The organism is Terriglobales bacterium (assembly GCA_035651995.1).
Classification (GTDB): domain Bacteria; phylum Acidobacteriota; class Terriglobia; order Terriglobales; family Acidobacteriaceae; genus DASRER01.
In genome coordinates this window covers 57,672-115,342 of sequence record DASRER010000043.1, presented here as the reverse complement: position 1 = coordinate 115,342, position 57,671 = coordinate 57,672, and the positions used below count along the sequence as shown (strand labels likewise).

Sequence of the window (57,671 nt, the reverse complement as noted above, 5' to 3'; positions counted from 1 at the left end):
TGCTTCCACGTCCACTCGGTGTCACGATTCAGCCAGACTTCGTGCGTCCCGTTGCGTCCCCAGGAACCTTCAGGCAGCGGCACAAATCCCGCCGGCTTCTGCCGCGCCAGGTACTCGGGCGCGGTGACCAGCTCGATGCCCGAATCCGGCCGGTGCGCTTCGATGGCGACATGCTTCAGCCACGACGGGCCTTCGAACCACCAGTGGCCGAACAGTTCGGCGTCGAATGGAGCGCAGAGAACAGGCGGAACGCCCTCGCTGTGCGGCGCGTCGTATTCCAGCACGTTGCGCGTGGTTTCCACGAAGTGGCGGCCGTGCACCTGCGTCTGCTGCTGCGCGATCTCGGGAAAGTACGGCGTCTTGGCGCCCAGGTCGAGCTGCGACTGCGTGACCTGCCAGTAGCGATGGCCGCCCGGCCAGTGCTTCTTGTGAAATTCCAGATACACCGGATCGCCGGGATATCCGTGCATGCCGCTCCACACCTGAATGCCGGTGCGGGCGTCGCGGGTGAAAAACGCGACGCGCGCGCGGTCGCGCGTGGGCGTATCGGCGTAGTACGGGAGATAGACCGACGGGCCGCCGTCGCGCGCCTGTTCCTCGACAGCCACGGGCACGTCGCCGGCGAGGACCTCGTACGGCGTGAAGCGCACGTTCTTCTCGACCAGGTGCGTGTCGACGAAGAAGAACTCGATGCCGTACTCGGCCAGGACCTGCTCCACGCCCGAACGCTGGAACGGGCCGCGCAATCCATCCACCGGCACCGGATACCGCCATGGTCCCGCGGGCCGGTAGGCGCACTCGGGCAGCCAAATGCCGCGCGGCCTGCGGCCGAAGAAGCGCTGGTGGGTCTCCACGCCGACGCGCACCTGCGCGCGGATGGAGGCGTCGGCGCCGAGCAGCGCGAAATAGCCGTGGGTGGCGCCGCAGGTGATGATCTCGATCGAGCCGGAGTCGTAGTAGCGCTTAAAGCCGGCGATCAGGTCGCCGCCCAGCGCGGCGAAGTCGCGCGCAACGCCTTCGTAGAAATCGGCCCAGAACTGCGCCAGCCTTGTGAAGTGTCCCTGGCCCTTGGCTTCGAAGTGCCTGCGGTCTTTGCGGGCCGCCTCGATTTTCTGGCGCAGGTAGCTTTCGAACCCAGCCTTGAAGTCCGGAAGCGCCATCTGCTCCAGCAGGACCGGCGAAAGGTTCAAGTTGCACTTGAGGGGAGTGCGGCGCCCTTCCAGCTCCGCGAACACGCGCAGCAGCGGCACATAGGTTTCCGCCGCCGCCTCGTGCAGCCAGTCCTGCCCGTGCGGCCAGGTGCCGTGATGCACCACGTAGGGCAGGTGCGCGTGCAGGACAAAGGTCACGTATCCCGAGATGGGCTTGCCGGCATTCATCGTGCGTGTTCCGCCTTCCTGGTTCGAGTGATGGGCGGCTGACGGTCTGGTCGCGACGCGGGCGCGGAAACAGAAATTTTACACCAGCGCCGCGGGCGACGCCGTGCCCCGCGGGCGTTGGTACCAGCGACTGCGTCCGTTACATTAGTGGGATGCCGTCGGATGCTTCCAAACCGACCACCGGCGATCGCTTCGAGCGCGCTGTCCAGATCATGGCCCGGCTGCGCGCGCCCGGCGGATGTCCCTGGGACCGCGAGCAGACCTTCGACTCGATCAAGCCGTTCACCCTCGAGGAAACCTACGAAGTACTGGAAGCGATTGACAATCGCGACTGGCCCGAACTCACCGGCGAACTGGGCGATTTGTTGCTGCAAGTTCTCTTCTACTCCGAGATGGCGCGCGAGGCGGGCTACTTCTCGATTGACGACGTGCTCGACCGGCTCAGCGGCAAGCTGGTTGATCGGCATCCGCACGTTTTCGGCGACGTTAAAGCGGAAACCGCGGGCGACGTGCTCCGCAACTGGGAGGCGCTGAAGGCGGAAGAAAAGAAGAAGCGGCTCGAAGGCGGCGGCGGGAAGGCGGCGAAGTCCGAAGACAAGAAGGATTCGGTCCTCGCCGGCGTTTCGCATGCCATGCCGGCGCTGCTGGAGGCGCACAAGCTCAGCTCGCGAGCGGCGCACGCCGGCTTCGAGTGGCCCGAGATCGAAGGCCTGTTCGACAAGCTGGCGGAAGAAACCGCCGAGCTGCGCGAGGAGCTGAAGCGCTTCCCTGCTCCCGGGCCGCGGCCGGCGCAGCGCGGCGTGGCCGGCGCCAGCGGCGCCGCGATCGCCGACGACCTGCGCGCGCGCCTGGAAGACGAAGTCGGTGATCTTTTCTTTGTGCTGGTGAACGTGGCGCGATATCTTTCGCTGGACCCGGAATCGGCGCTGAAGAAGACCAATCGCAAGTTCAAGCAGCGCTTCCAATGGATGGAACAGCAACTGCGGGCCGCCGGCCGCAGGCTCGAAGACGCCACGCTGGAGGAAATGGAGTTGCTATGGCAACAGTCGAAGCGCCTGGAGAAAGCCAACGCGCCGCAGGACGGCGCGAAGTGACGGGCGACAGCGTCGTCATCCGGCCCTGCCGAGGCTTTGCGGAACTGGAAGCCTGCGTCCGCCTGCAAAAAGAGGTGTGGAACTTTTCTGACGCCGACCTGGTGCCGCTGCGCATGTTCGTGGTCGCGGAAAAAATTGGCGGGCAGATCATCGGCAGCTTCGACGGCCCGGAACTGGTCGGCTACGCGCTTTCGATTCCGGGTACGCGCGCCGGGCATCCTTACCTGCACTCGCACATGCTGGCCGTGCGCGAAAGCTATCGCAACCACGGCCTGGGACGCCGCATGAAGCTGGCGCAGCGCGATGACGCCGTGCCGCGCGGCTTCGAACTCATCGAATGGACCTTCGATCCGCTGGAGATCAAGAACTCGCACCTGAACATAACGCGCCTGGGCGCGATTGCGCGGCGCTACAACATGAACCAGTACGGCGTGTCGTCGTCGGCGCTGCAGGGCGGGCTGCCGACTGACCGTCTCGTGGCCGAGTGGTGGCTCAAGTCACGCCGCGTCTCGGACGTGCTCGATCGGGGCGTCGCCCCCAATGTCACGCCCGAACTGACGATCAGCGTGCCGGCCGAAATCTACGCCTGGAAGGCCGCTCCCGAAACGCGCGCCAAAGCGGCGGAGGTCCAAACGCGCAACCGCGAGCTGTTTCAGCAGGCCTTCGCCCGGGGCCTGAGCGTGCTGGCCTACGAGCGCGACGAGGCGGGAAACGGGAAATTTCTTCTGGGCAAATGGGACGAGCCGTGGTCGTATGCGAGTGAAGCATGAAGATTGAAGCCATCACGCTCCGCGAAATCCGCATGCCGCTGGTCCACTTCTTCGAGACCAGCTTCAGCCGCACTACCGAGCGGCGCATTGCGCTGGTCACGCTGCATTGTCAGGGGCTCGACGCCTGGGGCGAGTGCGTTGCGGGTGAACACCCGTTCTACAACGAGGAGTCGATCGACACGGCGTGGTACGTCATCAGCAAATATCTTGCGCCCGCGCTCGCCGGGAAAGAAATCGCGCGCGGCGCCGACGCGCCTGCTGTTTTCGCGCGCGTCCGCGCCAACCGCATGGCGAAGGCCGCGCTGGAGAATGCGCTCTGGGACGCCGAGGCGCGCATCAGGAAGATGCCGCTGTGGAAGCTGCTGGGCGGCACGCAGAGCGCCATCGCGTGCGGCGTTTCAATTGGTATCCAGGACACGGTCGAGCACTTGCTCGACAAGGTCGCCGGTGAACTCGCCGCCGGGTATCGCCGCATCAAGCTGAAGGTAAAACCGGGCTGGGACGTCAACATTCTGGAGAAAGTGCGCGCGCGCTGGCCGAAGGTCCTGCTGAGCTGTGACGCCAACTCGGCCTACACGCTCGCCGACGCCGACCACCTGAAAAAGTTCGACCAGTTCAAGCTGCTGATGATCGAGCAGCCGCTGTGGAACGACGACTTCTACTTCCACTCGCGGCTGCAGAAGCAACTGCAGACCGCCATCTGCCTCGACGAAGCGATTCGCAACGCGCGCGACGCCGAAGCCGCCATCGAGGCCGGCGCTTGCCGCATCGTCAACATCAAGGTGGGACGCGTGGGCGGATTCAGCGAGGCCATTGCGGTCCACGACGTGGCGCAGAAAGCCCAGGTCCCCGTGTGGTGCGGCGGCATGCTGGAGTCGGGCATTGGACGCGCGCACAACGTGGCCCTTTCCACGCTGCCGAACTTCACGCTGCCCGGCGACGTTTCCGCCTCGAAGCGCTACTGGAAAGACGACATCATCGAGCCGCCGGTCACCGTTTCGCCCGAGGGCTTCATCGCCGTCAGCAACGAAGCCGGCGCCGGATACGCGATCCGCACCGACCTCATCGAGAAGCTCACGGTCCGCAAGGAAACGATCCGGCCTGCCGCGGCGGTCAGCGGGTAACGAAGCGAGCGCTTAACCTCCCGGAGAGACGTTGCGTGCAACGTCTCCGCGCGCGTAAACAACAGCGAGACACAGCAAGCCGCGTCTCTACGAAATGGGTCATCATCGGCGGCGAAACAGCGTCCAACTCCGCCTACTTCCCCGGCCCCCGCGACAACAAATCCACCACCATCCGGTTGAACTTCTCCAGGTCCAGGTCGGTGTGCACGTACACCAGCCGCTCGCCGAGCCCGGGTGCGTCGTTCGGGTTCCAGACGAGCGTGTTGCCGTAGCCGGCGGTGTGGGAGATGTCCATGTCCATGTAGAGCTGCGCCTGCTTGGTGATGATGCTAGGGTCGAGCCACGCCGCCGCCGCGAGTTCATCCCACAGCAACTCTTCGCCGGCGTACTGGCCGATGTATTTGCCCGCCGGCGTGCCTGACTTGCCGATCTCGGCGATCATGGCCGGCGTCATCCGGGTCTTCACCGAGATGTCCACCGTCGTGACCGTGATCTTCTTCCAGGGCGCGCGCAAAACCATGTGCACCGCTTCCGGATCCCACCAGAAGTTGAACTCGCGGCGATTCGCCGTCTTGCGCGCGATGTCGGCATTCTCCGGCCCTACGCTGCCGCCCATGATCACCAGCTCCTGCGCCAGTTCGGGCGCCTTCGGATCGAGGCTCACCACCTGCGCCAGGTTGGTGAGCGGCCCGCCGGCGTAGATTGTCACCTCGCCGGGATACTGGCGCAGCATGCGAATGATGAAGTGCGCCGCGTCTTCCGTCTCCGGTTTCAGCGCCGGATTGCCCTCGGGCAGATCGGGCACGACAAACGGCTCGTGATACGGGGTGCGCACCCGCTGCGTGGTGCCGCGCTCGTTCCACGCGCCCTGGTATCCCACTCGCCCGTAAAGCCTGGACCAGCGCGCAATCTCTTCCCTGCTGTTGATGAGAGGAAACACCGCACCGGGATATACCTTCACGCCGCGATGCTCGGTCAGCTCCAGCATGCGGAGCGTGTGCGCCACTTCTTCGTCGCGCCATTGATCGCCGCTCACAATCGTGATGCCGAGCGGATCGACCTGCGGCGACTGCAGCAGCAGCAGGATGGCGTTCTGGTCGGTGGTGGCGGGGCCGCGCGCGTCCTGGTCGATGATAATCTTGCGTTTGGACTGTGCAGCCACGGTGAGACTGGCGAGAACGACGAAACACAACAACACGCGGGTTCGCACGGAAGCGGCTCCTGGCCTGGGTTTTGGGACATGGAGGTGTAACACAACACCGGCCCGCCGCAAAGCCGGAATGTGGCGCTTTGGTAGAGTAAGAACTTCAAATTTGACGATTGGGGTTACGAATGAACTTACGCCTGTTCTCTTGCTCGCCGCGGGACCTGCGGAAAACCGCCGGGTCATTTCTTGCCGCGGTTGCTCTGGCGGCAGTGTGTTGCGCGCAGACCGCGCCCCCGCCGATCCACCTTCGCGTGCGGCTCTCGCCGGAACTGGCAAGAGACGACGCATCCGGCCGGCTGATCGTGTTTCTTTCCAGCCAGAAAGAGCCGCGGAAGGAACTCAGCCAGGAGGAAGGTAAAGAAGCGAAGTCCGTCTGGATCACCTCGCAGGAAGTGCGGCTCTCGCCCGGCCAGGAAATCGAGATCGGGCCCAACGCTCCCGCTTTCCCCGCTCCGCTGAACACCGCGCCCCCGGGCGACTACCAGGCCATGGCGCTGCTGGACGTGAACCACCACTACGCCTACAACGGCGCGCATCCCGGCGATTTGCGCAGCGTGGTCGTGCCGCTGCCCGGGTTTACTCCCGCGGGCGGCACCGTGGCGCTCACGCTCACCCAGCGGTATCCGGAAGAGCCGATCAAGCCGCTGCCTGGAACCGAACTGGTAGACTTCGTGAGCCCATCGCTGAGTGCGTTCTGGGGACGCCCCATCCACATGCGCGGGCTCGTGGTCCTGCCGCCCGGCTACGAGTCGTCGCTGACGCGGCATTATCCCACCGTGTACTGGACGCACGGCTTCGGCGCCGAACTGCGCTACTTTCCGCGGGTCGCCGCCAGCTATCAGCGGCTGATGAGCGAGGGCAAGCTGCCGGAGATGATCTATGTCCTGCTGGACGAATCCTGTTCCGGAGGAACGCACGAGTTTGCCGACTCGGTGAACAACGGCCCGTGGGGCAAGGCGCTCACCAGCGAGCTGATTCCGCACCTGGAAAAAACCTATCGCATGGACGCCAGGCCCTCAGGCCGCCTGCTGACCGGACACTCCTCCGGCGGATGGGCCGTGCTGTGGCTCCAGGTGACGTATCCGCAGGTGTTCGGCGGGAGCTGGCCCACGTCGCCTGATCCCTCGGACTTCCGCAACTTCACCGGTCCCGACCTGCGCAAGGCGACGAACATTTATCGCAAGCCGGACGGCACGCCGTATCAGCTGGTGCGGATGAACGGCGAAGAAGTGATGAGCTTTGAGGAGTACGCCCGCCAGGAGGCCGTGCTCGGCGACTACGGCGGCCAGATTTCGTCGTTCGACTGGGTCTTCAGCCCGCGCGGCGGCGACGGGCGGCCAGCGCCGCTTTTCGACCGCGACACCGGCATCATCAATCGCGCCGTCGCCGAGGCGTGGGAGAAGTACGACATCGCCGAAATTGTGCGCAAGAACGCGGCCAGGCTCAAGCCGCTGCTCGACGGCAAGATTCACCTCACCGTCGGCACCGCCGACACGTTTCATCTCGACGAATCGGCGCGCCTGCTGGAGCAGACATTCAAAGAAGCCGGCATCCGCGCCGACTTCACGTTCCTCGCCGGGCGCTCGCACTTTGACCTGTACCGCGACGGGCTGACCGAGCAGATTGGCCGCGAGATGGCCGCCGTCGCTCGCCCAGGCGAAAAGGTAGCCGCCAAACCGGCGGCCAAGGCGCCGGCCTCGCAGGGCAATGGCACGCCGGCGCGTCCATGAACGACATCGTCACCAGCGGCCTGTACCCGATGTTCTCCCTGGAGACGCCGCGCCTCCTCCTGCGCCGGGCCAAGGGCGCCGACGTTGACGCGATCTTCGCCTGGGCCAAAGACCCCGACGTCACGCGCTACGGCGGCTGGGACGCGCACCAGACGCTCTCCGACACGCAGGAGTTCGTGGACAACTGCTTCAAGCAATACGCGGAGTTCGGCCTGGGCCCGTGGATCATCGAGCGCCGTGACAATCATGTGGTGATCGGCACCTGCGGCTTCGGCGACGTGAACCGCGCGCATCGCTACGCCGCCATGGGATACTTCCTGGCGCGCGATCAGTGGGGACAGGGGTTCGGCACCGAGGCCGCGCGCGCCGTGCTCGAGTTCGGCCTGGGGCCGCTGGGGATGCAGCGCGTGGAAGCGCACTGCGCGGTGGAAAACACGGCGTCGGAAAAGGTGCTGCTGAAAATCGGCATGCGCTTCGAGGCAGTGCTGCGCTCGCGGATGTACAAGAACGGCAAATCGCTCGACGTGAAGATTTACGCCAGGCTGCGTGGAGAAGGCTAAGCCGCGCCGGCAGCGCCGCTGAAGGAATCGGTGGCCTGGTCGACGGTCTTGAAGGTTTCAAACACCGTCACCAGCTTGGTGATCTGGAGCAGGTCGATCACGCGGCTGTTCAGCCCGGCCAGCTTGATCTGTCCGCCCAGGTTGCGCGCCGAAGTGTAGATTCCCACCAGGGTGCCCAGTCCGCCGCTATCGATGTAGCCGACGTTGCTGAGGTTGAGCACGATCGAGCGGTTGTGCTGGAGCAGCTTCTTCAGCTCTTCGCGCAGGATGGCCGCCTCGTCGCCAAAAACGATCCGGCCGGCACAGTCCACCACAATCACGCCCCGGACCGAACGGCTGCTGAGCTTCAATGGCATAGCGACCTCCCTGGCGGCAGACACCTCGACCGCCGCGTTTTCGAGCGCAAAACGATAATGCTTTGCGCCGCATAAATGCAACCCCGGCGCCAGATGCCAAGCGCCACATGCCAGGGGCGAATTCCCCGGCGCCCTCTGCGTCGCTGCGGTGAAGCGCTTATAATCAAGTTTCCTTCGATGAGCTACCAGGTGCTGGCCCGGAAGTACCGCCCACAGAAATTTGCCGACGTCATCGGCCAGCCGCACGTCACCCAGACGCTCAGGAACGCGCTCACCCAGCAGCGCATCGCGCACGGCTATATCTTCAGCGGACATCGCGGCATCGGCAAGACGACGGTGGCGCGCATTTTGGCGATGGCGCTGAACTGCCGGTCGAGTGACAAACCAGTCCCGGAGCCTTGCGGCGAGTGCGAATCGTGCGTCGAGATCCGCGAAAGCCGTTCGGTGGACGTGATCGAAATCGACGCCGCCACCAACCGCGGCATCGACGAAATCCGCGAGCTGCGGGACGCGGCCCGATACCGCCCGGCGCGCGACCGCTACAAGGTCTACATCCTCGACGAGGCGCACCAGATCACCGACGCCGCCTTCAACGCGTTGCTGAAAACGCTCGAGGAGCCGCCCGGCCACATTGTCTTCATGATGGCCACCACGCAGCCGGAAGACATTCCCCAGACCATCCGCTCGCGCACGCAGAACTTCAGCTTCCACGCCGTGAAGTTCGACGAAATCGTGCGCCAGTTGCGCGACATCGCCGGACGCGAAACAATCTCGGCTGACGACGCCGCCCTCGCCATGCTCGCCGAGGCCGGCGACGGCTCCCTGCGCGACGCGCTCAGCATCATGGACCAGGCCATCGCCTCGTCCACCGGCAAGATCACCGCGGAGACCGTGCGCCGGCTGGCCGGCGCGGTCCCCTCCGAGACGCTCGAGGAGATGCTCGGCGCGGTGGCGCGCAACTCCAGCGAAGACGTGCTCCGCCTGGTCGATCGCCTCGTTACCGAGGGCGAGAGCCCGGCGCACTTCGCGCGCCAACTGGTCCGCTTCCTGCGCAACGCGGTGGTGGCCAAGGTCGCCGGCGCCGAATCGCCGCTGCTGCAGATTTCTGCCGATGAACGCGCGCGAGTGGCGCGTGTGGCCGAACAGTTCAGCGAAGAAGACCTGACCCGCTTTCTGCAAATCATGCTGCGCACGCACAGCGAACTCGGCTGGAAGCAGGAGCAGCGCTTTCACCTCGAACTCGGGCTGCTGAAGCTCGTGCATGCGCAACGGCTGCTGCCCGTCGAAGAGTTGCTCAGCCAGGCCGGGGGAGAGAGTGCGCGCGCGGCGGCGGTCCCTCCGCGTCCTGGCGGACCAAGGCCCTCCGCTGGGCGCGGCGCGAGCGAACCGGCAGGGCCGCAGCGCGGGGGCTCGTCGCCCTTCCAGGCCGATCGGGCGCGCAAGAGCGGCGACGCGCCGGAGCCGCCCAATCCGTTTCGCCGGGAGATGAGCGATGGGACGTCGGCGCTGTCGCTTGCGGCGTCGGGTGCGCAGCCGGCCGGCCTTACGGCAGTACGCGCCGTTTCCGTAGCCGAGCCGGCCCGGGAAGCACGCGTCGAAGCGTCGCTTCTGCCGGCGCCCGCGTCCCGCGTCAGCATCGATGCTCTTCGCGCGCGCGTCCTCGGCGATCTCGAAGCCGGCAGCCAGGGCGCAACCGCCAGTTTTCTCGAGGACGGCCAGTGGAGCCTCGAGGGCAACGACCTCGTCATCAAGGTGTCGCAATCGGCAGCGATGATTGACATGGTGATGGGCGCCGACGCGCGTCGCGTGGTGAACATCGCTGCGCAGGCCGCTGCCGGTCGCGCACTCACGATCAAAGTCGTCCCCGGCGCCGCGCCCAACGGCGCGAGTGGCGGCGCCCAAGCGCCTCGCACCGCATCCATCGGCAGCGCCCGCGCCCGCGCCGCCGACGACCCGGTGGTCCGGCGCCTGCAGGAGAAGTTCGGGGCCGAGATACGGACGGTGATTGATCAGAAGAAATAGTTTCTCGTTTCTCGTTTCCAGTTTTTTGCGCGGACGCCCCGGCGACGTCTGGCGTGACGATGCAAATCGGCATCACAAAAACCAGAAACCGGAAACTGGAAACTCGAAACCGTTTTTATGGGCTTCAACCCCAATCAGCTCCGCGACCTGATGGCGCAGGCCAAGCAGCAGTATGAATCGCTGCAGAAGCGCATGGCCGAGACAGTGGTCGAAGCGTCCTCCGGCGGCGGCAGCGTCACGGTGAAGATGAACGGACAGAAGCGGGTGCTGGAAGTGCGCATCGAGCCCGAGGCGGTGAAGTCGGGCGACGTCGAGATGCTCCAGGACCTGGTCATGGCCGCCGTCAACGAGGCCGGTCGCAAGGTCGAGCAGGAATTGCAGAGTTCGCTCGGTGGAATGCTGGGCGGACTGGGAGGAATGTTCGGACAATCGGGACATTGAGAAATCCGGTAATCGGGTAAATTCAACCGTCGTTGTTTCCATTTACCCGATTACCCGATTACGCACTTACCCGATTCCATGAGCAAATTTGCCGAGCCCATGGCTCGCCTGATTGACGAGCTGAAGAAGCTGCCCGGCGTGGGTGGAAAGAGCGCGCAGCGGCTGGCCTTCCACATCCTGCGCTCCAACGCCGACGACGCCGAGGCCCTCGCCGGCGCCATCCGCGACGTGAAGGCGCGCCTGCACCTGTGCTCGCAGTGCAACAACATCACCGACGTGGACCCGTGCGTGTACTGCAGCTCGGCCACGCGCAACCAGCGCGTGGTGTGCGTGGTCGAAGAGCCCACCAATATTGCGTCGGTTGAAAAGACGCGGCACTACAACGGCGTCTATCACGTGCTGCACGGAGCCATCTCGCCGCTGCAGGGCGTCGGCCCGGAGCAGTTGCGGACGTCGGCGCTGGTGCGCCGCATTGAATCAGGCGACGTTGACGAGGTGATCCTGGCCACGAACCCAACCGTCGAAGGCGAGGCGACCGCCGTTTATCTTTCCAAGCTGCTCAAGCGCTCCGGCGTGCGCATCACGCGGATCGCCACCGGCATCCCCGCCGGCGCCGACATCGAGTACACCGACGAAGTCACCATGCAGAAGGCGATCGAGGGACGGCGGGAGCTGTAGCGCAGCAATCAGCACCCAGCAATCAGCATTCAGCCTTGGAACATCCTTGCGGACCAAATGGAGGACGCAGCAGCTAGCTCTCTTTCGGCAGCCTCGGCGTGGGCGGCCAGGCGATGGGCGCGCCCTGGAACAGCGGCACGCAGTCTTCCGACCGCGCCGTGCCGTCGTGCACGGCAAAGCGCCGCGGACGCTCCGCGCTGCCGCTCCACAGCGAGACGCCCGCGTACGCGCCGTCCTTGCGCAGGATGTAGTACACCATGTCGAGATAGCGCAGCCGGGTCATGTCGTTGTTGTGATTGCGGGCAATGCGCTTGAGCGCGTCCAGGCCGGCCTCGCGCGGCGACATGCCGTGGCGCATGTTCTCCACGATGGTGTGCGCGCCCGCCACCTTGATGTTCTCTTCCCCGCTGCCGGTCGCGCCCGCCGAGCCCACGTCCTGGTCGCACCAGCAGCCGGCGCCGAGGATCGGCGAATCGCCGCAGCGCCCCGGCAGCTTCCACGCCAGGCCGCTGGTGGTGGTGGCGCTGCTCATCTCGCCCTTTTCGTTGACGACCGAACAATTGATCGTTCCGTGCGGCGGATAGAGCACCGCCTCGATTGCCGCCAAGCGCAGTTCCGGCGCGATGCCCAGGCCGGCCGCCATCTCTTCCATCTTCTTTATGCGCTCGCGCCACTGCTCCGACGCTGGCGCCGCGGGCGGCGTGGTGGGCGGCTTCCAATTGGGATCGGCAATGCCCGGACCCCACCAGTCCTGGTTCGAGCGCATCTCCTTCCACAGCAGCCAGACCTTGCGCGAGTGTTCGGTCAGCAAGTTCTCCTTGGGAAAGCCCATGGCGTACGCGAAGCGCTCGGCGCCTTCTCCCACGAGCATCACGTGGCCGGTGTGCTCCATCACGGCCTTGGCGAGCAGGGAGACGTTCTTGATGTTGCGCACGCCGCCGACCGAGCCGGCACGCCGAGTAGGCCCGTGCATGCAGCATGAATCCAGCTCCACCACGCCTTCTTCATTCGGAAGCCCGCCCAGGCCCACACTGGTGTCGTTGGGGTCGTCTTCCGGGCCGCGGATGACGGACATGACCGCTTCGAGGGTGTCGCCGCCCTTGCTCACGATCTCGTATCCGCGCTCGATGTAGTTGCGCCCGTTGTTGGCGCAGATCACCACCGGACGCTTCCCCGACGGCGCAACGGCCTCGGTCTTCGACTGCGCCGGCTTGTGGTCGGTTTCTTTGCGTTCCTGCGCCTCCAGTCCGAACGCGAGCGAAGCTGAGCCGAGGGCAGCGCTGCCGATAAAATCGCGGCGAGAAAATTTCATGAGTTCTGCTCCAGGAAAACTGGAAAGCATAACACCCGGAGGAGGGCGAGGGGGAACGGACGAAAATCCCTTGGGAAGTCATCCTGAACGAAGCCAGCGGGCTCCGCGCGGGCGAGTCGAAGGACCCCCTGCCGTGCCCCGCAGAGCAGGTGGAGCAGGGATGCTTCGGCTCGGCCCGCAGGAAGACGCGGGCCTCGCCCAGCATGAGAATCAACTAACTTGCCACCTTGTCGGCAGTCCTCTGGTCGGCGCGGAAGCGGAGCAGCGCGCCAACGTTTCCGGCGCGCTCAAATTCGGCGTCGTCACTCACGTAGAGAATCTCGGCGCTGTTGCGCAGCGCCAGGGACACCAGGGCGTCGACCACGTCGTCGAGTTCGCGCGTGGGATGCGCGCAGACGGCGCATTCGCGCACCATGCGCGTGTCCACGTGGCCGCAGTTGGAGCACTCCACCGCCGCCGCCGTGAAGCGCGACCCAACCAGCAGCGCCTGCACCTCGGCGCGCTCCAGCGACGCCAGCACGTGCCGCAGGCCGACCGAGCCGGCGCCGTTGCGCCGCGCCTGCCCGAGCACCTCGCGCACCAGCCCGCTGCGATGGTTTGCCAGGTCAGCTTCCAGGATGCGCGCCGCCTGCCGCCGGACGTCTTCGGTCACGGCCGTAGCCACGTCCATCGAGAACCGGCCCACCAGCGCATTCCGCAGGTAAGGATGGAGCTGGGCCTCGATCTCAGGCCACACTTCGTCGCGGCATCCCACGATCAGCTTCTCGAAGCCGTTGCCGTTGCCGTAGCGCTCGAGCAAGCGGTCGGCCACGTACTTGAAGTGCTGCATCGCGTGATATTCGGCGTGCCGCTCCACGTGCCCGGCGTTGTAGCCCTGGTAGCCGTAGCTGCTGCGGCCCATTCGCGGCATGTCACTCTGGAAATCAGCGAACTCGGTAATCTCGTCCATGCAGAAGTCGAAAAGGCGAGCGCGCTTGCGGTCCACGATCGCCACCGCCGCCCGGGGCACCGAGTCGAGCAGCGCCGCCAGCGGACGAAGATGCAGCCGCCGGTTCACGAACAGTTCCGTGCGGGGCAGGCGGGCCGGCAAATCCAGTTCACGCCAAAGGCCCGCCCTCTCGCAGGCAAACACCGCCTTGGCCTGCGAGTGATTGCTTTTCAGTGTCTCGGAAAGCGCCATGATCCGGTCGAAGTCGGCGCGTGACGGCGATTTGCGGCCGTCCGCACTCCGCTCGGCGGCGCGCACCAGGTCGCGGACGAGGATGCTCTCGTCGCGATGCGACTGGTCGCGCGGCTTCCACGGCTGGAAGTAGAAGGAAATGGCGCCGTGTTCCGGCGACTCAAAAGCAGCCAACGTACGAAGCTCTTCGCGCGTCATCATGCGGCCGGCTCCTGTTGGGGAAATCAGGCGATGCGTGAGTGTTCGAGCAGCTTGCTGATGAACTTGCTGCTGGCGTTCACCACCGATTTTCGCAGCCTCTCGCGGGCGGACTCAACCGATGCCTTCACTTCCTCGACCTTGTGGTCGCTGATGGAGGCAATCTCTTCCGGCGTGAAGCCTTCGATGGCGAACAGGATAAAGGCGTTGCGTTCCAGGGGCGAAGCATCCTTCAGCGCCGCCTCGATCTGGTCAATGATTTCGTCGGAGGCGGCGATCTGCTCCGGACTGGCGCCGCCGTTGGGAATCACATCTTCGCGCGTCAGCCGCTCATCGGGCTGATGGAACTGCAGGTGCGGCTCGTCGCTGCCGTTCACGTTCTGCCGGCGCGCCGACTCCTCCAACGGAATGGTCTCGGCGGGCTCATGCGCGCCGCGCACCACTTCGGCAATCGCCTTCTGCGCCAGCCGGAACAGCCAGGGCTCCAGCGCCAGCGCCTCGGGACGATGCCGATCGTCGAGGGCCATGGCGACGAGCTGGTCCAGGACCTCCGCCGGCGTGACGTCCAGCGGCACCCATTGGCCGCTGTTGCGCCGGAAGCGCAGTTCGCGCTCCAGGTAACGCCGCAGCCGCGGCAGATTCGTGTTCAGCCACGAGCTGATGTCTTCCACCGTGGCTTGCGGCGGATGGACCGCCGCCAGCGTCTGTTCGAACGGCACCTGCGGCGAGAGCGCGCGGCCCACGCGCCGCCGGCGAACCCACTTCTGCTCGCTGCGCAGCAAGTCCTTGTGCTTCGAGACCTCGTCGAGCAGGTGCTCGAATCCCGACTTGATCACCGGCACCGCGCCGTTCGCCGCTTCCCGGGCGGCCATCTGCCCGGAAGGCAAACGCAGATTCAGCGACACCACGAACCCTTCGCGCGCCGAGCTCTGTTCCAGCACCGCATGCAGATGCACCAGCTCAGGCTTGAACACCTGCAAGCGACGCCGCAACTTCTCGATGTTTTGACGGAAGACGTGCTCGATGTCGGGCGACTTCGGGACCTTGTAGCTGATATGCACGTTCATGGGAGCCTCGGGGGAAACAAGAGATCCCGCCAGTTCCGCGTGGCAGCCGTCCCCAGGAGCAAAACAGCCGACTCCGGGGACGGAAGTTGCAGGGATTGTACATCCGTCTTGTCCATAGAAGCGCAAGCGTGAACAACGGTTGCATTTTCCAGCCCGCAGCAGCTCACGATTTGCCTTGCCAAGGCATCCTCCTGGCGGGCCGAGACGCTCGGGATGGCCTGCATGATCGTTCGCAGGCTGTGGGCGTTCCCGTCAGCATTCCGCTGCGGACTGAAGAGAAGATGCAAATGCTCCCGCATCACCACCGCAGCGTGCAGATGCACCCTGAAGGCGTGCTCGCGCAGGACGCATTGGAGCGCACGTCGCGAGCATCCGGGGGAAGCTCCGCACATCCGAGTGTGTGAAATGTGACGAACAGCGGTTCTGTCGGGCGCCGAAGGCGCGGCAACCGGCGCCGGTCGCTGTCAGGGTCCGTCTTCAAGCCGGGTGGGCGCCGACGAGGGCGTCCGCGCCACGCAGTCCAGGGTCCGCCACGACCCCGGAGCGAGGGCCGGCATTTGTTCCTCTGCAGGCACCTGGCGGACACCCAGCGCACGTCTTAATCCCCAAATAAAGTTGAGCCGTCGTGTCGATTCCCACGTCTTTCCTTCGTTTACCGGGCGAAAGGAACGGAGCGCCTGCTTCCGAAGGGCAGCTCCCCGGGAGAGGACGATGAGAAAGCATTGGATTCCGGCGGCAATTGCGCTTCTGCTGCCGGTCTGCGCGATGGCAGCGGAAAAGCCCGCCCTGAGCAAGGACGCGGCCACCGCGGCCTTCCAGCGCATCAAGTCGTTGGAAGGCAACTGGGAGAGCAAGGGCACGCCGCAGGGCGACGCCACCATCAGCTACAAGGTGATCGCCAGCGGGTCGGCTGTGCTCGAACGCTTCAACTTCGTGAACCATCCCGAGCAGGAGATGGTGACCATGTACACGCTGGAAAACGGCAACCTGGTGCTCACGCACTACTGCATGGCCGGCAACCAGCCGCGCATGACGGCGCGCCGCTTCTCGCCCGCAACCGGCGACCTGGCGTTCGACTTCGCCGGCGGCTCCAACATCGCCCCCGGCGCCGGACACATGCACACCGCCAGATTCAAATTCACCGACCCCGACCACTTCTCCAGCAACTGGCAGTTCGTCGAGGCCGGCAAAACCAAGTTCACCGAAGACGTGACGTACACTCGCGTCCGATAATCAAGGAGAGAAAAACTGATGGCGCAATATCTTCTATTGCTCTACGCCAACCCGGCCGACTGGATGAAGTTCAGCCCGGAAGAAATGCAGAAGGCCATCGAGAAATACGTGGCCTGGGGCATGAAGGCCAGCCAGTCCGGCTTCCTGAAAGGCAGCCACAAACTCACCAACGACGTGGGCAAGGTGCTTCGCGGCAAGACCAACGCCCGCGTCACCGACGGTCCCTACAGCGAGACCAAGGAAGTGCTCGGCGGCTACTACCTGATTGAGGCCTCCGACTACAACCAGGCGGTGGAACGCTCCAAGGACCATCCGCACCTCGGCTTCGGCGGCACCATCGAAGTCCGCGAGGTGGACAACCTGGGAGGCTGATGGATCTCGCAGGCGAAGCGGCGGCCCTGAGCAATGCCCGACCCGCGACCGCGGGCTCCGAGCCCCAGGTCGCCGGCATGGTGGACCATCTGTTTCGGAGCCGCGCGGGACAGATGGTCGCCTACCTCACACGGCTTCTCGGCCCCGAGCACCTGGAACTGGCCGAAGAAGTGGTGCAGGAGGCGCTGCTCAAGGCGCTGCAGAAGTGGCCTTACAGCGGCATCCCGGAAAATCCCGCCGGATGGCTCTTCCAGGCCGCGCGCAACGCCGCGCTCGACGTCGTGCGGCGCAACTCGGTCTTCGCCCAGAAGTCTGCGGCCATTGCCGCCGAACTCGAGCGGAGCAAGTCGCGCAGCGAGCCCGCTATGAGCACCGACCTTCGCGACGATGAGCTGCGCATGGTCTTCATGTGCTGCCATCCCGCGCTGCCGCGCGACGCCCGCGTCGCCCTCAGCCTGAAAACCGTGGGCGGCTTCAGCGTGCGCGAGGTGGCGCGCGCGTTCCTCGCCGAAGAACCCACCATCGCGCAGCGCCTGGTGCGCGCCAAGAAGCAGATCAAGCAGCTTCAGCTCAGCTTCGAGCTGCCACGCGGCCCGGAACTCGCCGAGCGCCTCGATTCGGTACTGGAAGTGATCTACCTGATGTTCAACGAGGGCTACGCCGCGCACGAGGGCGAAGACCTGGTGCGACAGGATCTCTGCCGCGAAGCGCTACGGCTTGGCCGGCTGGTGGCGGCGTCCGCGCTGGGACCGCCCACGGCGCACGCGCTGGTCGCGCTCATGGCCTTCCAGGCCGCGCGCCTGCCCGCGCGCACCGACGAGCGCGGCGACCTGGTCCTGCTCGATGACCAGGACCGCGCCCGCTGGGACGAGCGCCTGGTCTCGCTCGGTTTCCACCACTTCACTCAGTGCGCAGCCGGCGATGTGATTTCCGAGTACCACGTGCAGGCAGCGATCGCGTCCGTCCACGCCCGCGCCAAGGACCCGAGTGCCACTGACTGGAAGGCGATCCTGGCGCTCTACGACCAGCTCCTCGCGCTGAATCCGTCGCCGGTGGTCGCGCTGAACCGCGCCGTGGCCGTCAGCAAAGTCCGCGGCCCGCGCGCGGCGCTGACGGAACTCGAACCCCTCGGCACCTCACCATGGATGAACAAGTACTACCTGTTTTTTTCCGTGCGCGCGCGCCTGCTGCTCGACGCCGGCGACCGCGCCGCTGCCGCGGAGTCGTATCGGCGTGCACTGGAGCTGCCGTGCTCGGAGCCGGAGAGGAGGTTTCTGAAGAGGAAGCTTGGAGAGTGCCTCTGATTGCGGAACTGCGGAACTGCCGAATTGCCGAATTGAAATTCAACCTCCTTCAAGGAATTGGTGACGGCTAGGACACTTTTGAGGTTCTAACTTCGGGAGTTCCGCCGTTCGGCAATTCGGCAAACGCGTTACACGCCGATGCTGACCGTCGTCTCCGTCCGCGTGACCGGCCGATACAGCGTGTCGCGCTCGACCGGATCGCGTCCGGCTTCGCGGATGAGGCGCTCCAGCTCCTGGCGGCGGAGGCCTTGCGGGGTGGTGGCGCCGGCGTCGTGGTAGATCTTCTCTTCGATCACGGTGCCGTCGAGGTCGTCGGCGCCGAAGCGCAGCGAGATCTGCGCCACCTTGGCCGACATCATCTGCCAGTAGGCCTTGATGTGCGGGAAATTGTCGAGCACCAGGCGGCCCACGGCGATGTTCTTGATGTCGTCGAAGCCGGTCGTTTTCGGCAGATGGCGGAGCGCGGTGTTCTCGGGGTGGAAGGCCAGCGGGATGAACGTCTGGAAGCCGTGGGTCTGGTCCTGCAGCGCGCGCAGCTTGAGCAGATGGTCCACGCGGTCTTCGTCGTTCTCCACGTGGCCGTAGAGCATGGTGGCGTTCGACTTCAGCCCCAGCTCGTGCGCCAGCTTGGCCGTGGCCAGCCACTGGTCGCCGTCAATCTTGTGATCGCAAATGATGTGGCGCACGCGGTCGGCAAAAATTTCCGCGCCGCCGCCGGGCAGCGAATCGAGGCCGGCGGCCTTGAGCTGCAGCAGCACGTCGCGCTCGCTCATCTTGTAGAGCTTGGCGAAGAAGCCGATCTCCACCATGGTGAACGCTTTCAGGTGGACGCCCGGAAAACGCTCCTTCAACCCGGAGATCAGGTCGAGGAAATACTGGAACGGCAGGTCGGCGTGCAGGCCGCCGACAATGTGAAACTCGGTGACCGCCTCGCTGTATCCCGAGGCGGCCGTCTGGAACGCTTCTTCCAGCGCCATGGTGTAGGCGCCGGGCGCGTCCTTCTTGCGGCCGAAGGCGCACAGCCGGCACGCCGCCACGCACACATTCGTGGGATTGATGTGCCGGTTGACGTTGAAGTACGTGCGGTCGCCATGCATCCGCTCGCGGACGTGGTTGGCCAGCCAGCCAATCGCCAGCACGTCGCCGGAGCGATACAGCACCAGCGCGTCGTCGGCCGACAGCCGCTCGCCGGCGAGGACTTTGCCGGCAATGGGCGTCAGCGCCGGGTCGCTGGTCTGGAATGCATGCCTGGCGGCGGAGCGCATCACGTTTGATGATACAGGCGCGAAAGCGCGCGTGGCCAGTGGTAAGGGGCGTCGCCGGTGCTTGTTATGGCTGACCTGCCTCTTGGGCGACCGGGCAGTCTAAAACCGGCGCTCCTATCTTGCCTCTGCCGGAGAACCCTTGAGCTCTGGTGCGAGTTCTACGAGCTCGAATCCATTAATCGGATCGCGCCGGACAAAGGTCATCACCTCGTTGTCGAAGCACGCCAACCCAACACCGACAGTCGGCGGGTATTTGTATCGGCGAATAACCGAGCCGTCCGTCCGGCTAACGAGAAACAGGGTGAGGTCTTGGCCAGCACCGTCGCTGGCTTGCTTCGTCGCCGATACAAGCCAGCCATCCTTTCCTGACTTCAGCGTCAGCGCCAACCACCCCTCCGGCAGGCCAAGGCGTCTCGCCGTCGCCTGCGCCGTCCTCTGCACCGCAAATACGGGAACGGGCTGCCTGCGGCGAAAGAGCAAAATGGAGTTTCCGTCCGGGATGAACTCCGACGCCATCACTGCCCTCTCAAACGCTACTTCAGGCGACACTCCAGCCGTATCGGCGCGCTCCTTGAGCCAGCCGTCTTCCATCCTTACGTCCGACTCCATCTCAACAGAGTGAAGAAACTGGCCGGATGAGTCCAGCAGCGCGGTCGTCGCTGCATGCCGCTCCTCATCGAACCCAGCCGCCACAAAGGTACCGTCATCAAAAGCAGCTATTTGCGTAACTCGAAAAGGAAGATCGAGCTTGACGCTCCGGAGATAGTTTCCGTCTAGGTCAAATTGAGCAATATATTGACGTTGCCTGCCCAAAGTCTCAGCTGCGACTGAGACCGAGCCGTCCGGTGCCCGTATCGTAGCTTGTTTGCGTTGACCGTTCTCCGTACCCGATACAAGCAGATACACACGATTCCCCCCAATGAAGAATCGGCCAAACCGTGGTTCCTCGACGTCGTTGATTCGGGAGACTGAAAAGGCTACTGGTTCCTTGCCACTCGCTTCGACCAATACGGCATCGCCTTGCGCGGCAGTACCCATTGGTCGCCCTAAAATCCGCCCCTCGCCGTCACACTGAACGGGTAGCCCCAGCAAGACCCCAGTCGCATTAAGCCTTATCTTTGTCCTCTTAGTGACACCGAGTTCTACAGTCGGCACGGACTCCGCCGCAGTTTTGAGTTGCGTCGAGCCGAGGACTGTCGCCAATGCGAGAACGAGGGCTGAGCCAATCACGACCGCTTCCTCGCACTCGGCATCAGACGCGACGGAGTGCTACGATGAAGTCTTAGCGCTTTGAATTCCTTCGCGAGCAGCCACTCTGCCGGAACAAATGCACCGTTGCAGTCGGGCAAGAGTAGGTCAGACTGCTCAGCGGCTAAGAGGACCTGCGCTCTTGTCTCCGGTGACCTCAGTTCAGCAATGTGGCAAACACCATCACCAACTTTCTCGATCCACACTCCACAACAGTCCATCTGCGGGAACCACTCGCAACAATGCCCCGAGACAGAGGGGCTGTCGGGCGACCCACCACCGCAGCTGTTGCAGTCGTTATAAAAGACATCGTCAGCGTGTCCACACGTGTTCGCCTCAGCGCCCACCGTAAGAAGAACACACAAAACGGCGATTCCGAGAATGTTTCTCCTCATCGTTCACCTCCTGTGCGGGCATCCTTAGACGCGGGCGACCAACTAGTCAAGACTATCTAAAGGGATGACGTATCATGACGCACCTGTTTCATAGCCTGTCAGCCAATTTTTCCGGCCTGCTCCACCGTGCGAAACCCTGTTGCGTTCTGCCGGAGCGGCGTTTGCTCGCGGCTCAAGGCCGTCCCGGTTGCAACACCAGGTCGGCCGCCACAAAAAGGAAGAACACCACCGAGATCACGCCGTTCATGGTGAAGAACGCGGCGTTGAGCCGGCTCAGGTCGTTGGCGCGCACCAGGGAGTGCTCCCACGCCAGCAGCAGCCCGACCACGGCGACTCCCGCCATCGCCACCGGGCCGAGATGGAACCAGTTCACCAGCAGAGCGAGCAGCACGAGCATGATGACGTGGAACGCTCTCGCCGTTACCAGCGCGGCGCGAATGCCGAACGCGCGCGGAATGGAGTGCAGGCCTGTCGCGCGGTCGAAGTCGTAATCCTGGCAGGCGTAGAGCACGTCGAAGCCCGCCACCCAGAACGTTACAGCCGCCGTCAGCAGCAGGATGCGCGGATCGAGCGAGCCGCGCACGGCGATCCATGCCGCCGCCGGCGCCATGCCGAGCGCGAATCCCAGCACCAGGTGCGACCAGCGCGTGAAGCGCTTGGTGTAGGAGTACGCCAGCAGGACAACCAGCGCGACGGGCGACAGCGCGAATGCCAGCGGGTTGAGCCGGGCGGCGGCGAGGGCAAACACCGCGCATGACGCCAGCACGAAACCGCCGACGAAGCCGCGCGAGAGCGTCCCCGCCGGCAAAGCGCGCGTGCGCGTCCGCGGATTGGCGGCGTCAATCTCAGCGTCGGCCAGCCGGTTGAAGGCCATCGCGGCCGAGCGCGCCGCCACCATCGCCACGACGACCCATCCAATCTTGCGCCAGGGCAGCTCGCCGCCCGCCGACGCCAGCATCACTCCACACAGGGCAAACGGCAGCGCAAAGATGGAGTGCTCCCACTTGATCATTTCCAGTGTGGTGGCGACGTTGCGGAAGATTCCTGGCACGACGCAATTCTACCCGCGGAGACACGGAGAGGCGGAGAAACAACAAGGCAAACGGAAAAAGTAAAAAGGCAAAAGTAAACCGAGCTGCGAAGCGACCTTGTTTTTTTTGCCTTTGTGCCTTTTGCCTTTTGCCTTTTGCCTTTGTGCCTTTTTGCCTTTGTGCTCTTGCCTTTTTGGCTCTGCGTTCCGCGCTCTCTGTGGTGAAGGGCGCTACCGCTTCCGCTGCCGGTAGCGGATGTTGAACGAGACCACGCCATACTGGTCGCGCACGGCGATCACGGAAAAGTTGCGGTTCACGCTGTATTCCAGCTGCACTACCTGCTGCGACGACTGCGTCACGTCCGTGATGTAGGTCATGGTGATCTTGTTCGACACGGTTTGCTCGATGGTCAGCCGCGCCGTCGGGTTCGACGTCGCCGTGCCCACCTGGGGATCGATCTTGATGCGGCTGACGCCGAACAGCTTTTCCACCCGGTTGCTCACCACCGAATTCAGCGCCTGCCCGAGGATGGCGTTTGACGCCGTCTCGGTGAAGGTGGCCGTGTTCTGCGCGTAGACGGACTCCTCGCGGGTGCGTCCGAAGGCGAGCAGCGCGATGATGTCGGCCGAGGCCAGCGGCGGATCGGAGCGGTAGGTGGTCGAAAGACGGTCGATCGGTCCGTGCAGGCCGATGGTGATGTCATAGTCGCGCACACGCGCCGAGGCCTCCACATTCAGCACCGGCTCGATCCGCACCGGGTTGGTGAACGTGACGTCGCCGCGCTCCAACTGGTAGGTGGTGCCATTGAAGAAGATGTTCCCTTCCACGATGTTCACGCGGCCCAGCACGACTGGGCGGCTCGCGGCGCCGCGCAGATGCAGGTCCACGTCGCCCGAGAGCTTGGCCATCGAGGTCTGCACCTGCAGCTCGGGCGTGGAGACCACGTGAATGTCGAGCCGCAGGGTGTTGAGCGGCGAATCGGGGCTGGGCAGCGAGGGCGGCTGCTTGGCGCGCGCCAGGTAGAGCGAGAAGTCGAAGTGGGTGTCGAGCGCAAACTTGGTCACGGTCACGTCGCCGGCCAGCAGCGAGTTTTGCGGCGTGCCGGTGAGGCGCAGGTCGGCGTCGGCTCCAGAGCTCACTCCCGGCGGATAGCGCAGCCGTATCTCTTTCGCGCGCGCCCGCAAATTGAAGCCGATTCCGTTCGTATACGTGATGAAGCCTGTGATGTTCAGCGCGCCGCCGCCGGTGTAGCCCGTCAGGCGCTGCACCTCCAGGCGGCCCTGGTCGAACACCAGTCTGCCGTTCACGTTGCTCAGTCCGTTCGGCAGGTCGATGTAGGAGATGGAGGCATTCTGGATTTGAATCTGGCCGTTCAGCACCGGCCTCGCCATGCTGCCGGTGGCGGCGATTTCCATCGTGAGTTGCCCGCTGGAGTTGAACGCCGGATTCACGCTCTCGATGAGGCGCATGTTGACGTGCCCATTCGCCTTCACGTCGAGCGATTTGCCCGCGTCCAGCCGCATGGCGCCGGCGGCGGAGAACTCGGTTTCATCGCCCACGATGCGCAACTGCTCCAGCCGCACCTGTTCCTGCGCGAGGGTGAAGCGGACCGGCCCGTCGTTGCGCAGCCGCACGCGCTCCAGTTCCATCGAGAACTGGCGAATCTCGCCGACCACGTTCAGGTCCGCCGGACGCCGCAACGGACCCTCAGCGCGGATGTCGCCGTTGATGGAGGAGTGCCCGGTCACGCGGCCTTGCAGGTAAGCGCGGAGCGCGGAATCCACGTCGAGGTTGGCGAAGTGCAGGGTCACGCGTCCGGGAAAATCGCCGCGCAGGCGCACGCTGCCATCCACGTTGAGCGTCGCCGTCTCGAAGTTGGCGCTGCCGGTCAGGCGCAGATCGGAGCCTTGCGTCACCGCCGCCAGCGAGATGTTGCCGACGTTCTCGCCGTTCACCACCACGTTCTGCATCTGCAGGCTGCCGTTCAGCGACGGCGCGCCGGGGGCGCCCGAACCCTGCGCCACCAGCGTGGCCCGGCCGGTCACCTGAGTGCGCACCGTCTGGAGCAGTTGCAGCTTCGCCAGGTCAATGCCGGTCCCGCGCAGGTTGAAGCGGAATGTTCTTGCGTTCAGGTTGTAGCCCGCCGTGCCGGCAATGCGTCCGGCGGGATTCGCCACCGCGAAGCTGCTGACATCGAGGTTGCGGTCGGCGAGCGACACCTCGAGGGTGAGCGAGTCAATCGGCTCGCTGCCCGCTTTCGCCCTGGTGATCGCCAGCGTGGCGTTGGCGCGCGGGTTCGCCAGCGTGCCCGACGCATTCATCGCGGCGTTCACCGTGCCGCGCAGCGGGTAGTTGTAGCCGGCAATCTGCTGCAACTCGGCCAGGTCGCCATCGCTCAGCCGGATGGATCCGCCGATCGGGCTCGCGTCGGTTGTCCTTCCCTGCTGCAGGCCGATTTGGGCCGCGCCCGTGATCTGCGTCTTCCCGTGCCGCAGAACAATCTGCTCGGCGCTGGCCCGCGCAGGCGCGTACAGCAGGTCAGCGCCCAGGTGGTCCCAGTGCAATTTCACCTCGCGCGTCTTCGCTGGCGTGGCAGGGCTGGCCCCCGATTGCGGCTGGGCCACGGGTTGAAGTTGTGCTTGAGGATTTTCCGGCAACCAGAAGATTGAGTTGAAATTTGAAACTTCAAGGTGTCCGAACAAAGTTGGCGTCTTCAGCTTGCCGGAAACGGCGCCGTTGAAGGTCGCGCTGCCGCCCAGCTCCACCGGCAGGCGGCGCATGCCGAAAGCAGCCAGGGCCGGCTCGAACTCGACCAGGTTGGTGGTGTTCAGCCGGAAGCGCAGGTTCGCATTGGCGCGGCCAATGGATCCGGCGCCTTCCACGTTGGTGGCCCGCGTGGCAGCGTTGAGCTGCTGAACGTCGAGCGTTTGGTGCGGCGCGTTGTAGGTGGCCTCGAGTCGGGCCGTGAGCGGGACCTGGTCGCCGGCCGGCTGTGCCGGAGGCACCGACTCCAGGCTCAGTTGCGCCACCACATTGGCGGGCGAGCCCGTCCAGTGCGCCGAGACTACGCCGCTCAGCGATCCCGCCGGTTTCACCTTGTTCAGCGGACGCGATTCGCCGGCCAGGGTCGCGGCCGCGGCCTCGACCTGCAAATTGCGGATTTCCAGCAGCGCGCTTCCCTGCTGCGGCTTCTCCACGCCCGGCTTGGCCGACCAGTTCAGCACGCTGGCGTTGCCGGTCAGGGCGCCGCCAAGCAGCTTGAGGAACAGGCTCGTGAGCTGCACCTTCTCCGGATTGATGATGAAATTCGCGCCACCATCGAGCCCGGCAAGGCGTGAACCGTCCATTTCCACGACGCCGTTGCGCAGTTGCAGGCGGCCGTCGGAGTTGAACCCGGCACGTGACATCGAGCCCTTGCCGTTCAGGTCGGCCACGCCGCCGCGCAGCCTTGGATTGCGGGTGATCGCGCCCGCCTCGGCCAGGTCGAGCGTGGCGCGATACGCCAGGGCGATGCGCGGATCGTTGAAGTTCACCAGCTCGCCGCTCGCCTCCAGCTTCGACTTGCCGCTCGTCAGGCGGAAGGCGCGCAGTTCCACCCGTGTCGGAAACAGGCTGAAGTCAATCTCAGAAACGGCCGACACCGGCCGCATGTCTTGGAACTTGGCGTCCAGTTTGCCGAGGTTGATTTGGCCGTGGTAGCAATTGTCGGCGGGCGCATACGTCATGGCCGCCTGCATGTTGTTGGCGCTGAAGTCGAGCGGCAGGGCCTGGTTGTTGTAGAGCAGCAGGCCGTCGTGAATCTCGGCGCGGTCAATCGCCAGGTGAAACACCTCTTCGATCGGCGTGCGCTTGCTCGCGCCTTTGCGCCTGGGTGTGGGCAGGTTTGTTGTGCCGTCGGGATAGGTGATCAGGTGGATGACGGGCTGTTCCAGGCTGAGAAAGCGAATGCCGAAGTCGCCGCCGAAAATCGAATACACCTTGAGCCGGACGAAGAGCCGGCCGGCGTGCGCCAGCGGCTTTTCCCCTGCCGCCTCGCGGCCGCGAATCGTGAAGTCACGGACCTCGACTTCCAGCTTCGACAGGTTCCAGCGCAGTTGCCCGATGCTGGCGTGTCCGCCGGTGGCTTGGTCAATCGTCGCGACCACCCTGCCCGTCACATAGCTGGCGAACCGCGGGCTGGTCAGATACCACGCGCCAAACACCACCATCCCGATCAGCAACACACCAATGCCCAGGCGCAGCGCGTTGCTGCTCCTCTTCGGCGCCGCCTGCGGACTGATGTCTTCGTCAGCCATGCTGCGACTCAGTGTGCTCCGTCGGCGCGCGACAAGGGCGGCGCCGATTGCGCCGACGCTGCCGGCGGCGGCGGAACGCCGCGGTAGTTGATGCTTGCCTGCCCACGCAGGGTTTGCAGCCAGTTGGAGAGCATGTTGGTCAGCCGCTCTTGCGTCAGCACCTCCTCGATCTGCGGCTGCACTTCCTTCAGTGGACGCGGCTCGGCGCCGGCTTTCTGCAACTCCGGCAGAAACTGGTCCCGGTAGTAGCGCTGCACCTCACCCAGGCTGATGCGCACCGCCGGACGGAAGCGCTGATCGATGAAGCGCAGTTCATCCAGTTGCGAGCGTACGCGCGCGGCCAGGTCCGACTCCTCCAGTCCATAGCTGCGCAGCGCCTGCTGCCAGGTATCGTCACGCGCGCCGGCAGGATGCTGTGAGCGGACCTGCCGCACCTGCTGCGCCACTTCCTGGTCGGTGGCGCGGCGCAGGTTCACCTCATCCGCCTGCTGATCGATCAGCGCGCGGTCAATCAAACGGCCCAGCGCCGCGCTGCGATCGGCGTCAGAGATGCTCCCCAGCGGCCGGGCGTCGAGGAACGCCTCCAGGCGCACTTCGTCATCGAGGTCGCTCTGCAGGATGGGGCGATTGTTGACCGTCACCACGATGCGCTCGATGATCTCGCCCGCTTCGGCCGCGAGCGGCACGCGCACACACCACAGCGCCACGGCCACGGCGAAGGCGAGTTGGAGACGGCGCACCCTCATCAGAAGGACTGCCCAATGCTGAAATAGAAGTTGAAGTGCGAAAGCGTCTTGATCAGGCTGCCCTGGCGCTCGGGGAACGTGGGCGGATTCAGGTTGTAGCCAAAGTCAAACCGGAGGGGCCCGATCGGCGTCTTGTATCGGACGCCCAGTCCCACTGCGTGCGACAGGTAGTTGAAGCTGCAATTCGCGTTCGGATCGAGCGTTTCGCACTGGCTCCTGTTCGGCTGCTGAAGGCGAAACACGCTGTGCGGAATGTCGCCCGGATCGTTGAACACGTTTCCGGCGTCCTCGAAGATCACGAAGCTCAGGTTGTTTTCCAGGAAGGGCAGCGTGGGCGGCGGCAGGCGCAATTCCACGCTGTTGAGCAACAGCCCGCCGCCTCCCAGCGGCGCGCCGGTGCCCGGATCACGCGGGCCCGCCTGGTTCAGCGCGAATCCGCGGTGTGTGTTCCCGCCGCCGGCGAAGAAGCGCTCCGGCAGGGGGATGAACGGAGGCACCAGGTTGCCGTTCTGGTCCTTCACCGGGCCGCTGAACGGCTCTGCGAACCCGATCTGGGTGGTCCGCGCCAGCACAAACTTGCGCCGGCCAAGCTGCCAGTAGCTGCTGTTCTGCACCAGCAGGCGGCTGAAATTCGCTTCCGATCCGAAGACGCCGGAGGCAACGCCGAAGTCGAACGTGTTGTAGTACCCCTTGTGCGTGTCAATCGGATCGTCGCGACGGTCGCGGATGTATGAGAAGCTCGGGATCCCCACCCGCACGGGCTGTGACAACAGCGGAATCTGGTCGGGGCTGATGACCAGCGTGGTCGGGTCGACCTTCACCCGGCGGTACGTCATCCGATAGAGGAGGTAGTCGGCGCGATTGAGCTTTTGCTGCACCTGCAGCGACCCCTCCAGCCGCTCGGAGGCGAAGGTGGAAACGTCGCGCGAGTTGTCGTAAAAGATGGTGCCGGTGAACTTCAGCTTGTCCACGTCCCAGAACCGGGGCGCTTCGTAGGCCAGCGAGGCGCGCTTCTGCAACCGGCCATAGTTCGACTTGAACACGATGCTGTGGTCGCGCCCGCGGAAGTTCGTGCGCGTGATGTCGAGCGACACGCGCGGGCTCACGCCGGTGTTCTCACCGCTGGCTGCCGCCTGGCGCTCGGCGACGCACGCCGGAATCGCCGTGTCGCAGTTCGGGAGCGCGCCAGTGCCGGTCTGAATTTCCAGTCCAAGGCCGTAGGTGATGGTCCAGCGGCGCGCCTCGTCGAACTGCGTCAGCAAGTTCTTGCGCTGCGCCGCGCCGTCGGGATTCTGCACGGCCATGTTCACCTGGTTGAACAGGCCAAGGTCATAAAGCTTGCGCTGCGTGTCGAGCATCCGGCTCTGGCTGAGCGGATCGCCGTTCCAGAGCTCGAACTGGTGTCCGACGGTTGAGGGCCGCGTGTAGTGCAGCCCGGAGAAGAGAACGCGGTCCACGAACACCTGCGCGCCTTCATGGATGGTGTAGGTCACCGCGGCCTGCGCCGGGTCTTTCGGATCGGGCTGCGCCGTCGCCTCAACCCGCACGTTCAGGAATCCATGATTGAAGTAGTAGTTCTGCACCGAGTCGCGGTCGCCGGCGACGGTGAATTCCGAATAGGGCTGTCCCGGAAGGGTGTTGATGAGGGCCTTCAGTTCCTCGACCGGAATGCTGCGATTGCCGACGATGTTGAGCGACTCCACCCGCTGCTGCGGGCCCTCGACGACGTGGAACGACACCGCCAGGTGTCCGGCCTTTCCGCGGTAGTCCTTCTGCACCATCGGCTGCACCTGCACCTTGGAGAAGCCGTTCGCCTTGTACACCGCTTCGATGGATTCCTTGTCGCGCACCAGCATGGTTTCGCTGAAGCGGCCATGAGCGAGCAATCCGCCGGAGGGCTGCACCTGGATGCGCTCGCGGAGCACGTCGTCGTTGAAGTAGTTGTTGCCCTGGAAGAGCACCGCGTCAAGATCGTATTGCGGGCCAAGATTCACGGTGTAGATAACGAACGCGCGGTCGCTGGCGGGGTCGTCCTTGTGGCTGAAGTCCACCTGGACGTCGAAATAGCCTTTCGTCTGGAAGTAATCGCGCAGGTTTCGGCGGCCTTCGTTCAGCAGGTCGTCGTCCACAGCGCTTTCTTCGTACACCGGGACGTACTTTTTCAGTTTGCGGCCGCTCAGGCGGGCGCCTTCCAGGCGCACCTCGACCTTGGGACCGCGATGGATGCTGAACGCGTAGTCGAGCGCGTTGCTCTCCGGGTGATAGACCCGGTCCACCAGCGCAACCTGCGCTTCCAGCCGTCCCTGCTTCTGGTACTTTTTGCGCAGGCGCTGCAGCGCCTTGTTCAGCCGGTCAACACTCACCTTCTCGCCAGGCTTCAGCTTTGCGATGTGGGCGACTTGCTCCGGGGGATAGCCGGCCTGGCCCTCAACCTTGATTTGGCCGATGCGCGCCACCTTGCCGGGGTGCACGGTGAAGTGCAGGTCGATCTGCTGGGTGTCGGAATGCGGCTCCTTGCGCACGTCCGCGCTGGATTGGTAGTAGCCGTTGTCGGCCATCACGCGCTGGATTCCGCGAATTGCCGCCTGCAGCTTCTCCTCCGTGTACAGCTCGCCGAGCTGCAACTTGGTGGCGTTGATGAGCTGCTCGGCCGTGGGCGGGCGCGGCGCTCCCGTCATGGTCATGAAGCCGACGAAATAGTTCTCTTCCGCGATGAAGACCAGCGCGACCTCGTTCTTCTGCGTGCGGTCGGCTTCCACCTGGATGTCGGCGAATTTGCCCGTGGCGAACAGCTGCTGGATGCTGCGGCGCAGCTTGTTCTTGTCCAGCGGCTCGTTCACCTTCTGCGGGAGCCGCAGCACTTCGTCAGCTGAGACCGTGGCGTTGCTGCGCACCTCAATGGCGGCAACCTTGAGGCCGAAATAGCTGAGCGGATTCCCCGCCGGAGGCGGGACCGGCGGCGCCGCGCGTGGCGGGTCGGCGGCGCGCGAGCCGGGCGGAAGCGCGTTCCGCGCCGGGACCTGTGCGGCGGCCCCGTTCGCCGTGGTCTGCGCCGCACACCATGCCAGCGACAGGATGGCTGCCGCGCAGAGCTTTAGCGCGTTGATCCGAAAACGCAATCTAAGAGACTCCGCCCGCGAAGACAGACCCGGTCTGGTCCGGGTTCAAGGACTCAAGGACTGCTTGATTCGATGAAGCTTCGCTTTCACGCTGTTGCACTTGCCTGCCCGTCAACTCTGGCGGGCAACAGCTCACGCCCGCGGCATCTCCGGCGGCGCGTCAGAGGTCTCTCGGCCGCGAGCGGCACCTATAATAACTGCTGGACGCGGCAATGCCGTTACCTTCAGAAGAACGCTATTCGCGGCAGATCTTGTTCCCCGGCATCGGCCCCGAGGGCCAGCGCCGGCTCGCGCAGGGACGGGTTGCGCTGGCGGGCTGCGGCGCCACCGGTTCGGCGCTGGCTGCGCTGCTGGCGCGCGCCGGCGTGGGCACGCTGCGCATCATCGATCGCGACTACGTGGAGGCCAGCAACCTGCAGCGGCAGTCGCTGTTCGACGAAGCCGATGCCGCCGAAGCGCTGCCCAAGGCAATCGCCGCCGCGCGCCAGATCGCGCGCTTCAACTCCCAGATCGCGGTGGACGCGCGCGTCGCCGACCTTACCCCTGAAAACGCCGAAGAGCTGCTGGGCGGAGTTGACCTGATCCTTGACGGCACCGACAACTTCGAGACGCGCTACCTGATCAACGACTACGCCGTGCGCGAGCGTGTGCCGTGGATTTACGCCGCCGGGGTCGGCAGCTACGGAGTGACCATGAACGTGCTCCCGTACCAGACCGCGTGCCTGGTTTGCCTGTTCCCCGATCCGCCGGGCGGTCCGCTGGAGACGTGCGACACGGCGGGCATTCTCGGCTCGGTGGTGAGCATGATCGCTTCGATCGCCGGCACCGAGGCCCTGAAGCTGCTGGTAGGGGCCCGCGACCAGCTTCGCAACACGCTCGTCTCGCTCGACGTCTGGAAAAACACCTATGGATCGGTCTCGGCGTCGGTGCGGCGCGCCGATTGCCGATGCTGCGCCGAGCGCGAATTCGTCCACCTGGCGGGTGAGGGGCGCGCGCACATCACGCTCTGCGGCCGCAACTCGGTGCAGATCCACGAGCGCTCGCGTCCGGTGGACTTCGACGAGATGGAAGGCCGCCTGCGCCCGCACGGCGCCGTGCGTCACAACGAGTTCGTGCTCAGGTTCTGGCGCGAGCCCTATGAGATGACGCTGTTTCCCGACGGGCGCGCCATCATCAAGGGCACAACCGACACCGCCGTCGCGCGCAGCCTGTATGCGCGGTATGTCGGGTCGTAAAGCAGCAGTCAGCACTCAGCAATCAGCATTCAGCCCCCGAACGGCGTCGGCGAGGATGCACACCCGGAGTCGGGATGTGCAAGGGCTGAATGCTGAGAGCTGAAGGCTGTGTTCCTCCTGGCATCCGGTTATCCAAATAGTTAATCCAAGTCTCTAGTGCTGGCGCGGCTCGGTCCGGCCCTGGAGGTCTTTATGCGAGTGTACGTTTGTTTGGTAGGAATCCTGCTTTCGGCGATCGCGATGGCCCAAACCGGCATGCAGGGCAGCACCATGCCGGCCAGCGGCGCGCCGGTGGTAGTGCAACCCATGGTCGTTCCCGCGCCGTACGCCGGCGGAATTATTGTGCAGGGCGGATACGCCACCACGGGTCCGATTGGCCCGCCGCTGGTCACACCGCCCAGCGTGGCGTATACGCCGAACGCCGCCGTGGTGAGCAACACGCCCACGGTCATCGCGGAGCCGTCGGCGATAACGGCGGCGGCAACGGCGGCGGCAACGGCGGGGAGCGTCGCGCCCGCGGCGAACGCGGGTCCGGGGCAATCGCGCGGCTTCGATTGGGGAGCGGCCAAGATGATGAGCAACAGCCCTTACCGGGTCAGCGCGACTGCGCTGGACCGCAGTCTGGGCGAGATCGCGCGCGAAAACCGCGCGCATCCGCAGCACGCCACCCGCACCTACACCAATGACGACATCGCGCGGCTCAACCAGCAGACCGGCGCGAACAACGCGCCCGGCGCAAACATGCCGGCATCGGACCAAGGGAGTACGGGCGGGGTGCTGCCCCCGGGGCTGGCGGCGCCCGGCGCGCCGGCGTCCACCAATCCGCAGGCGCAGCCGCAGCAGCAGCCGCAGCCAAAACCGAAGCCCAGCCCATTCGCCGGGCCGAAGTAAGGCTGACCGGGGGATCCCTCGCACGCGCTCAGTCGTCCAAACGGATAGCTGAGGAAAAGTGTTCCCGATTTGGGAAGAGTGGCGGGAGAGGGAGGCGCGGGCGGGGTTGCCCGCGTCCACACAGTCCGTGGTGAGGGCCGACGGGCGGGCGCGCCCGTCGCTACAACGTCCCGTCGCTACCACGTGAAGTCCAGTGATCGCGCCAACGCACCGACGAGGGGGTCCGCGCCGCTACGTGAAGGCCTCCGCGACAAAGTTTGGTTTCTGCTAATCTCAACGGTCGCTCGGGGAGGACCGTTATTTCCGGCTCAAGCAGTTCTTCACCTTCAAGCAGCTCTTCCACATCGGGCTCGCCGCCGCAGTTGCGGCGCGAGATGGGCTTCTGGGACGTCCTGCTGTTCAACATCGCGGCGGTGCTGGGGCCGCGCTGGATCGCGGCGGCGGCGCACAACGGCACATCATCGGTCAGTCTGTGGCTGCTGGCCGCGGCGCTGTTCTTTGTGCCCAGCGCGCTGGTGATCGTTGAACTTTCCACGCGCTACCCGCGCGAAGGCGGACTGTACGCGTGGAGCAAGGAGGCGTTCGGCGACTTCCACGGTTTCATGGCCGGCTGGTGCTACTGGGTCTATACCGTCTTCTACTTCCCTGGACTGCTGACCGCCAGCGTGGCGATGTCGGTGTACATCGCCGGGCCCAAGTACGCGTGGCTGACGCACAACAATACCTACCTGGTTTCGGCCTCGCTGATACTGCTCACGATTGCGCTGGGACTGAACATCGTCGGGCTGAACATCGGCAAGTGGCTGCAGAACGCCGGCGGCGTGGGAACGTACGTGCCGCTGATGATGCTGGTGGCGGTGGCGGCAATCGTCGCGTGGAAGCAAGGCCCGGTGACAGCGTTCACTCTGGGCAACATGATGCCGAGCGTCAACTGGGGCACGATCAACTTCTGGTCGAACATTGCCTTCGCCTTCACTGGCCTGGAGCTGGTGTGCTCGATGACGGAGGAGATACGCGATCCGCAGCGCACGCTGCCGCGCTCGATCTACGCGAGCGCTTTCCTGATCGCGCTGGTCTACATCGTGGGCACGATCGCGGTGCTGGCGCTGCTGCCCGCGCCGGAAGCGGACACGCGCGCCGGGGTGTTCCAGGCCATCAGCAGCGGAGCGGCGGTGATCGGCATGGCGTGGCTGGGCGTGCTGGCGGCCCTGCTGGTCACGGTGGGCAACGCGGGCGGAGTCGGAACGACGGTTGCGGGCGTGGCGCGCGTGCCGTTCGTGGCCGGCATCGATCGCTATCTGCCGGAGGCGTTCGGCAAGCTGCATCGGCGCTGGCGGACGCCGTACGTCGCCATGCTGGTGCAGGCCCTGGTTTCCGGCGCAGTGCTGGTCGTCTCGCACCTGAACGAATCGGCGCTGGGCGCCTACCAGGTGCTGGTGGACGCGACCATCATCATCTACTTCATTCCGTTTCTGTACATGTATGCCTCGGTGATCAAGCTGGCGTACCGGCGCGACCGCGCCGGCTCGGGAGCGGTGCTCATCCCCGGCGGGAAGTTCGGCGTGTGGGCGGCGGGACTGCTGGGATTCGTGATCACGGCGCTGGCCATGGCGGTGTCGCTGGCGCCGACCGAAGACGTGCAGGACGTGCTCGGCTTCGAGCTGAAGGTGATTGGCGGAACGGTAATCGCGGTGGCGGTGGGCCTGGTGCTGTTCTGGCGGGGGGCGAGGGCGAAGAACTGAATGCGCTGCGGGCTGCTGGCTTCCAGCTACCGGCCAAAAGCCTTGTGGAATTACTGCTTTGGCCAGTAGCCGGCAGCGGTTTCGAGGCAACCAAAGCTGCTGCCGGGGGTATCCTTACTGACGCCACCTGGGCGGGGATGTTGGTGTTCAGACCCAGGGAAGGAAAAACGGCGCCGCCGGCCGATAGCGCTCCAGTTCAGCGCATCTAATTCGCGTATCTAGTCGGGGCCAGGGGGCGGCTGCGGGACGCGGCGAAGCCAAACTGCGCCGGCAAAGGCCCGTAAATGCAACGAAATACGGTGTTGGCCGCATCTACTCACCTGCGGCCTGCAAAAGGCGAATTGACCCAAGCGAAGAAAACCAGCATTCCCGGGCTCACGGAAGCAGAGGCGATTTCGCGGGCGCAGCGGGGTGATGCGGAAGCGTTTGAGGCGCTCTACGCGCTGCACAAGCGGCGTGTGTATTCGCTGTGCCTGCGCATGACCGGCAACACCGCCGAGGCCGAGGACCTGACGCAGGAGGCGTTCCTGCAGCTGTATCGCAAGATCGCCACCTTCCGCGGCGAATCGGCGTTCTCCACCTGGCTGCATCGCCTGGCGGTGAACGTGGTGCTGATGCACCTGCGCAAGAAGGGACTGCCCGAGGTTTCGCTGGAAGAAAGCATGGAGCCGCAGCAGGAAGACGGCCCGAAGAAGGACATCGGCGTGCGCGACACGGTGCTCGCCGGCTCGATCGACCGGGTGAACCTGGAGCGGGCGATTGAGAGCCTGCCGCCGGGCTACCGGATCATCTTCGTGCTGCACGACGTGGAGGGTTACGAGCACAACGAGATTGCCGAGATGATGGGTTGCTCGATCGGCAACAGCAAGTCGCAGCTGCACAAGGCAAGAATGAAGCTGCGCGATCTCCTCAAGGCCAACAGAGCCGAAAAGGCCACGCGGCGATAGCCGCACGCGCTCGGAGGAGAGGAAGCGGCATGGGCGCCGAGTTTCTGGGGAGAGGAACCAAATGAACTGCAACGAATTTCAAAAATCGCTGCCCTACATCATCGAGACGGGGGGCAACGCGGAGGAGGAAGCGCACCTGAGCACGTGTCCGGTGTGCTCCGACCTGGTGCGTGACCTGCGCTACATCGCCGAACAGGCGAAGCTGCTGGTGCCCATGCACGATCCCAGTCCGAAGGTATGGCAGGGCATCCAGGCATCGCTGGAGCGCGAAGGACTGCGCCGCCGCCCTAGCCCGCTCGCCCGTGGAGCCGCGCCGACCTGGGGGGTCGCGCTGCGGGTGGGCGCTCTGGCGGCCATGGCAGTTCTCGCGCTGGTGATCCTGGCGCGTCGCGCCGAGGTGAGCCCACCCGGTACGGCCGCTTCCCCCGTGGCCCAGAATGCAGCCGCCGCCAGCGAAGACTCCGACGACCAGCAGTTGCTGGCGCAGATCGCGTCGCTGCAACCGGAGTTGCGGTCGACGTATGAAGCGAACCTTGGGCAGGTGAACGATTACATCCGCCAGGCGCGCGCCACGGCGGAGCGCAACCCCGGCGACGAAGATGCCCAGGCGCACCTGATGGAGGCATACGATCAGAAGGCCGTGCTTTACGAGATGGCGCTCTCGCAGCGGTAAAGCGCTCCCGGCGAAGCCCGCCAGAGGCAGGCCGGGTCATGGCAGGAGAGAAGGTATGCAGAAGAGCGCACGCACCGCGGTGCTGGCGGCGGGACTATGCGTCCTGCTGGCTGGCGTCGCCCCGGGGCAAAGCACAAAAGAATTCAAGTACAACGTCAGCGCTGATTCGAACCTGAACGTCACCAACCCGTTTGGCGCGGTGGTGATCAAGCCGGCCACCGGACACCAGATCGTGATCAGCGCCACGGCGAAGTCCAACAAAGTGGAAGTGGACGCGGCGCAGGTGGAGAACCGCGTGGAGGTGCGCAGCCACATGCTGCAACAGGCATCGGCGGCTGACTGCACGGTGGACTACGAGATCCTGGCGCCGGCCGACGCCAACGTGACCGTCCGCGCCGGGACCGGGCCGATCCGCGTGGAGCGGCTGGCCGGCGACCTGACGCTGAATGGCGAGGCCGCCTCGATTGACGTTTCGCAGGTCCAGAATGCGCATGTGCACGTGCGTGCGGTCGGCGGCCCGGTAACGCTGAGCAACATCACCGGCGGACACGTGGAGGTCACCGCACTGGGCGGCGGGGTGACGCTGACCAACGTCTCGGGACCGAAGGTTTACGTGAGCTCGACCAAGGGGACCATCCGTTACGACGGCGACCCCAGCGGCGGCGGCGAATACCAGCTCATCAATGGCACGGGCAACATCGAGGTCACGCTGCCGGCTTCGGCCAGCGTTGACCTAACAGCGCGGAGCGCCACCGGCTCGGTGGACAACCAGTTTCCGATGGTGGCGAAGCAGCACACGGCGTTCGACTCGAGTCCGCGGTCGTTTGCGGGCATGTCGGCGAGCGGATCGTCGAGCGTCCACCTGAGCTCGCTGAGTGGTACAATCCGCGTCAGAAAGCGCTGAACGCGGCGCTTCGACTCCGGATTTCCCTCTGATGAAAGAGCTCGGCGCCCGGCAGCGCGCCCTCTCCACGCGCGCCGCGCGTGACCCCGCAAGACGCTCCTCACGCCTCATCTTCCTGGCCGGCTTCATGGGCGCGGGCAAAACCAGCGTGGGCCGCGCGCTGGCGCGCCGGCTGAAGTGCCGCTTCTTCGATCTCGACGACCTGATCGTGGCGCGTGCGCGGCGCAGCATTGCGCAGATCTTCTCCGAACAGGGCGAAGCCGCATTCCGCCGCGCGGAAACGGCGGCGCTGCGCCGCCTGCTGCACGAGCTGGGCCCACGCCAAACGGCGGTGATCGCGGTGGGCGGCGGCGCCTTCATTCAGCCCGGCATTCGCGCGCTGCTGCGCGCCAGCGGCGCTCCGGTGGTGTTCCTTCAGGCTTCGGCCGACGAACTGCTGGCGCGATGCAAGGCGCAGGCGGCTGCGGCCGCGGACGGCAGGCCGGCGCCGGTGCGTCCGCTGCTGCGCGATCAGAACCAATTTCGGCAATTGTACGAGGAACGCCGGCTGCGATACTTGGAGGCAGAGTTCCACGTTTCTACTTCCGGGCGTAGCATTGCCCAGGTCGCCGCCGAGGTGGCGCGCACCGTGCGAAGCCGCAACGTGGCGCCGGAGGTCCGCTGATGAAGTCTCGCTGGCTCGCGTTCCTGTTCATCGCCGTGCTCGCGTTCGCCGCGCTTGGGGCGCGCGCCGCCAGCAAGAAGCCCGCCGCCGGACAACTGGTGGACGCCGGCTCGTTCGGCATCTTCGTGAACGGGCGCCGCGTGGCCACCGAGACGTTCCAGATCGAGCAGCGCGACGGCGCCAGCACCGCCAGGTCTGAGCTGAAGGTGGAAGACGGCACCAAGGGCGGGCAAACGTCGGAGATGCAGCTCAACGCCGCCGGCGACCTGATGCGCTACGAGTGGCGCGAGAACAAGCCCGGCACAGCGCAGACCGTGGTCGAGCCCAACAACGAGTTCCTGATCGAGCACGTGCTGCTGGCCCCGACGGACAAGCCGAGAGACGTTCCTTTCCTGCTGCCGCATTCCACCGTCATCCTCGACGACAACTTCTTCATGCACCGGCAGATCCTGGCGTGGAGATACCTGGGCTCCTCATGCACGCCGACGCAGGGCAAGGTTGAGTGCAAGCTGAGCCGCACGCAGTTCGGCATTTTGGTGCCGCAACAGCAGGTTTCCGGCATTGTGGCGCTGGAGTACGGCGGCCGCGAAACCATCAAATACAAGGGCGCCGACCAGCCGATGAACCGCATCAACCTCAAGAGCGAAAACACCTCCGACTGGTCGCTCTGGCTCGACGACAACAACAAGGTTGTGCGCATCGTAATCGCCGACAGCAACACGGAAGCCGTGCGCGACTAGCCGGGCCGATTCCCGGGCTTCCGCGAAAGGCCAACACCCACCACCTGGACACCGAGGCGCAGAAAAAAAGGGCGCATTCTCCGTGTCTCTGCGCTGGGCTGAAAGTACCTTTTCCGCAATCCGAGACGCGATTGCTAGAATCGTCTGTTTCCGAAATAATCCTGCATGGCTTCAGAACGCATCCCGGTCGGAATTCTTGGCGCAACGGGCGTGGTGGGACAACGCCTGATCCAGCGCCTGGAACGTCATCCCTGGTTTGAAGTGGTGTGGCTCGCGGCGTCGGACCGCAGCGCGGGACAGGCCTACGCGCAGGCGGCCAACTGGCGGCTGGCGACGCCGATTCCCGAGGGCATCGCGAAGATGAACGTATCGCCGGCGACGCCTGAGGGCGCGCCGAAGCTGATCTTCGCCTCCCTCGACAGCAAGATTGCCCTGGAACTTGAGCCGCGCTTTGCCGACGCGGGCTGCGCCGTGGTGTCGAATTCCAGCGCATTCCGCATGCAGGCGGACGTGCCGCTGGTGATTCCGGAAGTGAATGCCGACCACCTGAAGCTGCTGGAGTGCCAGGCATGGCGGCGAAACTCGGGCGGGTTTATCGTGACCAATCCCAACTGTTCGGCGACCGGGCTCACGATGGCGCTGGCGCCGCTCGAGCGCGCGTTCGGCGTGGAACAAGTATTCGTGGTGACGATGCAGGCGGTGAGTGGCGCGGGGTATCCGGGCGTGGCGTCGCTCGACATTGTGGACAATGTGATTCCCTACATCGGCAGCGAAGAAGAGAAAATGGAGACCGAGCCGCAGAAGATGCTGGGCCGGCTCGCCGGATCGAAGATCGAGCCGGCATCGCTGCGGCTGAGCGCGCACTGCAATCGCGTGCCGGTGGTGGATGGCCACACCGAGTCGGTTTCGATCAAGCTGCGGAAACCGGCAAGCCAGGACCAGATCGTCGCCGCATGGCGCGAGTTCAGCGGCGCGCCGCAGGAGCTGAAGCTTCCCAGCGCCCCGCTGCACGCCGTGGAGTACTTGAATCAGCGCGACAGGCCACAGCCGCGTCTCGATCGCGATCTGGGCGATGGGATGACGACCAGCGTGGGGCGTCTGCGGCGCTGCGGGCTGCTGGACTGGAAATTCACTTGCCTCTCGCACAACACGGTGCGCGGTGCCGCCGGCGCAACGATTCTGAATGCGGAAATGCTGAAGGCGAAGGGGTACTTGGGATAGCAGCAATCAGCATTCCGTAGTCAGCATTCAGCCCTTGTACATCCCGGCCCAGAATGCGCAGCTTCGCTGAAGCCGTGCGGGGGCTGAGTGCTGAAGGCTGACTGCTGAGTGCTTGTTCACCTAGAAAGCTATGGTTGTCCTGAAATTCGGCGGCACGTCGGTGCAGGACGCGAAGGCGATCAACGCCGCGGCGGAGATTGTGCGCTCGCGCGCGGCGCAGAGCCCGGTCGTGGTCGTCAGCGCCATGGCCAAGGTCACCGACCAGTTGCTGGCCGCCGGACGCGCAGCCGGGTCGGGCGACCGGGTGGAAGCGCAGCGCATCTCGCGCGAATTGCGCGAGCGCCACTACGACGCCGCGGGCGAGCTGCTCGGAACCGGCGTGTTTACGCGGATTCACGCCGAACTCGAAGCCGACTTCGACCTCCTCGATGAACTCCTGCGCGGCATCGCGGCGGTGGGCGAGATCACGCCGCGGACGACGGACACGGTGGCCGGCTTCGGCGAACTGCTCTCCAGCAAGCTGGCGGCGGCGGCGTTTTCCGCGCGCGGCCTCGATGCCGCGCTGGTGGACGCGCGGGAAGTCATCGTGACCGACGCGCACCACATGCAGGCGGCGCCGCTGTTCGACGACACCAACGAACGCCTGCGCCGGCGCGTGGCGCCGCTGGTGAAGAACAAACGTGTGCCGGTGATGGGCGGATTCGTGGGCGCGACGCGGGCGGGCGTGCCAACCACCATCGGGCGCGGCGGATCGGATTTTTCCGCGGCGATCGTGGGCGCCGGGCTGGACGCCGAGCGCATCGAAATCTGGACCGACGTGGACGGCATGATGACCACCGACCCGAACCTGTGCGCCGGCGCGCGGCGGATCAAGGTCATCAGCTTCAACGAGGCGGCCGAGTTGGCGTACTTCGGCGCGAAGGTGCTGCATCCGGCCACGCTGCTGCCGGCCGTCCAGAAAAACATTCCGGTGTACGTGCTGAACTCGCGCAACCCGAAGTGCGAGGGCACGTGCATTACGGCGCGCGCGGCGCCGTGCACGAACGTGTTCAAAGCGATCGCGGCAAAAACGCGCATCACCATCGTGGACGTGGTGGCCGCGCGCATGCTGATGGCGCACGGATTTCTGAAATCCATCTTCGAAGTGTTCGACCGCTTCCGCTGCCCGGTGGACGTGGTTTCGACGTCGGAGGTCAGCGTCTCGCTGACGGTGGACTCGAACCAGGCGATCCCCGACATTGCACAGGAGCTGGCGCGGTTGGCCGACGTCAAATACGAGGGTCGAAAGGCCATCGTGTGCCTGGTGGGGGAGAACATTCGCCGGCGTCCGGGGATTGCCGCGAAGGTGTTCGGCGCGATTGGCGATATTCCGGTGCGGATGATCTCGCAGGGCGCGTCGGAAATCAACATTACCTTTGTAGTGGAGGAGGACGTGGTGCCGGAAGTGGTGCGGCGGCTGCACGCGGCATTCTTTGCAGAGCTGGATCCGGCGGTGTTTGCGTAACACCGGCACTCGGCAGTCGGCCCTCTGCGGTCAGTCCTTCAACATGCCGGCGAAGCGTGCGCACCTTCGCGGAAGCCGTTCAGGGCCTTGTGCCAAGTGCTGAATGCTGGCTGCGGTGCTACGCTAATCGCGTGAAGGTCCTCCTGCTCGGCCACGGCAAGACGGGCGCGATGGTTGCCGAAATTGCGCGCGCACGCGGACACGAGGTCCGCGTGCTGGAGTCGGCCGACAACCCCGGCGGGCGGGCGCTGACGCCGGACGCACTGGCGAAAACAGACGCCGTCATTGACTTCACCACGCCCTACGCCGTGGTTCCCAATATTGAAGCCTGCCTGGGCGGAGGTGCGCGCATCGTGGTTGGAACCACCGGCTGGTACGGCGAGATGGCGCGGTTGCGCAAGCTGGCGGAGTCGAGCAAAGGCGCGCTGCTGTGGGCGAGCAACTTCTCGCTCGGCGTGAATTTTTTCTTCGAGGCGGCGCGGACGGCGGCCCAGGCGCTGCGGCACGGCTATCACGGACAGATTTTCGAGCGGCACCACGTGCACAAGAAGGACGCGCCTTCTGGCACGGCGGTTTCGCTGCAGGGAGTGGTGAAGTCGGCGTCGGGGCAGGAACTGGAGGTCATCTCGTTCCGCGAGGGCGAGGTGGTCGGCCTGCACGAACTGGTGCTGGATTCGCCGGACGACACGATTTACGTGTGTCACGACGCCAAGTCGCGGCGCGGGTTCGGGCAGGGCGCAGTGCTGGCGGCCGAGTGGTTGCAGGGGAAGCAAGGCTTCTACGATTTCCGCGAAGTGTTTCGGCAGCTCGGGTGATGGCAGGGCCGCAGGCTGGCGCAAGCGGTGCGCGGACCAGGGCCCGGCGCCACACGGGTGGTTGCCGGTCGCATGAGGTCGTGCCGGCGGCGCCCACGCCGGCCAAAACCGGGCAGACGCGGGCCGCACCGCGCTGGCCAGATGAATCCGTGTTCATCCGCGTTCATCCGCGGTAATCTTCTTGCATGAGACTTCAAGGTTGCGGTACGGCGCTGGTCACGCCGTTCAAACAGGATGGCTCGCTCGATGAGGCAGCGCTGCGTTCGCTGGTCGCGTGGCAGGTGGAGTCGGGGATTGGGTTCCTGGTCCCCTGCGGGACTACGGGCGAGACGCCGACGCTGAGCCACGACGAATGGCTGCGCGTGATTGACGTCACGATCGAGGTCGCCGACGGGCGCGTGCCGATCGTGGCGGGCGCGACGTCGAATGCCACCCGCGAAGCGGTGCAGCGCGCCAAGGAAGTGGCCGCGCGCAAGGGCGTGGACGCGATCCTCACGGCGTCTCCCTACTACAACAAGCCGACGCAGGAGGGCCAGTACCAGCACTTCAAGGCCATCGCCGAAGCGGTGGACAAGCCGCTGGTGCTCTACAACGTGCCCGGGCGAACGGGCGCGAACATCGAGCCGGCAACGCTGGGGCGGCTGGCGGAGATCAGGAACATCGTCGCGGTGAAGGAAGCCAGCGGCAACATGTCGCAGATTGCCGAAGTGTTTAACGCCGTGCCGCCGGATTTTCTGGTGTTCTCGGGCGACGACGCGATCACGCTGCCGGTAATCGCGCTGGGCGGCGTGGGAATTGTTTCCGTCGCGTCGAACGAGATTCCCGCGGAGATGTCGGCCATGACGCGCGCGGCGCTGGCCGGCAGGTGGGACGAAGCGCGGCGGATTCATCGCAAGTATCTGCCGCTGATGCAGGCCAACTTCATTGAGTCGAACCCGATGCCGGTGAAGGCGGTGCTGGCGATGATGGGGCGCATCCAGGAGGTTTACCGCCTGCCGATGCTGCCCGTGAAAAAGGACACGCGCGCGAAGCTGGCGCGGGTTGCGGCGGATGCGGGATTGATCGCGGCGGAGCGGGCGGCGTCGTAAAGCAGCACCGAGTGGCGAGCGTCTCGCGGCTGCTGCGCAAAGCGCAGCACCCGCTTGGCTCAGGATGACTCGCTTGAGATGACTGATTGAAGGGGCTGTACTCGGTGCTCGGCCAGGAAACAGTACCGAGTGGCGAGCACTGAGTGCCGGGTTGCTGAGCGCAGCGCTCTTCGCGGCAACCCTCAACTACAGCTGCGTAGAGGCGCTCGTATTCGGCGGCCATGCGGCGCGCGTCGAAGTGGTGCTCGGCGCGGCGGCGGCAGGCGGCGGGATCGAGTTCGCGCAGGCGCGTGATCTGCTCCGCCATTTCTTCCCAGGTGTCCCCCAGGAACCCCGTCCGGCCTTCCACGATCACCTCGGGCAGCGCGCCGCGCCGGAAGGCGATGACCGGCGTGCCGCAGGCGGCAGCTTCCATGGCGACGAGCGAGCTGGTTTCGTCCACCAGGCTGGGGATGAGCACGGCGCCGGCGTGCTGGAGCAGCCGGAGCTTCTGGTCGAGCGAGGGGCGCTCCACCAGGCGCACCGTGCCGCCGATGAGGGGCCGCACCGCCTGCTCGAAGAATTCGCGGTGGCAGGCGAAGGGATAAATCTCGCCGGCGAGGACCAGGGGAACGCCGGCGCGCTGCGCGGCGGCGATGGCCAGGTGCGGCGCCTTCTCGCGGCAAATGCGTCCCAGCCAGAGCACGTATCGTTCTTTGCGCGGCTGGAAGGCGAAGCGATCGAGGTCAATGCCGTTGCGCACGGTGGCGCGCAAGTTAACGTCGGCGAAAGAGCGGCGCTGCGAAGCCGAGACGCAGTTGACCGCGACGTTGGCGGCGGCCTGCGCCAGTTCGCGGCCGTAGTACTCGCGCGAAAGATGCGCGGTGAGCAGGACGGGCCCCGGGACTTCCGAAGCAACGCGCCAGAACGATCCGCCTTCGTCGTGAACGAGGTCAAAGGGGCGTCCGGCGGCGCGCTCGCGGGCAATGAGCTGCAGCACGCGGCGATTGTGCTCCCCAACATGCGGTTCGAATGGATCGCCGGAGGCCGGCGGCGGCATGGTGCTGAACAATTCACCGCGCACCTGCGAGCCGGCGCAGGCGGCGACCGTGGTGGCGTGTCCGCGGGCGGCGATCGCGTCTTCCAGCGTGACCAGCATCTGCTCGGCGCCGCCGGCGCTGGCGGCGCTGACGGGCAGCAGCGGATAGGCGACGTAGAGGATGCGCAGGCCGGGGCCGCGGATCATCGCACACCTGTCCGGCTCGGCGACCCATGTGTGCCAACGGAAGGCTCCCTGGCGGCGTGACCATCGCCCATCAGGTCGGCAAAGGCGGCGCACACCTCCGAGCCGGTGACGGGCCACTGCCAGGCTTCGTAATTGAGGACACCGGGATGCGGCGGATTCGTATAGTCGTAGGCCGCCTGCGGGCGAAGCCGCTCGATGGCGGGATCGAAGCTGGAGAGCGTGAGTCCCTGCGAGGCATAGGCTGCCCACATGGCGCGCTTGCAGTCGAGTTCGGCGGCGGTGAGCTGAAGCGCGATGCCGGAGTCGCCCGAGAGAAATTGCTGGCGCACGCCCACGCCGTCAGCCGAGCGGTGATAAAGCGGCATCTCCCAAACGTCGAGGCGCAGCTCGCGCCCCACAACCGCGGCGAGCGCGCTGCAACAGTCGTGGTCGGGGTGTCCGCCTTCATACGCCAGCGTGAGGATAGTTTCAATTCCCTGCCGGCGGCACAGGCGCGTGAGCTGCGCGGCAGCAGCGCGGAGATGGCGAAGCAGCTCCTGGTCCACGATGTCGTGACCGGCGGCGTCTCGCAGCGACTCCCAGCCGGTGATGCCGGCGTGAGCGAGCGCGCGCCTGGCCTCTCCGCGGCGGTGAGCGGCGTAGGCGTCGCGCGAGCCGAAGCGGCGCCAGAAGAAGTCGTCGCGCGGCGCGCCGTCGGTGCCGAAAACCACCACGGGATCGCGCATGCGCTGCAACACACCGCCGCAGCCCGCCGCCTCATCGTCGAAATGCGCAACGAGCACGAGTGTGCGCCGCAGCAAAGGGGCCGGCGTCTGCATACAACAGCTTGTGATGCGGATTGTGAGTACCGTGTCGCCGCGTGGCGCCGCAATCAGCTCGTTCCCAGGCGGCCTGGAACCGCGTGGCGCGGACGCCCTCGTACGCGCGGCTTCGGCGAGACTGCGCACCTTCGCCCGTCACGCGCTAGGGCGGACGCTGAATTCTGAGTGCTGACCGCCGCATCCGAGGTCTGCCGGACGTGTGCGATATACTGCGGCGCGATGCACCCACTTCAGGGCGAAATTGAGCGGCTCGCCGCCGCCGGCGACCGCCTGGATCGCGCCGCCGCCCGCTCCGCGTTCACCGAATTCCGCGCCGCGCTGACCGCGGGCACGATTCGCGCCGCCGAAAAGAGCGACGGCCGCTGGCACGTGAACGCGTGGGTGAAGCAGGGCATCCTGCTGGGATTTCGCATCGGCGAGCTGGCGGCGAGCGGCAGCGATCTGTCGTTCGTGGACAAGGACACCTTCCCGGCGAGGCGATTCCACGTGAGCGACCGCGTGCGCATTCCAACAGGCGGGTCGTCCATTCGCGAAGGCGCGTACATCGCGCCCGGAGTGGTGTGCATGCCGCCGATGTACGTGAACGTGGGCGCGTACGTGGACGAGGGCTCGCTGGTGGATTCGCACGCGCTGGTGGGCACTTGCGCGCAGATCGGCAGGCGCGTGCACCTGAGCGCGGCGGCGCAGATTGGCGGCGTGCTCGAGCCGGTGAACGCGTCGCCGGTCATCATCGAGGACGATGTGCTGGTGGGCGGCAACTGCGGCGTTTACGAGGGCACGCAGGTGCGCTCGCGCGCGGTGCTGGGGGCGGGCGTGATCCTTACGCGATCCACGCCACTTTACGACGTGGTGCGCGGCGAGGTGCATCGCGCAAGCGAAACAGAGCCGCTCGTCGTGCCGGAAAACGCGGTGGTCGTGCCCGGCTCGCGCAAGCTGGAGCGCGGCAAGGCGCAGGACAAAGACTGGGGGCTTTCGCTCTACGCGCCCGTCATCGTCAAGTATCGTGACGCCAAGACCGACGCGGCGGCGGCACTGGAAGAGGCGTTGCGGTGAGCGCGGCGGAAACGCAGGACGTGGTCGCCCGCCGGCTGCTGTTTGCGTTCGCCATCGCGGCGGCGCTGGCCGCATTTCTCGCACATCATCACGGATCGAACGCGCCGCGGTGGCTGCTGGCGGGCTCGCGCTGGCTGGCGATCGCCGTCATGGCCGCGTATTCGGCGCGGCGGCGCGCGCTTACTCCGTGGATTTTCACCTTCATGCTCGCCGGCGGCGAGTTTGGTTACGACCTCCCTGCCGCGGCGGCGAACCTGCGGGTGGTTGGGCAGATTTTTCTGCGTCTGATCAAGGTGATCATCGCGCCGCTGCTGTTTGCCACGCTGGTCAGCGGTATCGCGGCGCACGCGAACTTGAAGAAGATCGGCCGCATGGGGCTGAAGGCGCTGATCTACTTCGAGGTAGTGACCACGCTGGCGCTGATCATCGGCCTGACGGCCATCAACATCAGCAAAGCCGGCGTGGGCGCGAAGTTGCCGCCGCCGGCGCCGGGCGAGCAGATTGTCTCGGCCAAACGCGCGCCGGCGGAAATCATTCTGCATACGTTTCCCGAGAACATCGCGAAGTCGGTTGCCGACAACGAAATTCTGCAAGTTGTGGTGTTCAGCATCCTGTTCGGCATTGCGCTGGCACAGGTGTGCGAGGAAAAGCGCCGGCCGATGCTCCAGTTCTGCGAGGGCCTGGCCGAGGTGATGTTCAAGTTCACCAACATCGTGATGCTGATGGCGCCGCTCGGCGTGGGCGCGGCGATTGCGTACACGGTGGGCACGTCGGGCATGGGCGTGCTGTTCAACCTGGCCAAGCTCCTGGCCACGCTGTACACGGCGCTGCTGGTGTTTCTGTTCGGTGTGCTGCTGCCGATCGCGCTGCTGGCGCGCGTTCCGCTGCGCAGGTTCGTGCGCGCGGTCGCTGAGCCGGCTTCGATTGCGTTCGGAACGGCGAGTTCGGAGGCGGCGCTGCCGCGCGCGATGGAAGCGATGGAGGCCATCGGCGTGCCGCGCCCGGTGGTGGCGTTCGTCACGCCGACCGGCTACAGCTTCAATCTCGACGGGTCGACGCTGTATCTCTCGATGGCGTCCATCTTCGTGGCGCAGGCGGCCGGCATTCCGCTCACGGTGGGTCAGCAGGTGATGATGATGCTCACGCTCATGCTCACCAGCAAAGGCGTGGCCGGCGTTTCACGCGCGTCGATTGTTCTGCTGTTCGCGACCGTGGGCTCGTTCGGGCTGCCGACCGAACCGGTGTTCGCGCTGCTGGCCGTGGACCAGCTCATGGACATGGCGCGGACTTCGGTCAACGTGGTCGGCAACTGCCTGGCGACGGTGGTGGTGGCGCGCTGGGAGGGCGAGTTTGGCAAGGAGCAGCCGAGCGAGGCGGTGGCCGCTGCCCTGGAGTAACGCAGTAGCCAGTGGCGAGTAGCGGGTACCGGGTTGTGGAGGCGGCTTCGCCGCGTCTTCCCTGCCCAAAGTCGAGTCAGGTAGATGGCCCGGCGCGATGGGGATGCCGCTCTCGGCGCCGGGGTCCTTCGACCGCGCGGGTACTGCGCCGAGCGCAGCACCCGCCTCGCCCAGGATGGCTCGGTTGCGCTTTTGCCTTTTGCTTTGCCTTTTTGCTTTTGCCTTCCTTAGCGGCTCGCCGCCAGAACAGGCGCGGAAGCATTGTGCTAGCATCAAGCTATCGTTCTCTCTCCTCAATGCCCTCAGGCAAGCTCCAGATCATCCCGCTAGGCGGGCTCGGCGAATTCGGCATGAACTGCATGGCCGTGCGCTGGGGTGACGACATCATCGTCATCGACGCCGGTCTGATGTTTCCCGAGTCGGAGCTGCTGGGCGTCGACATCGTCGTTCCCGACATCAGCTTCCTGCTGGAAAACCGCGCGCAGGTGCGCGGCATCGTGCTCACGCACGGTCACGAGGACCATATCGGCGCCCTGCCGTGGATCCTGAGCGAGCTGAACGTGCCGGTGTACGGCACCGAGTTCACGCTGGCCTACGTCGAGAACAAGCTGGAAGAGCACGAACTGCTCGACGACGCCACGCTGAACGAGATTCGCGCCGGCGAGCGCTTTCGCATTGGCGCGTTCACCATCCATCCCATCCAGGTGACGCACAGCCTGGTGGACTGCGTGTCGCTGGCAATCCACACGCCGCTGGGCGTGGTGATCCACACCGGCGACTTCAAGGTGGACCCCACGCCGACAGACAACCGGCTTTTCGATCTGCACACGTTCGCCGAGTACGGCAAGGAAGGCGTGCTGGCGCTGCTGCAGGATTCGACCAACGTGGAGCGTCCGGGATACACGCCGAGCGAGCGCGCGGTGCGGCGCAAGTTCGACGACGTGTTCCGCAATACCGACGGGCGGCTGTTCATTTCTTGCTTTTCGTCTTCCATCCATCGGATCAAGCTGGCCATTGACCTGGCATTCGAGTACGGGCGCAAGGTGGCGCTGGTCGGGCGCTCGATGACCGACTCGACCGAGATCGCGCAGGACCTGGGCTACGTGGACATTCCCGACGGCCTGCTGATCCATCCCGGTGAGATCAAGAATTTCCCGGCGGAAAAAGTTTGTGTGCTGATCAGCGGCACGCAGGGCGAACCGATGTCGGCGCTGTCGCGCGCGGCGGTGGACAACCACAAGCACGCCAAGATCGAAACCGGCGACACGGTGGTCCTTTCCTCGCGAATCATTCCGGGGAACGAGAAGGCGATCTACCGCGTGATTGACCACCTGTTCCGGCGGCAGGCGCACGTGATCTATGAAGACGGCTCGTCGCCGCCGGTGCACGTTTCAGGACACGCCAGCCAGGAGGAGCTGCGGCTGATCATCAACCTGGTCAAGCCGCGCTACTTCATTCCGATTCACGGCGAGTACCGGCAGCTCTCGCGTCACGCCGAACTGGCGGCCGCGATGCACGGCGCGGTCGGGCAGGCGCTGATGCTGGAGAGCGGCGAGATCATGGAGTTCGACGAACTGGGCGCGCGCAAGGCGGGCAAGATCAACGTGGGCCGCGTGTGCATCGACTCGGGCTCGATGGGCGAAGTGGTGGAAGACCTTGTGATCCGCGACCGGCGCCACCTGAGCGAAGACGGCATCGTGCTGCCCATCATCGCGATCAACAAGCTGACGGGCAAGGTGGAGAGCGCGCCGGAGATCGTGACGCGGGGCTTCGCGCCGGGCGAAGACGGATTCCTGAGCAGCGCGCGCGACCTCGTCATGGGCACGCTGGAGTCGTCGAGCGAAGAGGAAAAGAGCGATTACGGCGTGATCAAGGAGAAGATCCGCGCCGACCTGAAGCGGTTCATCGTGAAGAGCACGCAGCGCAGGCCGCTGATCATGCCGGTGATTCTGGAGATTTAGCGGCCAGCTGCCGGCGGCTCGCCACTGGCTCCTGGCCCTTGGCCTGCAGCGTTTAGCTTGGACCGTTGCTTCTGGACGTGGGAGCTCTGGCCCATGCAGCGGTGTCTATTCCTGCAGCACTCCCGCGCCGCCTCGCTCCTTGATATGGTTAGCACTGGAATCCTGGAGACGAGCGACATCGTTACCCTTCCTGACATTCAGCAGGCGCGTGAGCGCATTCGCGGCGTGGCCACGCGCACGCCGCTCTACCACTTCCCGTCGTGCGACGGATTGCACCTGAAGCTGGAGAGCCTGCAGCCCATCGGCTCGTTCAAGCTGCGCGGGGCGTACAACAAGATTGCTTCGCTCTCCGACGCGGAGCGCGCCCGCGGGGTCATCACGTATTCCAGCGGCAACCACGCCCAGGGCGTGTCGTACGCGGCGCAGGCGCTGGGGGTGAAGGCAACGGTGGTCATGCCGCGGACCGCGCCGAAGGTGAAGATCGCGCGCACCGAGAGTCTCGGAGCGGAGATCGTCCTGGTGGGCCCGGGTAGCCTGGAGCGCCAGCGGCGCGCCGAGCAACTCGCGGCCGAGCGCGGCCTTTGCGTGGTGCCGCCGTTCAACGACGAGCGCATCATCGCCGGCCAGGGCACGATTGGCCTGGAGATCCTCGAAGACCTCGCCGACGTCGAGCTGGTGCTTGCCCCGATCGGCGGCGGCGGACTGGTGAGCGGCATTTCCGCCGCCATCAAGCTTTCCGGATCGAAGGCGAAGGTGGTGGGCGTGGAGCCGGCGCTGGCCGCCGACGCTCAAGCCAGCTTCCGCGCCGGGCGCCTGGTGGAGCTTCCCGCCGAGCAGACCACGCGCACGCTGGCCGACGGGCTGCGCACGCAGAGCGTGGGGCCGATTCCGTTCCAGCACATTCGCAAGTTCGTGGACGACGTGGTCACGGTGAGCGAAGACGAGATTCGCGAGGCCATGCGGCGGCTGGCGTGGACCGGACACGTGGTGGCAGAGCCAAGTGGCGCGGTGACTGCGGCGGCGTATTGGTTCCATCAGAGCGAACTGCCGCGAGCGCGGCGGACGGCCGCCGTGGTGAGCGGCGGAAACGTGGAACCCGATTTGCTGCGGCAGGTTCTGGGATGAGTTCTTCGTCCCGTGTAGAATCCGAGGCAAGTCTCACCACGGATGGACAGGGATCCATACGAACCTTGGGTCAAGTCCGTGTTGATCGGAGTTCATCCGGGGTAAGCCGTTTGAGGATTATGTGGCACGGCATCGCGTCTTCAATCTTGTTTTCGTAGCGCTCTCCGTTCTTCCCTTGCACGCCGCCGACGTGGTTCGCGCGGTGATGATTCGCGAGGCAACGATTTATCTTTCCCCGGACGCCACGTCATCGAAGCTCGGGCCGGTAGGGCGCGGGCGCGAGATCGTGATCCTGGAACAGGGGAACCCTGGGTGGCTGCACGTGATGGCCAACCAGGAGGCGGAGCGGCAGGTCACGGGCTGGATCCAGGACCGCGGCGTGATCCGCACCACCATGCCCAACGGCGACCGAATCCTGTTCGGCGAGGCGGTGGACTCGGAGGCCGAGGCACAGAAGCGGCGCGGGCGCCGCGGCGCCGCCGAAGACGCGCTGCGGCTTTACGATCGCACGGCCGAGTATTTTCCCAACTCGCCGCTGGCGGGGGAGGCGATGTGGCGCGGCGCCGATATCCGCTGGCAGCTCGAGCTGGCGGATGCGCGCACGCGTCCTTCGGCGCGCGCGGCCGATCCGCTGATGAAGCCGCAAATCGACGAAGAGCACCTGAGGCAGGTGCAGAAGAAGTTCAAGGGCACAAAGTGGGCGGACCTGGCGGCGTTCGACCTGATCGACAACAAGACGTGCGGCGACTGGAATGGCATGTCGAAGTGTCCCGATAGAGAAGCCAGCATCTACGAGGACTACGCAAAGGACCATCCGCAGTCGCCCAAGGTCGCCGAGGCGCTGTACGAAGCGGCGCGGCGGCGGGCGGCACTGATCGAGATCTACAAAACGGAAAACCAGCCCGGGAAGTCGGCGGAATCGCGCACGCGCGCCATCGCGCTGCTGCAGCGCATCATGGCCGAGGCGGCGCAGAGCGACTGGTCGCCGCGCGCCGAGGCCCTGCTCTACAAAGTTCAGCAGAACATTCCGACGTACGGGAACACGAACGATTGAACCCGTACGCGCTCGCCATCCTTCTCGGCGTGGTGGAAGGGCTAACGGAGTTCCTGCCCGTCAGTTCGACTGCGCACCTGCGCATCGTGGAAGCCGCGCTCGGCGTGGACCTGGCCAGCGGCTACTGGAAGATGTTCAGCATCGTCATCCAGCTGGGCGCCATTCTCTGCCTGCCGATTTACTTCCGCAAACGCATTGCCGATTTCCTGCGAACGTTTCCGCGCGGACATCGCGGCGAGAAGACGCTTTTCACCCATCCGCTCACGCTGGTGCTGATCGCGTTCGTGGTCACGGCCGGCCCGGCGTGGGCGCTGACCAAAGTGATCGGCAAGAACCTGGAAAGCCTGTGGGTCATGGCCATGTCGCTGCTGGCCGGCGGCATCGTGATGTGGGTGGTGGAGGCGCTTTACGACGCGCGTATTCTGGCGGCGCGCACCGACGATGTGGAGCAGACCTCGCTGCCGCAGGCGCTGTGGGTTGGCGCGTGCCAGGTCCTTTCCGCCGTGTTTCCCGGGACGTCTCGCTCGATGGCCACGATTGCCAGCGGTCAGATTGCCGGGATGACGCGCGCCACGGCGCTGGAGTTCAGCTTCCTGCTTTCGATTCCAACCATGGTCACGGCTACGCTCTATGACCTGCTCAAGTCAATGCGCCACGGAGCGGCCGGCACCGCGGTGGGCGCCGCGCCGGTGAACGCGCAGGAGTGGATGCTGCTGGCGACCGGCTTCGTGGTTTCTTTCGTCGTCGCCTACGCAGTCGTGGCGTGGTTCATGCGCTGGGTGCGGCGCGGCGGGTTTGTGCCGTTCGCGATCTATCGGATCGTGCTGGGCGCGGGCCTGGCGGCGTGGTTGTGGATGCGGAGTTAGCGATCAACAGTCAGCGGTCAGCCCCTGAAAGCTTTCCCAGGACAAACGGTGTCGCAGAAGCCGCGCGCACGGGGGCGTCCGCGCCACATGGTTCGCGCTGACCACGACGGTGCGAGGTGAGGTGAGGTGAGGTGAGGTGAGCGGCGCGCCCACGTCTCCAGCACTCCCTGGTCATGCTGAGCGAGGCCCGCGCCTTGCGGGCCGAGTCGAAGCATCCCACTTCGACCCTGAAAGCACAGTTGCGGCAGGGACCCTTCGACTCCGGCTCTCCCGCTTGGCGGGATCGCGCTCGCTCAGGATGACAGACTCAAGCTCCGGGCTTCTCCGTCGGCGTTCCCATGTACCACTGGTTGCCCCACTCGTCTTTGACGGCGGCGACGCGGTCGCCGTAGGGCTGGTCCTGGGGCGGGAACATTGATTGGGCGCCGGCGGCGACGGCGCGGGCGTAGAGCGCATCCGGGTCGGGGACATAGAGGTAGAACATGGTCGGCATCGGCTGCCAGGGGCCGTGCGCTTCGTTCACCTCGAGGATGCCGTTGCCGATGCGCGCCTGCGAATAGTGCACCACGCCGTCGGGCGAGGAGTGGCGCTCAACCACTTCGCCGCCCAGCGCCTCGGTGATGAAGTCCAGCATGCGGCCTGCGCCGTGCACGCGCAGGAAAGTTGTCACGGCGCGCAAGCCTTCGCGGCGATAGCTCGCGCCTTTGTGGGTGGCGATCCACCACTCGTTGCCGGCCACGTCGCGCACACCCGCTTCGCGATCGCCGTAGAACTGGTCGGTTGGCTCGTGCAGCGAGGTGGCGCCCGCTGCGATCGCCCGGTGGTACACGGCGTCTGCATCGGGGACGTAGAGATGCAGCGAAGTGGGCGTGTACGGGCCCTTGAAGTTGCCGCCGCCGCCGATCATCAGGATGGAATCGCCGATGCGGACTTCGGCGTGGTATCCGCCGGCCGAGCCAGGGCCGCCGCGGAAAAGTTCGACGGCGCCGAAGGCCTGCTTCATGAAGTTCATCGCCTCTTCGAAGTGGTCGATGGAGAGGTAGGGCGTCACGGTCGTGAAACCCTCGCGGAATTTCGCCTTCTTTGTCTCGGATGCGATCTCGAGCGCCGGCATTTCGTTTGCCTCCTTTTCCAATTCTTCTTTCAAGCGCCGCTTGAACTCAGGACGCGGCAGGCCGCGCAGGTCCACCGCGAGCGCGGCCAGGGCCGCGAGCTCGGGCGCGAGCGGAGCGGCGCTGCGCCGCGCCAGGATGGCGTCAATCGCGGCATTGAGTTGATCGTGCAGAGAGCGCTCTTCAGGCATTGCCGCCCTCCATGCGCGCGCGCAACTTCTCCAGCGCGCGGAACTGCAACTGCTTCACTGCTCCCTCGGTGCGACCGAGCTCCTGGGCGATGTCGCGAATGCTCTGCTGCTCAACGAAGCGGGCGACGATCACGCGCTGCTGGTCGCCTTCCAATTCGTTGACCAGCTGGAACAGCATGGCGCGCTGCTCGACGTCGGGCGAGTTCGGGTCGGCGGCGCCGGCCAAATCCGGTTCGCCCGCTTCGCGGGAAGACTGCTGCCAGCGATCCTTCACCGCGTTGGAGGCAATGCGGAGCAGCCAGGCGGCAAACGGGACACCGCGCCACTGAAAACGCGGCAGCGCGGCGAGCGCTTGGTGGAATACCTCGGAGGTGACGTCTTCGGCGGCGTCGCGGTCGCGCACACGTTTGACCACGAACGCGTACACGCGCTCGAAGTGGCGCTCGTAGAGCTCGGCAAAACGGCGCGGATCGCGCTGCGCCGCCTCCACCAGCAGCCGCTCGCCGGCTTCCTGCGTCTGGGCCTTCAACCAGCGTCTCCCGGGACTGGCCGTCTGGCTAGGTTAACTGGCGGGGAGGGGAAAGGTTACGGAACAGTTTCGAGTTTCAAGTTTCGAGTGAAGGCACTTAGCAGTTAGCAATCAGCATTTGGCCGGGCACGTCCGGGGTGGGAGCGATGACAACAGCCACGGCCGTGGCGGCCAAATGCCAAGCACTAGGCGCTAATTGCCGAATCACCAGATGGGCCCATAATCCTCACGGTACCTGCTCCACTTTTCCCATTGTTTCCAAAAAGATATCTGCCATAATTGGCCTGCTCTGGTGTACCGCGCCGTTCCGGCTTGCCCGGGACGCGATACGCCCTTCATGAAGCTGCTCGCGCGCGCCTTTGCTCCGACCGACAATCGTCGGCTGAACGAGCTGGTGGGCTTCCTCCTGTTCGCCTGCGCGACCCTCCTTTTCCTCGCGCTCGCCTCGTACTCGCCCCTCGATCCTTCGATCAACACCGCCGCCGGCTCGGCGCGCGGCACGCACAACTGGATCGGCGTGGTCGGCGCGGGGCTGAGCGACCTGATGCTGCAACTGGGCGGCATCAGCGTGTTCATGATTCCCATGTTCATCGGGATGCTGGCGGCGCGCTGGTTCCGCTCGCGCAAGATCGACGCCGCGCTGGCCAAGCTGGCCGGCGCCGCGATGCTGCTGGTGTTCACGCCGGCGCTGCTGGCGCTGCTTCCCTTCCAGCTGCGCTGGCTGCACGCCGTCCCGATCGAGGGGCTGTTGGGGAGGATCGTAGGCGACGCCTTCATCCACTACTTCAACGTGGCGGGCGCAACCATTCTGTGCGCGGCGATTATCGCAGTGGCGCTGTATCTCTCCACCGCCTTCAGCTTCGGCAAGATTGACCTGTGGCTGCGCACGCGATGCGCGTTCCTGTTCGCCGCGTGGCAGCGCTTCAACGACTGGCGCGCCGCTCGCGTCAAGGCTCACGAGCAGCGCCTGGCCGAGCGCCACGCCAGGATGAAGCGCCGCGCCGCGCCGGCCATGGTGATGGCGACCGAGGTTGTGCCGGTGAAGCCGGTACCGCCGGCCCCGCCGCGTACGGGCATCGAAAAAGCGCGGGCGGAAGAAGACGCCGCCCGTGCTGAAGAAGAGCAGGAGCTGGCGTCGCGCATGGCGCGTCCGCCAAAGCCGCAGGCGGCAGCCGCGCCGGAGAACGAAGAGATTGCGCCCATCACCATGGGCAGCCGCGCCGATGCCACGTCGAAGGCGAAGACCACGATGCCGCGCATCGCCGGCAGCTATCGCCTGCCCTCGTCGTCGCTGCTGCACCGTCCCGATGAGCACAACCAGATCAACGAAGACGAGCTGAAGACGCTCGCCCAGGTGCTCACCGAAAAGTGCGCCGAGTTCGACGTGCACGGCCAGGTGACGCAAATCAATCCCGGGCCGGTGGTGACCACGTTCGAATACAAGCCCGAGGCGGGCATCAAGTACAACCGCATCACCGGGCTTTCGGAAGACCTGTGCCTGGGTCTGCGCGCGGAGAGCATCCTGATCGAACGTATGCCGGGCAAGAGCACCGTCGGCATCCAGGTCCCGAACCGCGAGCGCGAGACGATCTGGCTGCGCGAGGTGCTGGAGTCCACTGACTTCATCGGCAACAAGTCGAAGCTCACGCTGGCGATGGGCAAGGACATCAACGGGCGCATCGTCACGGCCGACCTGGCGACGATGCCGCACCTGTTGATCGCCGGCTCGACCGGATCGGGCAAGAGCGTGGCCATCAACGCCATGATCATGTCGCTGCTCTACAAGGCGACGCCCGAGCAGGTGAGGCTGATCCTTGTGGATCCGAAGCGGCTGGAGCTGGGCGTTTACGAAGGCGTGCCGCACCTGTACACGCCGATCATCACCGAGCCGCGGCTGGCGTCGAACGCGCTGCGCAACGCGGTGCGCGAAATGGAGCGCCGCCTGAAGCTGCTCGCCGAAAAGGGCACGCGCAACATCGACCAGTACAACCGGTTGTTCGACGACGAGAAGACGCCGAGCCTGTTCCAGGCCGGCGCCGACGCGCAGGAGCACCGCCCGCTGCCGTACATCGTGATCATCATTGACGAGCTGGCCGACCTGATGATGCTGGACGGCAACAACGTGGAAGAATCAATCACGCGCCTCGCGCAGATGGCGCGCGCGGTGGGCATCCACCTGGTGCTGGCGACGCAGCGGCCGTCGGTGGACGTGATCACCGGCCTGATCAAGGCGAACTTTCCGGCGCGCGTTTCCTTCCGCGTGGCGACCAAGGTCGACTCGCGGACGATTCTCGACGCCAACGGCGCCGAAGCGCTGCTCGGACGCGGCGACATGCTGTATCTGCCCTCGGGCTCGGCGCGCGTGCACCGGCTGCATGCGCCCTACGTCACGGAAAAGGAAATCGCCAGCGTGGTCGAATTCTGGCGCGCCCAGGGCCTGGCGCAGTACGAAGAAAAATTTCTCCAGGCCCCCAAAGAAGATGGCGAGCGCCGCGCCGGCGCCTCCGGCGATGCGGCCGACGGAGAAGGTGGCGGCGAAGGCGAGCACGACGAGCTGTTCGAAGACGCGGTCCGCCTGGTGGTCGAGTTCGGCAAGGCGTCCACTTCCCTGCTGCAACGGCGCCTGCGCATCGGCTACGGGCGCGCGGCCCACCTGATCGACCTGATGGAGCAGGACGGCATCGTCGGCGCCGCCGACGGCCCCAAGCCGCGCGAAGTGCTGAAGAAGCCGGACTGGCTGAATGAAGTGGAAGAGAGCCTGCGCTAACACCAGCGGTAGGAGTGACACATTCGTTCACTTGCAAGTACATGCTGCTATGCGACTAAACTGGCTGCTGCAAGGGCGGATTGCACTGCCGTTCCGTTGCAGGGGGAGCTTTGGGCGCGTTCCTGGCTTTTATCGCAGCAGTCATCGCGATAATTTACGTCTCCCGTGCGGAGCGCAGGAGCCGGCAGGAATTTGCCGCTTGGGAAACCCGCTGGCGCGACCTTACTGCGCGCATCTACGCCCTTGAGCAGGCGCTAGGCGGCGAGGCGCGCGCCGTCATTGAGGCAGAACAGCGCACCGCCGCCGCCGAACCTGCCGCTGCGCCGCCAGTGACGCCGGCAGCGCCGGGACCGCCGCCTCAGGCGTCCGCTGAAGTTGCTGCGCCAGCCATCGAACAGCCCGCCGCGATCGCGCCGGAACCTGCGTCGCCGGTTGCGATTGAAGGTCGCTTTGCCGCTTCGCCGCCGACATCGTCCCCGCCAGGCGAAGCGCCGACGATGCCCTTCGCCGCGCTTGGTGAGCAATCAACGAATCCGCAAAAGTCGTTCGACATTGAGGAAACGCTGGGCGCGAACTGGCTGAACAAGCTGGGAGTCACCATCCTGGTGTTCGGCGTTGCATTTTTCCTGGCGTATCAACTCAAGAACCTTGGCCCAGCCGGCAAGGATGTGGTCGGCTTCCTGGTCGCGGCAGTCATGCTCGGCGGCGGGGTATGGCTGGAGCGCAACGAGCGGTACCGGATTCCGGCGCGCGCGCTGATCGGCGGCGGATGGGCACTGATTTATTTTGTTGCGTATGCCATGTACTACGTGCCGGCGGCGCACGTGCTGGACTCGCAGACCGCCGACCTCGTGCTCACGCTGGCCATCGCGGCGTGCATGGTGTGGCATACGCTGCGGTATGACTCGCAGGTAGTAACCGGCGTCGCCTTCCTGCTCGGGTTCGCTACACTGACCATTCACCGTTCCGTCGGGCTGAGCCTCGCTGCTGGCGCGATCCTATCGCTCGGCCTGGTTGTGC

At 65.4% G+C, this 57,671-nt stretch carries 46 protein-coding genes and 1 pseudogene (2 of these 47 cut by a window edge); 31 read left to right on the top strand and 16 right to left on the bottom strand.

Annotation, left to right across the window (positions count from 1 at the left end; translation table 11 throughout):
- Positions 1–1,379: the 5' portion of a 1,4-alpha-glucan branching protein domain-containing protein gene (locus VFA60_15000; GenBank protein ID HZQ93098.1), read on the bottom strand. 331 nt of this gene lie to the left of the window's left edge; only the first 1,379 of its 1,710 coding nucleotides appear in the window; the start codon lies at positions 1,377–1,379; its stop codon lies beyond the left edge, outside the window.
- Between the two features lie 152 nt (positions 1,380–1,531).
- Between VFA60_15000 and mazG the strand changes: the two genes are divergently transcribed.
- Genes mazG through menC form a run of 3 tightly spaced genes read left to right on the top strand, consistent with a single transcriptional unit; the run spans position 1,532 to position 4,367 of the window.
- Positions 1,532–2,473, top strand: a complete 942-nt coding sequence (gene mazG / locus VFA60_14995) for a nucleoside triphosphate pyrophosphohydrolase (protein ID HZQ93097.1) — start codon at positions 1,532–1,534, stop codon at positions 2,471–2,473.
- A complete protein-coding gene (locus tag VFA60_14990; protein ID HZQ93096.1) occupies positions 2,416–3,243 on the top strand; it encodes a GNAT family N-acetyltransferase in 828 nt (275 codons plus the stop codon). The genes mazG and VFA60_14990 overlap by 58 nt, the downstream gene beginning before the upstream one ends.
- Positions 3,240–4,367 carry an o-succinylbenzoate synthase gene (gene menC, locus VFA60_14985; protein ID HZQ93095.1) on the top strand — a complete coding sequence of 376 codons (1,128 nt, stop codon included), beginning with the start codon at positions 3,240–3,242 and terminating at the stop codon, positions 4,365–4,367. The genes VFA60_14990 and menC overlap by 4 nt, the downstream gene beginning before the upstream one ends.
- 133 nt (positions 4,368–4,500) lie before the next feature.
- Here the strand turns inward: menC and VFA60_14980 are convergent, their stop codons facing one another.
- Positions 4,501–5,577: a nucleoside hydrolase gene (locus VFA60_14980; protein ID HZQ93094.1), complete on the bottom strand. Its 1,077-nt coding sequence runs from the start codon at positions 5,575–5,577 to the stop codon at positions 4,501–4,503.
- A 206-nt stretch (positions 5,578–5,783) separates the two neighbouring features.
- On the opposite strand from VFA60_14980, the gene VFA60_14975 reads away from it, so the two are divergent.
- Together VFA60_14975 and VFA60_14970 are read left to right on the top strand one after the other, a co-directional pair.
- Entirely contained in the window at positions 5,784–7,304 is a 1,521-nt protein-coding gene (locus tag VFA60_14975) for an alpha/beta hydrolase-fold protein (GenBank protein HZQ93093.1), read from the top strand.
- A complete protein-coding gene (locus VFA60_14970) occupies positions 7,301–7,864 on the top strand; it encodes a GNAT family protein (GenBank protein HZQ93092.1) in 564 nt (187 codons plus the stop codon). The genes VFA60_14975 and VFA60_14970 overlap by 4 nt, the downstream gene beginning before the upstream one ends.
- Here VFA60_14970 and VFA60_14965 read toward each other — a convergent pair.
- The gene (locus VFA60_14965; protein ID HZQ93091.1) at positions 7,861–8,220 is read right to left on the bottom strand and encodes an STAS domain-containing protein; all 360 of its coding nucleotides are present in this window, start codon (positions 8,218–8,220) and stop codon (positions 7,861–7,863) included. The two genes, VFA60_14970 and VFA60_14965, sit on opposite strands and share 4 nt — an antisense overlap.
- Positions 8,221–8,397: 177 nt before the next feature.
- On the opposite strand from VFA60_14965, the gene dnaX reads away from it, so the two are divergent.
- The 3 genes from dnaX to recR all read left to right on the top strand — a co-directional run bounded on the left by dnaX (position 8,398) and on the right by recR (position 11,361).
- Positions 8,398–10,242, top strand: a complete 1,845-nt coding sequence (dnaX, locus tag VFA60_14960; GenBank protein ID HZQ93090.1) for a DNA polymerase III subunit gamma/tau — start codon at positions 8,398–8,400, stop codon at positions 10,240–10,242.
- 117 nt (positions 10,243–10,359) lie between these two features.
- A complete protein-coding gene (locus VFA60_14955; protein HZQ93089.1) occupies positions 10,360–10,683 on the top strand; it encodes a YbaB/EbfC family nucleoid-associated protein in 324 nt (107 codons plus the stop codon).
- Between the two features lie 78 nt (positions 10,684–10,761).
- Complete coding sequence (recR, locus tag VFA60_14950) at positions 10,762–11,361, top strand: recombination mediator RecR (protein HZQ93088.1); 600 nt, start codon at positions 10,762–10,764, stop codon at positions 11,359–11,361.
- A 73-nt stretch (positions 11,362–11,434) separates the two neighbouring features.
- Here recR and VFA60_14945 read toward each other — a convergent pair whose 3' ends face one another.
- From VFA60_14945 to VFA60_14935, 3 genes are all read right to left on the bottom strand, one after another.
- A complete protein-coding gene (locus tag VFA60_14945; GenBank protein HZQ93087.1) occupies positions 11,435–12,673 on the bottom strand; it encodes a N(4)-(beta-N-acetylglucosaminyl)-L-asparaginase in 1,239 nt (412 codons plus the stop codon).
- A 214-nt stretch (positions 12,674–12,887) separates the two neighbouring features.
- Positions 12,888–14,054, bottom strand: a complete 1,167-nt coding sequence (locus tag VFA60_14940; protein ID HZQ93086.1) for a hypothetical protein — start codon at positions 14,052–14,054, stop codon at positions 12,888–12,890.
- A gap of 23 nt (positions 14,055–14,077) precedes the next feature.
- Positions 14,078–15,118: a hypothetical protein gene (locus tag VFA60_14935; GenBank protein ID HZQ93085.1), complete on the bottom strand. Its 1,041-nt coding sequence runs from the start codon at positions 15,116–15,118 to the stop codon at positions 14,078–14,080.
- 711 nt (positions 15,119–15,829) lie between these two features.
- Between VFA60_14935 and VFA60_14930 the strand changes: the two genes are divergently transcribed.
- The 3 genes from VFA60_14930 to VFA60_14920 are packed head-to-tail and all read left to right on the top strand — an operon-like array spanning position 15,830 to position 18,027.
- The gene (locus VFA60_14930; protein HZQ93084.1) at positions 15,830–16,351 is read left to right on the top strand and encodes a hypothetical protein; all 522 of its coding nucleotides are present in this window, start codon (positions 15,830–15,832) and stop codon (positions 16,349–16,351) included.
- A gap of 18 nt (positions 16,352–16,369) precedes the next feature.
- The gene (locus tag VFA60_14925; GenBank protein HZQ93083.1) at positions 16,370–16,723 is read left to right on the top strand and encodes a YciI family protein; all 354 of its coding nucleotides are present in this window, start codon (positions 16,370–16,372) and stop codon (positions 16,721–16,723) included.
- On the top strand, positions 16,723–18,027 hold the full coding sequence (locus VFA60_14920) for a sigma-70 family RNA polymerase sigma factor (GenBank protein ID HZQ93082.1): 1,305 nt from the start codon (positions 16,723–16,725) through the stop codon (positions 18,025–18,027). Before VFA60_14925 ends, VFA60_14920 begins: the two co-directional genes overlap by 1 nt.
- Before the next feature lie 128 nt (positions 18,028–18,155).
- Here the strand turns inward: VFA60_14920 and mqnE are convergent, their stop codons facing one another.
- From mqnE to VFA60_14890, 6 genes are all read right to left on the bottom strand, one after another.
- Positions 18,156–19,292, bottom strand: a complete 1,137-nt coding sequence (mqnE, locus tag VFA60_14915) for an aminofutalosine synthase MqnE (protein HZQ93081.1) — start codon at positions 19,290–19,292, stop codon at positions 18,156–18,158.
- A 114-nt stretch (positions 19,293–19,406) separates the two neighbouring features.
- Positions 19,407–20,330 carry a hypothetical protein gene (locus VFA60_14910; GenBank protein HZQ93080.1) on the bottom strand — a complete coding sequence of 308 codons (924 nt, stop codon included), beginning with the start codon at positions 20,328–20,330 and terminating at the stop codon, positions 19,407–19,409.
- Positions 20,331–21,107: 777 nt separating this feature from the next.
- A complete protein-coding gene (locus VFA60_14905) occupies positions 21,108–21,986 on the bottom strand; it encodes a UbiA-like polyprenyltransferase (protein HZQ93079.1) in 879 nt (292 codons plus the stop codon).
- A 210-nt stretch (positions 21,987–22,196) separates the two neighbouring features.
- Complete coding sequence (locus tag VFA60_14900) at positions 22,197–26,261, bottom strand: translocation/assembly module TamB domain-containing protein (GenBank protein HZQ93078.1); 4,065 nt, start codon at positions 26,259–26,261, stop codon at positions 22,197–22,199.
- A gap of 8 nt (positions 26,262–26,269) precedes the next feature.
- A complete protein-coding gene (locus VFA60_14895) occupies positions 26,270–27,001 on the bottom strand; it encodes a SurA N-terminal domain-containing protein (GenBank protein ID HZQ93077.1) in 732 nt (243 codons plus the stop codon).
- A 5-nt stretch (positions 27,002–27,006) separates the two neighbouring features.
- Positions 27,007–30,126 carry a POTRA domain-containing protein gene (locus VFA60_14890; GenBank protein HZQ93076.1) on the bottom strand — a complete coding sequence of 1,040 codons (3,120 nt, stop codon included), beginning with the start codon at positions 30,124–30,126 and terminating at the stop codon, positions 27,007–27,009.
- Between the two features lie 212 nt (positions 30,127–30,338).
- On the opposite strand from VFA60_14890, the gene VFA60_14885 reads away from it, so the two are divergent.
- The 12 genes from VFA60_14885 (at position 30,339) to dapA (ending at position 42,550) form a co-directional block, all read left to right on the top strand.
- Positions 30,339–31,361: a ThiF family adenylyltransferase gene (locus VFA60_14885; GenBank protein HZQ93075.1), complete on the top strand. Its 1,023-nt coding sequence runs from the start codon at positions 30,339–30,341 to the stop codon at positions 31,359–31,361.
- A gap of 198 nt (positions 31,362–31,559) precedes the next feature.
- Positions 31,560–32,252, top strand: a complete 693-nt coding sequence (locus tag VFA60_14880) for a hypothetical protein (protein HZQ93074.1) — start codon at positions 31,560–31,562, stop codon at positions 32,250–32,252.
- A gap of 374 nt (positions 32,253–32,626) precedes the next feature.
- On the top strand, positions 32,627–33,994 hold the full coding sequence (locus VFA60_14875; GenBank protein ID HZQ93073.1) for an APC family permease: 1,368 nt from the start codon (positions 32,627–32,629) through the stop codon (positions 33,992–33,994).
- Between the two features lie 341 nt (positions 33,995–34,335).
- A complete protein-coding gene (locus VFA60_14870) occupies positions 34,336–34,941 on the top strand; it encodes a sigma-70 family RNA polymerase sigma factor (GenBank protein ID HZQ93072.1) in 606 nt (201 codons plus the stop codon).
- A gap of 61 nt (positions 34,942–35,002) precedes the next feature.
- Positions 35,003–35,614 carry a hypothetical protein gene (locus tag VFA60_14865; GenBank protein ID HZQ93071.1) on the top strand — a complete coding sequence of 204 codons (612 nt, stop codon included), beginning with the start codon at positions 35,003–35,005 and terminating at the stop codon, positions 35,612–35,614.
- A 55-nt stretch (positions 35,615–35,669) separates the two neighbouring features.
- Positions 35,670–36,518, top strand: a complete 849-nt coding sequence (locus VFA60_14860) for a DUF4097 family beta strand repeat-containing protein (GenBank protein ID HZQ93070.1) — start codon at positions 35,670–35,672, stop codon at positions 36,516–36,518.
- 31 nt (positions 36,519–36,549) lie between these two features.
- Positions 36,550–37,182, top strand: coding sequence for a shikimate kinase (locus VFA60_14855; protein HZQ93069.1), 633 nt, complete (start codon positions 36,550–36,552; stop codon positions 37,180–37,182).
- Positions 37,182–37,922: a hypothetical protein gene (locus VFA60_14850; protein HZQ93068.1), complete on the top strand. Its 741-nt coding sequence runs from the start codon at positions 37,182–37,184 to the stop codon at positions 37,920–37,922. The genes VFA60_14855 and VFA60_14850 overlap by 1 nt, the downstream gene beginning before the upstream one ends.
- Positions 37,923–38,087: 165 nt before the next feature.
- Entirely contained in the window at positions 38,088–39,143 is a 1,056-nt protein-coding gene (gene asd, locus VFA60_14845; GenBank protein ID HZQ93067.1) for an aspartate-semialdehyde dehydrogenase, read from the top strand.
- Between the two features lie 130 nt (positions 39,144–39,273).
- Positions 39,274–40,647, top strand: coding sequence for a lysine-sensitive aspartokinase 3 (gene lysC / locus VFA60_14840; protein ID HZQ93066.1), 1,374 nt, complete (start codon positions 39,274–39,276; stop codon positions 40,645–40,647).
- A 131-nt stretch (positions 40,648–40,778) separates the two neighbouring features.
- The gene (locus VFA60_14835; GenBank protein ID HZQ93065.1) at positions 40,779–41,462 is read left to right on the top strand and encodes a dihydrodipicolinate reductase C-terminal domain-containing protein; all 684 of its coding nucleotides are present in this window, start codon (positions 40,779–40,781) and stop codon (positions 41,460–41,462) included.
- Between the two features lie 185 nt (positions 41,463–41,647).
- Positions 41,648–42,550, top strand: coding sequence for a 4-hydroxy-tetrahydrodipicolinate synthase (gene dapA / locus VFA60_14830; GenBank protein ID HZQ93064.1), 903 nt, complete (start codon positions 41,648–41,650; stop codon positions 42,548–42,550).
- A gap of 253 nt (positions 42,551–42,803) precedes the next feature.
- Here the strand turns inward: dapA and VFA60_14825 are convergent.
- Positions 42,804–43,775 (bottom strand): annotated as a pseudogene (locus VFA60_14825) (glycosyltransferase).
- Positions 43,772–44,557 (bottom strand): PIG-L family deacetylase, encoded by a 786-nt coding sequence (locus tag VFA60_14820; GenBank protein HZQ93063.1) that lies wholly within the window; start codon positions 44,555–44,557, stop codon positions 43,772–43,774. Before VFA60_14820 ends, VFA60_14825 begins: the two are co-directional and overlap by 4 nt.
- Before the next feature lie 258 nt (positions 44,558–44,815).
- Here VFA60_14820 and VFA60_14815 point away from each other — a divergent pair, with 258 nt between their 5' ends.
- The 6 genes from VFA60_14815 (at position 44,816) to VFA60_14790 (ending at position 52,052) form a co-directional block, all read left to right on the top strand.
- On the top strand, positions 44,816–45,649 hold the full coding sequence (locus VFA60_14815; protein ID HZQ93062.1) for a 2,3,4,5-tetrahydropyridine-2,6-dicarboxylate N-succinyltransferase: 834 nt from the start codon (positions 44,816–44,818) through the stop codon (positions 45,647–45,649).
- A complete protein-coding gene (locus VFA60_14810; GenBank protein HZQ93061.1) occupies positions 45,646–47,046 on the top strand; it encodes a cation:dicarboxylase symporter family transporter in 1,401 nt (466 codons plus the stop codon). The genes VFA60_14815 and VFA60_14810 overlap by 4 nt, the downstream gene beginning before the upstream one ends.
- Before the next feature lie 296 nt (positions 47,047–47,342).
- Positions 47,343–49,007 carry a ribonuclease J gene (locus VFA60_14805; GenBank protein HZQ93060.1) on the top strand — a complete coding sequence of 555 codons (1,665 nt, stop codon included), beginning with the start codon at positions 47,343–47,345 and terminating at the stop codon, positions 49,005–49,007.
- Positions 49,008–49,100: 93 nt separating this feature from the next.
- Positions 49,101–50,132: a threonine/serine dehydratase gene (locus tag VFA60_14800; GenBank protein ID HZQ93059.1), complete on the top strand. Its 1,032-nt coding sequence runs from the start codon at positions 49,101–49,103 to the stop codon at positions 50,130–50,132.
- A gap of 121 nt (positions 50,133–50,253) precedes the next feature.
- Entirely contained in the window at positions 50,254–51,186 is a 933-nt protein-coding gene (locus tag VFA60_14795; GenBank protein ID HZQ93058.1) for a hypothetical protein, read from the top strand.
- Positions 51,183–52,052 (top strand): undecaprenyl-diphosphate phosphatase, encoded by an 870-nt coding sequence (locus VFA60_14790; protein ID HZQ93057.1) that lies wholly within the window; start codon positions 51,183–51,185, stop codon positions 52,050–52,052. The genes VFA60_14795 and VFA60_14790 overlap by 4 nt, the downstream gene beginning before the upstream one ends.
- A gap of 307 nt (positions 52,053–52,359) precedes the next feature.
- Here the strand turns inward: VFA60_14790 and VFA60_14785 are convergent, their stop codons facing one another.
- Positions 52,360–53,355 (bottom strand): VOC family protein, encoded by a 996-nt coding sequence (locus VFA60_14785; GenBank protein HZQ93056.1) that lies wholly within the window; start codon positions 53,353–53,355, stop codon positions 52,360–52,362.
- Positions 53,348–53,884 (bottom strand): sigma-70 family RNA polymerase sigma factor, encoded by a 537-nt coding sequence (locus tag VFA60_14780; protein HZQ93055.1) that lies wholly within the window; start codon positions 53,882–53,884, stop codon positions 53,348–53,350. Before VFA60_14780 ends, VFA60_14785 begins: the two co-directional genes overlap by 8 nt.
- Positions 53,885–54,221: 337 nt before the next feature.
- Here VFA60_14780 and VFA60_14775 point away from each other — a divergent pair, with 337 nt between their 5' ends.
- Positions 54,222–56,651, top strand: coding sequence for a DNA translocase FtsK 4TM domain-containing protein (locus tag VFA60_14775; protein ID HZQ93054.1), 2,430 nt, complete (start codon positions 54,222–54,224; stop codon positions 56,649–56,651).
- Between the two features lie 497 nt (positions 56,652–57,148).
- Positions 57,149–57,671 carry the 5' portion of a DUF2339 domain-containing protein gene (locus tag VFA60_14770; protein ID HZQ93053.1) on the top strand. It continues 2,060 nt past the right edge of the window, so the window shows 523 of its 2,583 coding nt (coding positions 1–523); its start codon is at positions 57,149–57,151; its stop codon lies off the right edge, out of view.

Coding starts and splice junctions, on each gene's coding strand:
- VFA60_14785 (HZQ93056.1), bottom strand. CDS start 53,355: ATGCCTGAAGAGCGCTCTCTGCACGATCAACTCAATGCCGCGATTGAC.
- VFA60_14965 (HZQ93091.1), bottom strand. CDS start 8,220: ATGCCATTGAAGCTCAGCAGCCGTTCGGTCCGGGGCGTGATTGTGGTG.
- VFA60_14945 (HZQ93087.1), bottom strand. CDS start 12,673: ATGAAATTTTCTCGCCGCGATTTTATCGGCAGCGCTGCCCTCGGCTCA.
- VFA60_14805 (HZQ93060.1), top strand. CDS start 47,343: ATGCCCTCAGGCAAGCTCCAGATCATCCCGCTAGGCGGGCTCGGCGAA.
- mqnE (HZQ93081.1), bottom strand. CDS start 19,292: ATGCGCTCCGCCGCCAGGCATGCATTCCAGACCAGCGACCCGGCGCTG.
- VFA60_14855 (HZQ93069.1), top strand. CDS start 36,550: ATGAAAGAGCTCGGCGCCCGGCAGCGCGCCCTCTCCACGCGCGCCGCG.
- VFA60_14920 (HZQ93082.1), top strand. CDS start 16,723: ATGGATCTCGCAGGCGAAGCGGCGGCCCTGAGCAATGCCCGACCCGCG.
- VFA60_14850 (HZQ93068.1), top strand. CDS start 37,182: ATGAAGTCTCGCTGGCTCGCGTTCCTGTTCATCGCCGTGCTCGCGTTC.
- menC (HZQ93095.1), top strand. CDS start 3,240: ATGAAGATTGAAGCCATCACGCTCCGCGAAATCCGCATGCCGCTGGTC.
- VFA60_14970 (HZQ93092.1), top strand. CDS start 7,301: ATGAACGACATCGTCACCAGCGGCCTGTACCCGATGTTCTCCCTGGAG.
- VFA60_14885 (HZQ93075.1), top strand. CDS start 30,339: ATGCCGTTACCTTCAGAAGAACGCTATTCGCGGCAGATCTTGTTCCCC.
- dnaX (HZQ93090.1), top strand. CDS start 8,398: ATGAGCTACCAGGTGCTGGCCCGGAAGTACCGCCCACAGAAATTTGCC.
- VFA60_14875 (HZQ93073.1), top strand. CDS start 32,627: ATGGGCTTCTGGGACGTCCTGCTGTTCAACATCGCGGCGGTGCTGGGG.
- VFA60_14925 (HZQ93083.1), top strand. CDS start 16,370: ATGGCGCAATATCTTCTATTGCTCTACGCCAACCCGGCCGACTGGATG.
- mazG (HZQ93097.1), top strand. CDS start 1,532: ATGCCGTCGGATGCTTCCAAACCGACCACCGGCGATCGCTTCGAGCGC.
- lysC (HZQ93066.1), top strand. CDS start 39,274: ATGGTTGTCCTGAAATTCGGCGGCACGTCGGTGCAGGACGCGAAGGCG.
- VFA60_14800 (HZQ93059.1), top strand. CDS start 49,101: ATGCAGCGGTGTCTATTCCTGCAGCACTCCCGCGCCGCCTCGCTCCTT.
- VFA60_14955 (HZQ93089.1), top strand. CDS start 10,360: ATGGGCTTCAACCCCAATCAGCTCCGCGACCTGATGGCGCAGGCCAAG.
- VFA60_14935 (HZQ93085.1), bottom strand. CDS start 15,118: ATGAACGTGCATATCAGCTACAAGGTCCCGAAGTCGCCCGACATCGAG.
- VFA60_14910 (HZQ93080.1), bottom strand. CDS start 20,330: ATGGGTACTGCCGCGCAAGGCGATGCCGTATTGGTCGAAGCGAGTGGC.
- VFA60_14860 (HZQ93070.1), top strand. CDS start 35,670: ATGCAGAAGAGCGCACGCACCGCGGTGCTGGCGGCGGGACTATGCGTC.
- VFA60_14865 (HZQ93071.1), top strand. CDS start 35,003: ATGAACTGCAACGAATTTCAAAAATCGCTGCCCTACATCATCGAGACG.
- VFA60_14930 (HZQ93084.1), top strand. CDS start 15,830: ATGAGAAAGCATTGGATTCCGGCGGCAATTGCGCTTCTGCTGCCGGTC.
- asd (HZQ93067.1), top strand. CDS start 38,088: ATGGCTTCAGAACGCATCCCGGTCGGAATTCTTGGCGCAACGGGCGTG.
- VFA60_14940 (HZQ93086.1), bottom strand. CDS start 14,054: ATGATGACGCGCGAAGAGCTTCGTACGTTGGCTGCTTTTGAGTCGCCG.
- VFA60_14900 (HZQ93078.1), bottom strand. CDS start 26,261: ATGGCTGACGAAGACATCAGTCCGCAGGCGGCGCCGAAGAGGAGCAGC.
- recR (HZQ93088.1), top strand. CDS start 10,762: ATGAGCAAATTTGCCGAGCCCATGGCTCGCCTGATTGACGAGCTGAAG.
- VFA60_14990 (HZQ93096.1), top strand. CDS start 2,416: ATGGCAACAGTCGAAGCGCCTGGAGAAAGCCAACGCGCCGCAGGACGG.
- VFA60_14815 (HZQ93062.1), top strand. CDS start 44,816: ATGCACCCACTTCAGGGCGAAATTGAGCGGCTCGCCGCCGCCGGCGAC.
- dapA (HZQ93064.1), top strand. CDS start 41,648: ATGAGACTTCAAGGTTGCGGTACGGCGCTGGTCACGCCGTTCAAACAG.
- VFA60_14775 (HZQ93054.1), top strand. CDS start 54,222: ATGAAGCTGCTCGCGCGCGCCTTTGCTCCGACCGACAATCGTCGGCTG.